General features: G+C 71.5%; 48 protein-coding genes (1 of these 48 running past the window's edge). 20 read left to right on the forward strand and 28 right to left on the reverse strand.

The genetic code is table 11. The annotated features are described in order from the left end of the window. From gnd to J5X86_RS39555, 5 genes are all read left to right on the forward strand, one after another. Positions 1–885 (forward strand): phosphogluconate dehydrogenase (NAD(+)-dependent, decarboxylating) (gnd, locus tag J5X86_RS39535; RefSeq protein ID WP_208521473.1); only part of this gene is annotated, 885 nt, incomplete at its 5' end. Continuing rightward, complete coding sequence (zwf, locus tag J5X86_RS39540) at positions 882–2,336, forward strand: glucose-6-phosphate dehydrogenase (protein ID WP_208521474.1); 1,455 nt, start codon at positions 882–884, stop codon at positions 2,334–2,336. The genes gnd and zwf, both read left to right, overlap by 4 nt. Further along, positions 2,333–2,893, forward strand: a complete 561-nt coding sequence (locus J5X86_RS39545; RefSeq protein ID WP_208521475.1) for a DNA-3-methyladenine glycosylase I — start codon at positions 2,333–2,335, stop codon at positions 2,891–2,893. Before zwf ends, J5X86_RS39545 begins: the two co-directional genes overlap by 4 nt. Before the next feature lie 185 nt (positions 2,894–3,078). After that, entirely contained in the window at positions 3,079–3,717 is a 639-nt protein-coding gene (locus J5X86_RS39550; protein ID WP_208521476.1) for an alcohol dehydrogenase catalytic domain-containing protein, read from the forward strand. A 120-nt stretch (positions 3,718–3,837) separates the two neighbouring features. Further along, positions 3,838–4,611, forward strand: a complete 774-nt coding sequence (locus J5X86_RS39555; RefSeq protein WP_308124855.1) for an SDR family oxidoreductase — start codon at positions 3,838–3,840, stop codon at positions 4,609–4,611. Positions 4,612–4,691: 80 nt separating this feature from the next. On the opposite strand, the gene J5X86_RS39560 is transcribed toward J5X86_RS39555, so the two are convergent. Further along, the gene (locus tag J5X86_RS39560) at positions 4,692–5,633 is read right to left on the reverse strand and encodes an alpha/beta fold hydrolase (protein WP_208521478.1); all 942 of its coding nucleotides are present in this window, start codon (positions 5,631–5,633) and stop codon (positions 4,692–4,694) included. Between the two features lie 62 nt (positions 5,634–5,695). Then, positions 5,696–6,913 (reverse strand): MFS transporter, encoded by a 1,218-nt coding sequence (locus tag J5X86_RS39565; protein WP_208521479.1) that lies wholly within the window; start codon positions 6,911–6,913, stop codon positions 5,696–5,698. Between the two features lie 138 nt (positions 6,914–7,051). On the opposite strand from J5X86_RS39565, the gene J5X86_RS39570 reads away from it, so the two are divergent. Then, the gene (locus J5X86_RS39570; protein WP_208521480.1) at positions 7,052–7,663 is read left to right on the forward strand and encodes a TetR/AcrR family transcriptional regulator; all 612 of its coding nucleotides are present in this window, start codon (positions 7,052–7,054) and stop codon (positions 7,661–7,663) included. A gap of 87 nt (positions 7,664–7,750) precedes the next feature. Here the strand turns inward: J5X86_RS39570 and J5X86_RS39575 are convergent, their stop codons facing one another. From J5X86_RS39575 to J5X86_RS39630, 12 genes are all read right to left on the reverse strand, one after another. Further along, positions 7,751–8,515 carry an SDR family NAD(P)-dependent oxidoreductase gene (locus J5X86_RS39575; RefSeq protein ID WP_208521481.1) on the reverse strand — a complete coding sequence of 255 codons (765 nt, stop codon included), beginning with the start codon at positions 8,513–8,515 and terminating at the stop codon, positions 7,751–7,753. 220 nt (positions 8,516–8,735) lie between these two features. After that, positions 8,736–9,335, reverse strand: coding sequence for a TetR/AcrR family transcriptional regulator (locus J5X86_RS39580; RefSeq protein WP_208521482.1), 600 nt, complete (start codon positions 9,333–9,335; stop codon positions 8,736–8,738). 163 nt (positions 9,336–9,498) lie between these two features. Continuing rightward, positions 9,499–10,128, reverse strand: a complete 630-nt coding sequence (gene kdpC, locus J5X86_RS39585) for a potassium-transporting ATPase subunit KdpC (protein WP_208521483.1) — start codon at positions 10,126–10,128, stop codon at positions 9,499–9,501. Positions 10,129–10,167: 39 nt separating this feature from the next. Continuing rightward, positions 10,168–12,237, reverse strand: coding sequence for a potassium-transporting ATPase subunit KdpB (gene kdpB / locus J5X86_RS39590; RefSeq protein ID WP_208521484.1), 2,070 nt, complete (start codon positions 12,235–12,237; stop codon positions 10,168–10,170). Beyond that, entirely contained in the window at positions 12,237–13,901 is a 1,665-nt protein-coding gene (kdpA, locus tag J5X86_RS39595) for a potassium-transporting ATPase subunit KdpA (protein ID WP_208521485.1), read from the reverse strand. The genes kdpB and kdpA overlap by 1 nt, the downstream gene beginning before the upstream one ends. Beyond that, the gene (kdpF, locus tag J5X86_RS39600; RefSeq protein WP_078640107.1) at positions 13,901–13,990 is read right to left on the reverse strand and encodes a K(+)-transporting ATPase subunit F; all 90 of its coding nucleotides are present in this window, start codon (positions 13,988–13,990) and stop codon (positions 13,901–13,903) included. The genes kdpA and kdpF overlap by 1 nt, the downstream gene beginning before the upstream one ends. Further along, the gene (locus tag J5X86_RS39605; protein WP_208521486.1) at positions 13,987–14,133 is read right to left on the reverse strand and encodes a hypothetical protein; all 147 of its coding nucleotides are present in this window, start codon (positions 14,131–14,133) and stop codon (positions 13,987–13,989) included. Before J5X86_RS39605 ends, kdpF begins: the two co-directional genes overlap by 4 nt. A 525-nt stretch (positions 14,134–14,658) precedes the next feature. Further along, positions 14,659–16,014: a diaminopimelate decarboxylase gene (gene lysA / locus J5X86_RS39610; protein ID WP_208521487.1), complete on the reverse strand. Its 1,356-nt coding sequence runs from the start codon at positions 16,012–16,014 to the stop codon at positions 14,659–14,661. An 11-nt stretch (positions 16,015–16,025) separates the two neighbouring features. Further along, positions 16,026–16,439, reverse strand: a complete 414-nt coding sequence (locus tag J5X86_RS39615; protein WP_208521488.1) for an SAV_915 family protein — start codon at positions 16,437–16,439, stop codon at positions 16,026–16,028. Beyond that, complete coding sequence (locus tag J5X86_RS39620; protein WP_208521489.1) at positions 16,436–17,680, reverse strand: polysaccharide deacetylase family protein; 1,245 nt, start codon at positions 17,678–17,680, stop codon at positions 16,436–16,438. The genes J5X86_RS39615 and J5X86_RS39620 overlap by 4 nt, the downstream gene beginning before the upstream one ends. Continuing rightward, positions 17,677–18,540 carry a polysaccharide deacetylase gene (locus tag J5X86_RS39625; RefSeq protein ID WP_208521490.1) on the reverse strand — a complete coding sequence of 288 codons (864 nt, stop codon included), beginning with the start codon at positions 18,538–18,540 and terminating at the stop codon, positions 17,677–17,679. The genes J5X86_RS39620 and J5X86_RS39625 overlap by 4 nt, the downstream gene beginning before the upstream one ends. Positions 18,541–18,584: 44 nt before the next feature. Further along, positions 18,585–19,490, reverse strand: a complete 906-nt coding sequence (locus J5X86_RS39630) for a MurR/RpiR family transcriptional regulator (RefSeq protein ID WP_208521491.1) — start codon at positions 19,488–19,490, stop codon at positions 18,585–18,587. A 121-nt stretch (positions 19,491–19,611) separates the two neighbouring features. Here J5X86_RS39630 and J5X86_RS39635 point away from each other — a divergent pair, with 121 nt between their 5' ends. From J5X86_RS39635 to J5X86_RS39675, 9 genes are all read left to right on the forward strand, one after another. Then, a complete protein-coding gene (locus tag J5X86_RS39635) occupies positions 19,612–20,784 on the forward strand; it encodes a C45 family peptidase (RefSeq protein ID WP_208521492.1) in 1,173 nt (390 codons plus the stop codon). Positions 20,785–20,819: 35 nt separating this feature from the next. Continuing rightward, positions 20,820–22,469, forward strand: a complete 1,650-nt coding sequence (locus tag J5X86_RS39640) for an ABC transporter substrate-binding protein (protein WP_208521493.1) — start codon at positions 20,820–20,822, stop codon at positions 22,467–22,469. Between the two features lie 4 nt (positions 22,470–22,473). Continuing rightward, positions 22,474–23,448, forward strand: coding sequence for an ABC transporter permease (locus J5X86_RS39645; protein ID WP_078640097.1), 975 nt, complete (start codon positions 22,474–22,476; stop codon positions 23,446–23,448). Beyond that, positions 23,445–24,296, forward strand: a complete 852-nt coding sequence (locus tag J5X86_RS39650) for an ABC transporter permease (protein WP_208521494.1) — start codon at positions 23,445–23,447, stop codon at positions 24,294–24,296. The genes J5X86_RS39645 and J5X86_RS39650 overlap by 4 nt, the downstream gene beginning before the upstream one ends. Before the next feature lie 6 nt (positions 24,297–24,302). Then, complete coding sequence (locus tag J5X86_RS39655) at positions 24,303–25,334, forward strand: ABC transporter ATP-binding protein (RefSeq protein ID WP_208521495.1); 1,032 nt, start codon at positions 24,303–24,305, stop codon at positions 25,332–25,334. Then, a complete protein-coding gene (locus J5X86_RS39660) occupies positions 25,331–26,188 on the forward strand; it encodes an ABC transporter ATP-binding protein (protein WP_208521496.1) in 858 nt (285 codons plus the stop codon). Before J5X86_RS39655 ends, J5X86_RS39660 begins: the two co-directional genes overlap by 4 nt. 222 nt (positions 26,189–26,410) lie before the next feature. Then, positions 26,411–28,696 (forward strand): hypothetical protein, encoded by a 2,286-nt coding sequence (locus J5X86_RS39665; RefSeq protein WP_308124856.1) that lies wholly within the window; start codon positions 26,411–26,413, stop codon positions 28,694–28,696. 111 nt (positions 28,697–28,807) lie between these two features. Next, on the forward strand, positions 28,808–30,001 hold the full coding sequence (locus J5X86_RS39670) for an ImmA/IrrE family metallo-endopeptidase (RefSeq protein WP_208521498.1): 1,194 nt from the start codon (positions 28,808–28,810) through the stop codon (positions 29,999–30,001). Then, complete coding sequence (locus J5X86_RS39675; RefSeq protein WP_208521499.1) at positions 29,998–30,552, forward strand: hypothetical protein; 555 nt, start codon at positions 29,998–30,000, stop codon at positions 30,550–30,552. Before J5X86_RS39670 ends, J5X86_RS39675 begins: the two co-directional genes overlap by 4 nt. Here J5X86_RS39675 and J5X86_RS39680 read toward each other — a convergent pair. Then, a complete protein-coding gene (locus tag J5X86_RS39680) occupies positions 30,541–30,996 on the reverse strand; it encodes an ATP-binding protein (RefSeq protein ID WP_208521500.1) in 456 nt (151 codons plus the stop codon). The two genes, J5X86_RS39675 and J5X86_RS39680, sit on opposite strands and share 12 nt — an antisense overlap. A 162-nt stretch (positions 30,997–31,158) precedes the next feature. On the opposite strand from J5X86_RS39680, the gene J5X86_RS39685 reads away from it, so the two are divergent. Further along, complete coding sequence (locus tag J5X86_RS39685; RefSeq protein WP_208521501.1) at positions 31,159–32,016, forward strand: helix-turn-helix transcriptional regulator; 858 nt, start codon at positions 31,159–31,161, stop codon at positions 32,014–32,016. Continuing rightward, a complete protein-coding gene (locus J5X86_RS39690) occupies positions 32,013–32,198 on the forward strand; it encodes a DUF397 domain-containing protein (protein ID WP_208521502.1) in 186 nt (61 codons plus the stop codon). Before J5X86_RS39685 ends, J5X86_RS39690 begins: the two co-directional genes overlap by 4 nt. A 57-nt stretch (positions 32,199–32,255) precedes the next feature. Here the strand turns inward: J5X86_RS39690 and J5X86_RS39695 are convergent, their stop codons facing one another. The 4 genes from J5X86_RS39695 to sfnG form a co-directional block, all read right to left on the reverse strand. Further along, positions 32,256–33,416 (reverse strand): LLM class flavin-dependent oxidoreductase, encoded by a 1,161-nt coding sequence (locus tag J5X86_RS39695; protein WP_208521503.1) that lies wholly within the window; start codon positions 33,414–33,416, stop codon positions 32,256–32,258. Positions 33,417–33,446: 30 nt separating this feature from the next. Then, positions 33,447–34,646, reverse strand: coding sequence for an SfnB family sulfur acquisition oxidoreductase (locus J5X86_RS39700; RefSeq protein WP_208521504.1), 1,200 nt, complete (start codon positions 34,644–34,646; stop codon positions 33,447–33,449). A gap of 2 nt (positions 34,647–34,648) precedes the next feature. Continuing rightward, entirely contained in the window at positions 34,649–35,203 is a 555-nt protein-coding gene (gene ssuE, locus J5X86_RS39705) for an NADPH-dependent FMN reductase (RefSeq protein ID WP_059144288.1), read from the reverse strand. Positions 35,204–35,290: 87 nt separating this feature from the next. Next, on the reverse strand, positions 35,291–36,400 hold the full coding sequence (sfnG, locus tag J5X86_RS39710; protein ID WP_208521505.1) for a dimethylsulfone monooxygenase SfnG: 1,110 nt from the start codon (positions 36,398–36,400) through the stop codon (positions 35,291–35,293). Positions 36,401–36,920: 520 nt separating this feature from the next. On the opposite strand from sfnG, the gene J5X86_RS39715 reads away from it, so the two are divergent. Beyond that, positions 36,921–37,835, forward strand: coding sequence for a LysR family transcriptional regulator (locus J5X86_RS39715; protein ID WP_208521506.1), 915 nt, complete (start codon positions 36,921–36,923; stop codon positions 37,833–37,835). Here the strand turns inward: J5X86_RS39715 and J5X86_RS39720 are convergent. From J5X86_RS39720 to J5X86_RS39730, 3 genes are all read right to left on the reverse strand, one after another. Further along, positions 37,822–38,787: an LLM class F420-dependent oxidoreductase gene (locus tag J5X86_RS39720; RefSeq protein WP_208521507.1), complete on the reverse strand. Its 966-nt coding sequence runs from the start codon at positions 38,785–38,787 to the stop codon at positions 37,822–37,824. The two genes, J5X86_RS39715 and J5X86_RS39720, sit on opposite strands and share 14 nt — an antisense overlap. Before the next feature lie 95 nt (positions 38,788–38,882). After that, complete coding sequence (locus J5X86_RS39725) at positions 38,883–39,353, reverse strand: cytidine deaminase (RefSeq protein WP_208521508.1); 471 nt, start codon at positions 39,351–39,353, stop codon at positions 38,883–38,885. Continuing rightward, positions 39,350–41,275, reverse strand: coding sequence for a GDSL-type esterase/lipase family protein (locus tag J5X86_RS39730; RefSeq protein ID WP_243982667.1), 1,926 nt, complete (start codon positions 41,273–41,275; stop codon positions 39,350–39,352). Before J5X86_RS39730 ends, J5X86_RS39725 begins: the two co-directional genes overlap by 4 nt. A 166-nt stretch (positions 41,276–41,441) precedes the next feature. Between J5X86_RS39730 and J5X86_RS39735 the strand changes: the two genes are divergently transcribed. Then, positions 41,442–42,236 carry an IclR family transcriptional regulator gene (locus J5X86_RS39735; RefSeq protein WP_208521510.1) on the forward strand — a complete coding sequence of 265 codons (795 nt, stop codon included), beginning with the start codon at positions 41,442–41,444 and terminating at the stop codon, positions 42,234–42,236. 82 nt (positions 42,237–42,318) lie between these two features. Here the strand turns inward: J5X86_RS39735 and J5X86_RS39740 are convergent, their stop codons facing one another. The 5 genes from J5X86_RS39740 to J5X86_RS39760 all read right to left on the reverse strand — a co-directional run bounded on the left by J5X86_RS39740 (position 42,319) and on the right by J5X86_RS39760 (position 51,895). Next, the gene (locus J5X86_RS39740; protein WP_208521511.1) at positions 42,319–43,338 is read right to left on the reverse strand and encodes a helix-turn-helix transcriptional regulator; all 1,020 of its coding nucleotides are present in this window, start codon (positions 43,336–43,338) and stop codon (positions 42,319–42,321) included. 86 nt (positions 43,339–43,424) lie between these two features. After that, positions 43,425–47,117, reverse strand: a complete 3,693-nt coding sequence (locus J5X86_RS39745; RefSeq protein ID WP_208521512.1) for a S8 family serine peptidase — start codon at positions 47,115–47,117, stop codon at positions 43,425–43,427. Between the two features lie 209 nt (positions 47,118–47,326). Then, positions 47,327–48,871, reverse strand: coding sequence for a GMC family oxidoreductase (locus J5X86_RS39750; protein WP_208521513.1), 1,545 nt, complete (start codon positions 48,869–48,871; stop codon positions 47,327–47,329). Between the two features lie 10 nt (positions 48,872–48,881). Continuing rightward, entirely contained in the window at positions 48,882–50,429 is a 1,548-nt protein-coding gene (locus J5X86_RS39755; RefSeq protein ID WP_208521514.1) for an APC family permease, read from the reverse strand. Further along, on the reverse strand, positions 50,426–51,895 hold the full coding sequence (locus J5X86_RS39760) for an aldehyde dehydrogenase family protein (protein ID WP_208521515.1): 1,470 nt from the start codon (positions 51,893–51,895) through the stop codon (positions 50,426–50,428). Before J5X86_RS39760 ends, J5X86_RS39755 begins: the two co-directional genes overlap by 4 nt. 447 nt (positions 51,896–52,342) lie before the next feature. On the opposite strand from J5X86_RS39760, the gene J5X86_RS39765 reads away from it, so the two are divergent. Then, positions 52,343–55,948 carry a hypothetical protein gene (locus J5X86_RS39765; RefSeq protein ID WP_243982669.1) on the forward strand — a complete coding sequence of 1,202 codons (3,606 nt, stop codon included), beginning with the start codon at positions 52,343–52,345 and terminating at the stop codon, positions 55,946–55,948. Between the two features lie 96 nt (positions 55,949–56,044). On the opposite strand, the gene J5X86_RS51300 is transcribed toward J5X86_RS39765, so the two are convergent. Beyond that, positions 56,045–57,671, reverse strand: partial view of a helix-turn-helix domain-containing protein gene (locus J5X86_RS51300; protein ID WP_308124857.1) — the 3' portion only. The gene runs 377 nt beyond the window's last position; only the last 1,627 of its 2,004 coding nucleotides appear in the window; its start codon lies off the right edge, out of view; the stop codon is at positions 56,045–56,047.

The following is a 57,671-nucleotide window of genomic DNA, read 5'->3' on the forward strand; positions in this document are numbered from 1 at the left end:
GTCGCCGCCCACTCGCTCGGCGACCTGGTGGCGAAGCTGGAGCGGCCACGTGCCGTCTGGCTGATGCTGCCCGCCGCCGTCGTACAGTCCACCCTCGATCAGCTCACCGACCTCCTCGACCCGGACGACGCGGTCATCGACGGTGGCAACTCCTACTACCGCGACGACATCACCCGCGCGGCACAGCTCGCTCCGCACCGCCTGCATTATCTGGACTGCGGAACATCGGGCGGTGTCTGGGGACTTGAGCGCGGCTACTGCCTCATGATCGGCGGCGAGCAGGAGCCCGTCTCCCGGCTCGACCCCATCTTCCGCACCATCGCGCCCGGCACCGGCTCCGCCGAGCCCACACCGAGCAGGCACGCCAACGGGTCGGCGCCGGAGGGCTATCTGCACTGCGGTCCGAGCGGGGCAGGCCACTTCGTGAAGATGGTCCACAACGGGGTCGAGTACGGAATGATGGCCGCGATCGCCGAGGGGCTCAGCATCATCGAGCACGCGGACGCCGGGCTTCGCAAGCGCTCCGCAGACGCGGAGACCACCCCGCTGCGCGAGCCGGAGGCGTACCAGTACGAGATCGACGTCGGCGAGGTCGCCGAGGTGTGGCGCCGCGGCTCGGTCGTGGGCTCCTGGCTCGTCGACCTCACCGCGGACGCACTGGCCCGCTCACCGAAGCTGGACGAGTTCACCGGGCGCGTCTCGGACTCCGGTGAAGGGCGGTGGACGGTACTGGCCGCGATCGACGAGGGCGTACCCGCCGCCGTGATCACCACGGCGCTCACCGACCGGTTCCAGTCCCGGGGTCTCGGCGAGTTCGCCGACCGGGTGCTGTCCGCCATGCGCAGTGAGTTCGGCGGACACGCCGAGAAGCGGAGTGGGCGATGAGCGGGCCGGACGACCATGTGATCGTGCTCTTCGGCGCGACGGGGGACCTCGCCAAGCGCAAACTCCTGCCCGGGCTGTTCCACCTCGCCACGGCGGGCCTGCTCCCCGACGGCTACCGCATCGTGGGCTCGACACCGGCTCGCTCGGCCATGAGCGACGACGCGTTCCGCACCCTCGCGCACGACGCGGTCGCCACCTTCGGACGGTCCAAGCCGACCGGGCCGGTGTGGAAGTCCTTCGAGGAGTCGCTGTCCTTCGGCGCCGCCGACCCTCAGGACCCGGGCCCGCTGCTCGCCGCGGTACGAGCCGCCGAGGACTCCCTCGGCGGGCCGTCACGCAGACTGTTCCACCTGGCCATTCCACCCTCGGCGTTCGCGTCCATCATCGGCATGCTCGGCGACACGGGCCTGGCGGAGAACGCGAAGGTGATCGTGGAGAAGCCCTTCGGCACCGATCTCGCGTCGGCACAAGCGCTCAACGAGACGATCCACACCGTGTTCGACGAAACCCGGGTCTTCCGCATCGATCACTTTCTCGGCAAGGAGTCGGTGGACAACATCCTCGCCCTCCGATTCGCCAACGGGATGTTCGAACCCATCTGGAACCGGGACCACATCAGCTATGTGCAGGTCGACGTGCCCGAGACGCTCGGCCTCGAAGGCCGTGCCCACTTCTACGAAGGCACCGGGGCCTTCCGCGACATGATCGTCACGCATCTGATCCAGGTGCTCGGCATCGTGGCGATGGACCCACCGGTCTCGCTCGCCGCCGAGCCGTTGCGCGACGAGAAGGACAAGGTCTTCGAGGCGTTGCGCCCCATCGAACCCGCGCATGCCGTGCGCGGCCAGTACGAGGGCTACCGCGCCGAACCGGGTGTGGCCCCCGATTCGTCGACCGAGACGTTCACCGCGCTGCGGATGGAGGTGGACAACGGGCGGTGGGCCGGAGTCCCGTTCCACCTGCGCTCCGGCAAGAGCCTCGCCCAGCGCCGCCAGGTGATCACCCTCGGACTGCGCGAGCCGCCCCTGCGGATGTTCGCCGCCGACCTCGCCGATCAGCGGCAGGACCGCGGCAACAAGATCGTGATCGACTTCGGGGACCCCGGGTGGATCGCCGCCGCCTTCCTCGCCAAGGAGCCCGGCCCCGCCATGCGGCTCGAACCGGCGACGATGACCTTCGGCTACGCCGGCTCCTTCTGCGAGGAGAACGGACTCGAAGGCTACGAACGCCTGATTCTGGACGCCATGCTGGGCGACCAGTCGCTGTTCACCCGGTCCGACGGCATAGAACACATCTGGAGGGCGTCCACGCCCCTCCTCGAGAACCCACCGCCGGTCCAGCCGTACGCCCCCGGCTCATGGGGCCCCGAACCGGCCATCAGCGACCTGATCGCACCACACCCGTGGCATCTGCCGGAAGCCGTCCAGATGTTCCCCGGAACCGGCACATGACCGACCGCCGCTGCGCGTGGGCGCTGAGCTCTGACGCGATGGCGGCCTACCACGACACGGAGTGGGGCCGTCCCGCGCACGACGATCAGCACTTGTTCGAAATGCTGCTCCTGGAAGGGGCCCAGGCGGGGCTGTCCTGGTCGACCGTGCTGAACAAGCGTGAGAACTACCGCCGCGCCCTCGACGGGTTCGCGCCCGAGATCATCGCCTCCTACGACCAGTCACGGCTGGACGACCTGCTCGCGAACGACGGAATCATCCGCAACCGACTGAAGATCGCCTCGACGGTGAAAAACGCCCGCGCCTTCCTCGACATCCGGGAAGCCTTCGGCTCTTTCGACACCTACCTGTGGGACTGGGTGAAGGGCACCCCCATCGTGAATAACCCGGCGCCCGGCGATCCGCTGCCGAGCAGTACCGATCTGTCCGACCGTATCGCCAAGGACCTCAAGCGCCGCGGTTTCACCTTCGTCGGCACCACGATCGTCTACGCCTATCTGCAGGCGGTGGGGGTGGTCGACGACCATGTCGACGGCTGCCCCGCGAAATCACGCTAGAGCCGTCCGCCCGCGCACCGCACACATCGCTCTCGCACCACGGCGGGAACGCTTGATCCACGACCGGCCACAGCCTGCCCTTATGGGCCCCATAAGGGGCGCCACCGCGCCGGGTTTCGCCCGATCGTGAGCGGCCATCCGCGGGGCCAGGCTGAAAAAGGGGTCTCGCCGACACCCGGAGCCACATGGTGCGTGCCATCGTGATCGAGAAGTTCGGTGGACCGGACAGCCTCGTCTACACGGAACTACCGGATCCTGAGCCCCAGGCCGGTCATGTCGTCATCGACATCAAGGCGTTCGGTCTCAACCACGCCGAGATGCATATGCGCAGGGGCGAGTGGGCCGAGGCCGCCAAGGTCAGCGGGATCGAGTGCGTCGGCCTGGTGGCCTCGTGCCCCGGCGGTGAGTTCCCCGTCGGGGCGAAGGTCGCCGCGTTGATGGGCGGCCTCGGACGCACCGTCAACGGCAGCTACGCGGAATACACCCGGGCGTCGGCGTCGAATGTGGCACTTATCGAATCCGATCTGCCGTGGGCCGAGCCGGCCGTCATCCCGGAGACCTACGCGACCGCCTGGACATGCCTGTTCCGCAATCTGGAGATCACCCCGGGGCAGAGCCTGGTCATCCGGGGAGCGACCTCGGCCTTCGGCCAGGCTGCCGTCAACCTCGCGGTGAACGCCGGTGCCCGCGTCATCGGCACCTCGCGCAACCGTGAGCGCTTCGCCCTGCTGGAGGAACTCGGCGTGGAGCGAGCCGAGTTGGAGGAACCGTACCTCTCCGAGCGGATCTCCGAAGCCAAGCGGCTCGACGCGGTACTCCCATAAGCAGAACCTCGCCCCGGCCACATCCCGGTGATGCCGTCCGGATCGTCCGGCCAGGACCGCCTGAGGACCAACTGCCGTAAGGTCCACAGAGTTGGATCACACCACTTAAGAGGAGAAGCCGTGAGCGAGGACCGTTTCGCGGGCAAGGTTGTGCTCATCACCGGCGCCGGATCCGGCATCGGCGCCGCCGCGGCGCACCGTTTCGCGCGCGATGGCGCCACCGTGATCGTGGTCGGACGCACCGAGGAGAAGTTGCGGAAGACGGTCGCCGCCGCGCCCGCCGGTTCGACGGTCGTCGCACGGGTCGCGGACGTCTCCGACGAATCGGCGGTCACCGCCCTCATCGATGGCGTGGCGGGGGAGTACGGCCGCCTGGACGTGCTGGTCAACAACGCGGCCGTGGCCGCGGTCGGCACCGTGGGGGACATCGGCACGGCCGACTGGCGGCAGGTCATGAGCGTCGTCGCCGACGGCACCTTCTACATGTCGAGGGCCGCACTGCCGCATCTGCGCGCCGTCGGCGGCAACGTCGTGAACGTCGGCTCGGTCTCCGGTCTCGGTGGGGACTGGGGTCTGGCCGCCTACAACGCGGCGAAGGGCGCGGTGGTCAACCTGACCCACGCCATGGCGCTCGACCACGGCGCCGAAGGGGTCAGGGTCAACGCGGTGCACCCGAGCCTCACCGCCACCGAGATGGCCACGCCCGTAGTCGAGAGCGAGACCGCCATGGCCGCGTTCCGTCAACGCATCCCCATGCAGCGCGCGGCCGAGCCCGAGGAAGTCGCCGACGTCATCGCCTTCCTGGCCAGTGCCGATGCCCGGTTCGTCAACGGCGTCCAGATCCCGGTCGACGGCGGACTCCGCGCCTCCTCGGGCCAGCCCCGCATGTTCTGAGCAGCGGTTCTCGGCGGCCGGCCCGACGAGAGCGATAGCGGAAGGAAATCCGCCCGTGCCGTGAGGGTGTCTGCCGTCGGTCACCTGTCCCGGTACGGGGCCAGGAACGCGGTCAGCGCGGCCAGCATCGCCTCCGGGACCTCCTCGGCGGGGTAGTGGCCACAGCCGGGCAGGACATGACTCTCCACGTCGTCCGCGGCGAGCCGCATCGTGTTGCCGACCGCTTCGCCCAGGTTCTCCGCGCCCGCGAGGGTCAGGACGGGGAGGGTCAGCCGCCGGGTCCTGCGCTGCTGGTTCTGGGCGATGGTCGTGTCCAGCGCACGGTAGAACGCGAAGCTGGAGCGCAGGGCTTCCGGGTCGGCGGCGAGGGTGTCGACGTAGTGCCGCACGGCGTGGTCAGGCAGCGCTTTCGCGGCCTTCGTGGCGAATTGGTGGCCGAAGTAGAGGTGTTCCCGTCCGCTGACCAACTGCTCGTTGAGGTCGGGGAGACGGTTGAAGGCGAAGTGCCAGAGGTGGTCGTTGGCCTCCGCGCTGCCGATGAGCGGCGGTGAGGGGGACAGCCCCGGGATGACGGCCTCGGCGACGGCCAGCCGGTCGAGCCGGTCCGGGTGATCGGCGGCCAGGGCATAGCCGGTCCACATCCCGATGTCGTGACCGACCATGGCGAACCGCCGATGCCCGAGCGCTTCCATCAGTGCCACCAGGTCGGTCGCGAGCGTGCCGGTGTCGTACCCGTCCAGGGGTTTGCCGGACAGCCCGACACCGCGCGGATCGACCGCGACGACATGGAAGTCCCGGGCCAGCGCCGGCATCAGGTGGCGCCAGGCGTACCACGTCTGGGGCCAGCCGCACAGCAGCAGCAGCGCGGGCCCTTCACCGCCGGTGACGGCGTGCAGACGCACGCGTCCGGTGTCGACGTAGTGGCTGGTGAAGGTGTCGGTGAACCCGTCCGGGAGACCCGGCGCCCGCGCGGCGGAACCGGGGCCCTCGGGCGTGGGCAGGGAGGTGGGGGACGAACTCATGGTGATGTCCTTTCACGGGGTGGAAACGGGGTGGGAGGGATGGTGTGCAGGATGGCCGTCGCTCACGTGGCGGGGCGGCTCAGCGCGCCGCCGAGGGTCGTCGCAACGACGGCGATGGCGAGGATCAGGGTCGCCACGTTCTGGTTGATGGCCTGGTCGAGGAGGCCTAGGGCCAGCGTGGGCACGATGGTGCCGGTGTAGGCGGACAGGAAGTACGTCGCGAGCAGATCCGCCCTGCGCCGCGGGTCGGCCAGCCGCTGGGTGACGGCGATGCCACGGCGGAATGCCAGGCCGATGCCGGTACCCGCCAGGAGCGTGCCGACGACGAACGTCACCAGTGACTGTGTCCACAGCCCGGTCTCGAACACCGCGACACCCGCTATGAGGAACACCGGCGCCGCCCAGCGCCCGGAGACCCACCGTGCCGGGGCGGCCACTTGCGCGATCAGGGCGATGAGGAACAGCAGCCCGACCTCCGCGCCGACGGCCGCGAGGTTGTGGACGTGCAACCGTTCACGGAGGAAGGACGGCACCAGCGACGAGAACAGCCCGCTGACCGCGAACGCGGCGAGGACGGCCGTGGCGGCTCGCAGGAATTCGGCACGCGCCGCCCGCTGGTCGGGGACGGTCGGGCGGCGCACGGACACCGTGGGGCGGCGCCGGGCGGCGACGGTCTCCGGGGTGACGACGAGGGCGAGAAACGCCGGTACCAGGCTCGCGAGGTAGACCCAGAACACCAGGTGCGTGGGGTCCGTGCCGTACTGGGCGAACAGGCCGGCGGCGACGGCGCCCAGCCCCAGCCCGCCCATGTTCGCCGCCGTGGAGACGACGGACGCCCGCGGGGCGTGCTCCTCCCCGGCGAGCTCGCCCAGCGCCGCGGTCCCCGTGGCGGTGAAGATGCCGGTGCCGAGGCCGCACAGGAACCGCGCGGCCAGCAGGGTCCCCACGTCATCGGCGACGAGGAACAGCGAGGTGCTCGCGGCCGCGGCGACCAGGGCGGCGATCAGGAGGGGACGGCGGCCCACGGCGTCGGACAGCGAGGCGAACACCATGAGGGCGAGCACGGTCCCCAACGCGTAGACGGCGAAGACCAGCGTCGTGGTGAACGGTCCGAAGCCCATCTGGGGCGCCCAGAACACATACAGCGGAATGGGCAGCGTCCCACCCAGCATCACCAGGGTGTACACCACGGCTACGAGCCAGAACCCGCCGCGCGCCCGGCCCCCGATGCCGGGCGGCGCGGCCGGTGTGCGGACGTCTGGTGCGATGTCGTCGATCATCGTGCGGCTCCTTTCGAGTGCGATAACCACCGGCCACCACGCTAACCATCTTGGATCGATCGATCAAACATAGATTGACCAATCGATCCAAGATGTAGGTAGGATCACAGTGGAGTCGCGAAGAAGGAGGTGGGCCGCATGTCGGGCCGGAAGCAGTTCGATGTCGGGATGGCCCTGGACCAGGCCATGCGCGTGTTCTGGCAGCGCGGGTACGCGGACGCCTCGCTCGATGCCCTCGCCTCCGCCACCGGCCTTGGGCGCGGCTCCCTCTACGGCACCTTCGGCAACAAGGACACGCTGTTCCGCCAGTGCCTGGACCGCTATGTGTCGATCTACGGCGCCCGGTACGAGCAGGCACTCGCCGCATATCCCGGTGATCCGGTGCGCGCGGTGGAGGCGTTCTTCGACGTCATCCTGGCCCGCATCGCCGACCCGGCCGTCCCCACCGGGTGCCTCATCGCGCAGTCCGCCACGCAGTCGCTGACGCTCAAGGAGGAGAACGGCGCCAAGGTGCGCGGTCTGCTGGACCTGCAGCACCGGCGGGTGCGCGAGGCGCTGGCGGACTCCTCGGCCGACCCTCGTGTGCTGGACGAACTCGCCACGTACGTCGTCGCCGTCAACCAGTCGCTGGCCGTGCTGAGCCGCGCCGGTACGTCGGACGCGCAACTGCGCTCCGTGGTCCGGCTCGCGTGCACAACGGTGGCGGACACCCTCGCCCGGACAACGAGCGAGGGCGCCGCGCGAGGTTAGCGCGGCGCCCCGTGGGCCTGGGTCCACCCGTCGGATCAGGGTCGGGCACTGCGCGTACGCGTACGCCGTGCCGCGACCGCTCGGCTGCTACGCCGCGATGACGGCCGCCGTGGTGCGACCACCGTCGACGTCCAGCACGATGCCGTGGACGAACGCGGCCTCGTCACCGGCGAGGTAGACCGCGGCGTGTGCGATGGCCTGCGGACTTCCGACGCCCCCGGCCGGAGTGCCGTTCATCATGACGTCGCCCGGGTGCACCTCGCCGGGTACGGGCGTGTGGACCACTCCGGGAGAGATCGCGTTCACCCGCACGCCGCGCGGGCCGAATTCGGCGGCCCAGGCGCGCGTCAGGGTCTCCACCGCGCCCTTGGTGGAGCTGTAGAGCGCGCCGAGGGGGATGCCCAGCCGGGCGATCCAGGACCCCAGATTGATGATCGCCCCGCCACCGGCCTCGGCCATGGCCGGAGCGACCGTGGCGGTCAGGAAGAACGGTGCCTTCACGTTCACGGCGTAGACCCGGTCGAAGGCCGTCTCATCGGTGTCCACGGTGCTGTCGCCGGGGTAGACGCCGGCGTTGTTGACCAGGATGTCGATGCCCCCGCCCAGAGCGGACGTCGCCGCCTCGGCCAGGGCGCGGGACGACTCGGCGCTTCCGTCCAGATCCGCCTGTACGAAGTCGGCCCGGCCGCCCCGCGCGCGAATGGCGCCGACGACCTCGGCGCCCCGCTCGGCGCTGCGCCCGGACACGATCACGTGCGCACCCTCGGCGGCGAACATCTCCGCGATCGCCCGTCCGATGTTGCTGGTCGCACCGGTTACCAGAGCCCTCTTGTCCTGCAGCCGTCCACTCATCACGCGCTCCTGCCACGCTCGTTATCCGCGCCATCGATGTCCCGCGGGACGCGACCTCGATTTCGATCAGGTCGGGCGCGCGGGCACCGCCCGGATCCGCCCGGGGGCCATGCCACTGTGCGAAGAAAAAAATGGACTGCAAGTCCATTCGCCGCCGCCGCGCCGCGCCGCGGATTGCCCGTCGCCGCCGGGTCGACCTGCCCGTCCGCCGCCACCCCGATCAGGCGGCGGCGCGTCGCAGATCCCCGATGCCCTGATCGAGCGCGGCGCGCAGATGCTCGGCTCGGCCGGTCGACTGGAGAATCGCCACGCCACCCTGGATGCCCGCCAGCAGGGCGGCCGCGCGGTGCTCGACGTCCAGATCGGCGGGCAGGTGTCCGGCCGTCTGCAGGGCCCGGATACCGGTGGCCAGGCTCCCCTGCCACTGGCGCATCAGCGCCACCACCACATCCCGGGCGCCCGGGGTGGAGCGGCCCAGATGGAGGACCAGCGAGCCCAGCGGACACTCCTCACCCTGCTCCTCGTAGCGCTCGACCACCACATCGCGCCACCGCTGCCACGCCTCCCAGGAGTCCAGACATCCGAGGTACGGCTGCTGGTCCTCCAGGACCTGGTCGGCCTCGTGGTGTGCGACGGCCAGGAGCAGCTCGTCCTTCCCGGCGGGGAAGTAGTGGAAAAGCTGGCTCTTGCTGGTGTGGGTGCGCGCCATGACGTCATCGAGCGTGGCGATCGACACGTCCTTCTCGCGCAGCACCGCGGCCGCGCCCTCGATGATCCGGTTCCGGGTGGCCTTCCCCTTTGCCGTCAGCTCCTTGCGCATGACGTCCCCTCTCGACTGGACTGGCTGGTCCAGTCTACTGAGCGAGGTTCCGGGTCAGGGCCGCGGCGATCCCTCGGCAGCCGCTTGCCAGCCCGGCGACGTCCCGACCGAGGGCCAGCGCGAACGGCTTTCGGCCCGGTGGTAGCCGTGCGCGCCGGGCGCCTTATCGGTGGTCGGCCAGTGCGGCATTGAGCTGGACGACGTTCACCCGCCGCTCGCCCAGGAAGCCGAGGACGCGGTCCTCGACATGGGCGGTGACCAGCGCGTGCACGGTCGCAGGCCGCAGGCCGCGGGTCTTGGCGACCCGGTTCACCTGCTCATAGGCGTACGCCGGGGAGATATGCGGATCGAGGCCGGAGCCGGAGGCGGTGACCGCGTCCGCCGGGACGTCCCTGGGGGCGACACCGTCGAACCTCGCGACCGCGGCACGCCGCGCCTCGACCGACCGGACCAGGACCGGGTTGTTGGGGCCGAGGTTGGAGGCGCCGGTGGCCAGGGGGTCGTAGCCGCCGGCGGACGGGCGGGGCTGGAACCACGCGGGATCGGGTCTGAGCGCCTCGCCGGGATTTCCCGGGTGGGCCTTGGGGAGGGCGAAGTTCTGGCCGATCAGGCTGGAGCCCATGACCGTGCCGTGCCGGGTGATCCGTGAGCCGTTGGCCTCGTGCGGGAAGGCGCCCTGGGCCACTCCGGTGACGGCGAGCGGGTAGAGGACGCCGGTGACGACGGTGAGCACGAGCAGGATCCGCAGGGCGGACAGGTGGGTACGGACCACGGTGGGAAGCGAGCGGGTCACGGCGATGCCTTCTTCCGGGGCGTCCTGGCGGGGCGTCGGTCAGCGGAGTCCGGGGATGAACTGGACGACCAGGTCGATGAGTTTGATGCCGAGGAAGGGCAGCACGAGCCCGCCGAGGCCGTAGACCCCGATGTTGCGGCTGAGCAGGTCCGCCGCCGAGGAGGGCCGGTAGCGGACACCGCGCAGGGCGAGCGGGATCAGCGCGACGATGATCAGCGCGTTGAAGATGATCGCGGAGGCGATGGCCGAGGTCGGGCTGTGCAGCCGCATGACGTTGAGCTTCTCCAGGCCCGGATAGACCACGGTGAACATCGCGGGGATGATGGCGAAGTACTTCGCCACGTCGTTGGCGATGGAGAAGGTGGTCAACGCACCGCGCGTGATGAGCAGTTGCTTGCCGATTTCCACGATCTCGATGAGTTTGGTGGGGTCGGAGTCGAGGTCGACCATGTTGCCGGCCTCCTTGGCGGCCGACGTACCGGTGTTCATCGCCACCCCGACGTCCGCCTGGGCCAGCGCCGGGGCGTCGTTGGTGCCGTCGCCGGTCATCGCCACCAGCTTGCCGCCCGCCTGCTCCCGCCGGATGAGCGCCATCTTGTCCTCGGGCGTGGCCTCCGCCAGGAAGTCGTCCACCCCGGCCTCCTCGGCGATGGCCCGCGCGGTCAGCGGATTGTCGCCGGTGATCATGATCGTGCGGATGCCCATCCGCCGCAGCTCATCGAACCGCTCCCGCATCCCGTGCTTGACCACGTCCTTGAGGTGGATGACGCCGAGCACCCGGGCGGCCGCGTCGTCGGCGCGTTCGGCGACCACCAGCGGGGTGCCGCCCTCCTGCGAGATCCGGTCCACGACCGCCTGGACATCGGCGCCGGACCGGCCACCGTGGCCGGCCACCCAGCCGGCGACGGCCGAGGCGGCGCCCTTGCGCACCTGACGGCCGCCGATGTCCACCCCGCTCATCCGGGTCTGCGCGGTGAAGGGCACGAACCGGGCCTCGCCCAGCTCACCCTCGTCCCGCGCCCGCAGCCCGGACGTCTCCTTCGCCAGGACCACGACCGAACGGCCCTCCGGCGTCTCATCGGCCAGCGACGACAACTGCGCGGCGTCCGCGAGCTCTTCGACCGCCGTCCCGCCCACCGGCAGGAACTCGGCGGCCTGGCGGTTGCCGAAGGTGACGGTGCCGGTCTTGTCCAGCAGCAGGGTGTTGACGTCCCCGGCGGCCTCCACGGCGCGGCCGGATAGGGCGAGGACATTGCGCTGGACGAGGCGGTCCATACCGGCGATGCCGATCGCGGACAGCAGTGCGCCGATGGTGGTGGGGATGAGCGCGACCACCAGCGCGACCAGGACCACGATGGACTGCTCGGCCCGGGCGTAGATCGCGAACGGCTGCAGGGTGACCACGGCGAGCAGGAAGATGATGGTGAGCGAGGCGAGCAGGATGTTCAGCGCGATCTCGTTCGGCGTCTTCTGCCGCGCCGCGCCCTCCACCAGCGCGATCATCCGGTCGATGAAGGTCTCCCCGGGCCTGGAGGTGATCTTCACGACGATCCGGTCCGACAGCACCTTCGTACCGCCGGTGACCGCCGAACGGTCGCCGCCGGACTCGCGGATGACCGGCGCCGACTCGCCGGTGATCGCCGACTCGTCGACCGAGGCGACGCCCTCGACCACATCCCCATCCCCGGGGATGAGCTGCCCCGCCTCGACCAGCACATGGTCGCCCAGCCGCAGTTCCGCGGCCGGTACCTCCTCCTCCGCCGCATCCGTCGCCCCCGGCCGCCAGTCCACGAGCCGGCGGGCGACCGTGGCGGTCTTCGTCCGCCGCAGCGTCTCCGCCTGGGCCTTGCCCCGCCCCTCGGCGACGGCTTCCGACAGCGTGGCGAAGAGGACGGTCAGCCAGAGCCAGACGGTGATGACCCAGGCGAAGACGCTGGGGCTCCGGCAGGCCAGCGCGGTGGTGAGAAGCGCGCCGACCTCCACCACGAACATCACCGGGTTTCTGACCATGCCCCGCGGGTCCAGCTTCCTGGCGGCGTCGGGCAGGGAGGCGATGAGCTGTTTCGGGTCGAGCAGACCGCCGGAGACGGGGCGGGACGGTGAGGACACTACTGGAGCCCTTCCGCGAGCGGTCCCAGCGAGAGAGCGGGGAAGTAGGTGAGGCCGACGACGATGAGGACCACGGCGGTCAGCAGACCGACGAACTGCGGCCGGTGGGTGGGCAGTGTCCCGGCCGTGACCGGCACCGGGGCCTGCCCGGCGAGCGACCCGGCCAGCGCCAGGACGAACACCATCGGCAGGAAACGGCCGAAGAGCATGACGAGGCCGAGAACGGTGTTGTACCAGGCGGTGTCGACGCCGAGCCCGGCGAAGGCGGAGCCGTTGTTGTTGGCGGCCGAGGTGAGGGCGTACAGCACCTCGGAGAAGCCGTGCGGCCCGGGGTTGAGCATCCCCGCGCGCTCACCGGGCAGCGCCATCGCCAGGCCCGCGCCGACCAGCACGACCGCGGGAGTGGTCAGGATGTACAGGGAGGCGAACTTCATCTCCCGCCCGCGCAGCTTCTTGCCCAGATACTCGGGCGTACGTCCCACCATGAGCCCGGCCACGAAGACCGCGATGACCGCCAGGATGAGGATGCCGTAGAGGCCGGATCCGGTGCCGCCGGGCGCGATTTCGCCCAGCATCATGTTGAAGATCGTCATCCCGCCGCCGAACGGCGCGTACGAGTCGTGCGCGGAGTCGACCGCACCGGTGGAGGTGAGGGTGGTGGAGGCGGCGAAGAGGGCCGAGGCCCAGATGCCGAATCGCTGCTCCTTGCCCTCCGTCATGCCGCCCGCGGCGTGGCCCGCCTGGCTGCTGACGCTGTGCAGCTCGGTGACGGTGACGATGGCGACCGAGGCGGCCCAGATCAGCGCCATGACCGCCACGATCGCGTAGCCCTGGCGGTTGTCCCCGGCCATCCGGCCGAAGGTGCGCGGCAGCGCGGAGGAGATCACCAGCAGGAGATAGATCTCCAGCCAGTTGGTGAAGGCGTTGGGGTTCTCGAAAGGGTGGGCGGAGTTGGCGTTGTAGAAGCCGCCGCCGTTGGTGCCCAGCTCCTTGATGACCTCCTGGGAGGCCACCGGGCCTCCGGTGACGCTCTGGTGGCCCCCGGCGATGGCCGGGATCGAGTCGACGCCGTGGAAGTTCTGGATCACACCGCCCGCCGCCAGCACGATCGCGAAGACGAACGCGAGGGGGAGGAGGACCCGCAGCACGATCCGGGTCAGGTCCACCCAGAAGTTGCCCACCCGGTCGGTCTCCCTGCGGGTGAAGCCGCGGATCAGGGCGGCGACGACGGCGATGCCCACCGCCGCCGAGACGAAGTTCTGCACCGCGAGCCCGGCCATCTGCACCAGATGCCCCAGGGCCGCCTCGCCGGAGTACGACTGCCAGTTGGTGTTGGTGACGAAGGACGCTGCCGTGTTGAAGGACCGCGCCGGAGGCATCGGCTGCCTGCCGAGCGACAGCAGCAGATGGTTCTGCAGCCGCAGGAATCCGTACAGGAAGAGCACCGACACCGCGGAGAACGCGAGTACCCCGCGCAGATAGGTGCTCCAGCGCTGATCGGCGTCCCCGTCCACCCCCGCCAGCCGGTGGACCAGCCGCTCGGCGCGCGGGTGCCGGGGCGTGGTGAGGACGCGGGCGATGTAGTCGCCCAGCGGCCGGTAGGAGAGGGCCAGCGCCACCACCAGCGCCAGCACCTGGAGCCAGCCCGCGAGGGTGCCGCTCACTAGAACCTCTCCGGGAAGATCAGGGCCAGCACCAGATAGCCGAGCAGGGCGGCGGCCACGATCAGTCCCACGAGGTTGTCGGCGCTCACAGCCGGCCGACCCCCTTCGCGACCGCGCCGATGACGGCGAACACGGCGATGGTCAGGACGATGAACACCACATCTGACATGCGGACAACTCCCCGGCGGGTCGGGTCGTAAGGGCCGCCGTGACCGCGTACCACCTCGGCCACCGACGACCCTTGTTAGCGCGACCCCGATGTCCCGCCCGACGACGTCGGCGGTGTTTTGTCGCAAATCGGGCCGATGGAGTGAACTGGCGGTATCGGATCCCGGTCATCGGGCGCCGCGGTCCTGACGTTCTCCTGACGTCGGCCACACGGGTCCATCAGGGCCGCGTCAATCCCCGAGGGCATGGCGTCAGGGTGGCGACAAGGCCCATGGATCGCCCATCCGCGCCGTGCGAGGTTGAGTCTCGCGGCGGAGAGAGCCGCGGAACGGCCGCTCAGCGGTGTGTGGGTATCAGCGCGATGACCAGCACCGTCGCCGCTGACACCGCGGGCCGGCGCGTACACGGTGCACGGCACCGTTACCTGAGTGCGCGTCGGTTCCCGTGGGGGCACCGCCTTTCGCCCTCCCCGCTCTCTCCGCCGCATGCCAAGGCCCCGCGGGGGCGGCGTGCACGCCGCCCCCGCGGGGCCCTTGGTGCGGTGGCCGCTCCACGCGGTCACCGCCCCCGTCGTTACCGACCGACGCCGCTACAGCCCGACGTCGCGGCTGCGGATGTCGTCCAGCGACTCGCGCCGTACCAGCAGCCGCGCCCTGCCGTCGGCCACGGCGACCACCGGCGGGCGGCCGACCAGGTTGTAGCCGGAGGCCATGGACAGGTGGTACGCGCCCGCCACCGGCACCGCGAGCAGGTCGCCGGGGCGGATGTCGCCGGGCAGCTCCGCCTCGCCCGCCAGCACGTCCCCGGCCTCGCAGTGACGTCCGGCCACGGTGGCGGTGGCGAGCGGCGCCGTGGTGGCGCGGCCCACGAGCCGGGGCGCGTAGCGCACTCCGTACAGCGCCGGGCGGGGGTTGTCGCTCATCCCGCCGTCCACCGCGACGAAGGTACGGTGCCCGGTGCGCTTGACGGCCAGGACCCGGTACAGCGCGATCCCGGCCGGCCCCACGACGGCGCGGCCCGGTTCGATGATCAGCCGGGGCACGGGCAGCCCGGCCGCCGCGCAACTGTCGGCCAGTTCGGCGCGCACCCGGGGCCCGAGCGCGGCGATGTCCAGGGCGGGCTCGCCGGGGCGGTAGGCGATGCCGTATCCGCCGCCCAGATCCAGCTCGGGGAGGGTGATCCCGTGCTGGTCCCGGACCCGGGCCAGCAGGCCGACCATGCGCCGTACGGCCGCCAGATAGGGCTTGGCGGAGGTGATCTGGGAGCCCAGATGGCAGTGGAGGCCGACCAGTTCCAGATGTGGCTGGTCGAGGATGCGGGCGATGGCGTGGTGTGCCGAGCCATCGGCCAGCGACAGGCCGAACTTCTGGTCGTCGGTGCCGGTACGGATCTTGGCGTGGCCGCCCGCGGCGATGCCCGGGGCGACCCGGACCATCACCTTCTGGCGGCTGCCCTCGGGCACCGCGACGGCCAGCCGGGCGATCTCCGAGGGGCTGTCGATGACGATGCGCCCGACGCCGAGGCGCAGCGCGGCCTGGAGGTCCTGCGGGCTCTTGGCGTTTCCGTGCAGCACGATGTGCTCGGGCGGGAAACCGGTGGTGACCGCGAGCTCCAGCTCGCCGGCCGAGCACACGTCCAGGCCCATGCCCTCCTCCTCCACCCAGTGCGCCATGGCGCGGCACAGGAACGCCTTGGCGGCGTAGAGGACGGCGGCCTCCGGGAAGGCGTCGTGGTAGGCGCGGCAGCGGGCCCGGACCTCGCCCTCGTCGAGGAGGTACACGGGGGTGCCGAAGCGGTCCGCGACCTCGGCGAGCGACACTCCGCCGACGGCCAGGTCCCCGTGGGCGAGCGGGGTGGTCGAGGCGGGCCAGACGGACAGCGCGCCGTCGAGGGGCGGGGTGTGGGGCGGGCGGGGCCCGGTGCTGGTGATCAGTGGCGTGACCATGGCGTCCTCCCTCAACCGAGCCACACGCCGAGGAACCCGACGAGGGCCGCGGCCCCCGCCACCCGCAGGGCGCCGACGGTCTGCGGGCGCCGTGCGAGCCTGGTGTCGTCGCGGCGCTCCGGCGCCGGCGGTGCGACATCGCGGACCGCGAGCCGCGGGTCCACGGTGAGCGAGGTGGCGCCGAGCGGTTCGGTGAGGGCGCGCAGCGCCGGTTCGCCGAGCCGGATCCACGGCTGCCGGGCGCCGAGGACGGCGGTCAGCTTGCGCCGGGTGGAGAAGCCGACAGCGGTACGGCCGCCATGGGGGGTACGGAAGATGCGTACGGCGCAGCCGGCGGGTCCCGGCCGGACGGGGACGTACAGGACGCGTCCGGCCGGGACGGGTTCGTCGGGCTCGGGGTCGTCTCCGTACAGACGGTTGGTCATGATGTGCCTCCAGGGGGAGCGGGGAAGGCCCTGGAACCGGACAGCGGACCGGGGCCCGGACAGGACGGTAAGTCCCGCGCCTTGCGGAGGGAGGCCGTCCCTGACGCGACGCTGACGCGAGGACGGGAAGTCTTGACGCGATGCTGGCGGCGGCCACCCGCGCACGCGGCCATGACCGCACCCCTCCTCATCGTCATGGCCCCGTTGGCGGCGGCGAGGAGGAGCGCCACGCGGCCCTCACCCGCTGCGGGTGGCCTTCCGGCTCCGGCCCCGGTTCCGTTCCCTGACCTGCGGTCCGCCGCCAGTGCTCGGCCACCTGTGTTCCCGTGGCGAACCACACGTCGTCGTGTCCGCGGATGTGCTCCAGCAGTTCCTCGAGCATCAGCGCCCGCCGGCTTGCCGATGGACTGCGGGTCGAGGGCCGGTATCCAGCACAGGCCGTGGTCCCGGAAGGCGTCGAACGAGTCCTTCCAGTCCGCCAGGACGTCCCCGTAGGCCGCGATGCGGGACTCGCCGGGCGGAAACGCCACCGGCCCGCCGTTGTAGAGGAAGTACGGGTGGTCGGCGTACTCCCACAGCCACGGCAGCTCCACCACCGGTGTGGGCCGCCCCGCGGACCACAGCCGATGGGGGCGGTCGTCGCCGTGTGTGGAGGAGGACCACCCGAACCCCAGCTCGTCGAGGAGCGCGGCGTGCCCGTCGCCCAGCACGCCGGGCGCGGCGCGCAGCCCGGTCGGCCGGACACCGGCCACCGACTCCAGCAGATCGGCGGTGCGCGACCACGTCTCCCGGACGCTTGCGGTCGGTGTTTCCCCGGGGACGGGAGGCGCCGCGGCGGCGATCTCATGGCCGGCGGCGGCGATCCGCCGGACCGCGTCGGGATGGTGCAGGGCGGTGCGCTCGGGGACGAACCAGGTGGCGGGGAGGGCGTATTCGTCCAGCAGCTCCAGCAGCCGCGGCACGCCCCGGCGGATCCCGTACGTCCCCAGCGAGAGGGTCTTGGGCCGGTGCCTGGCGGACGGGTGCAGCCGGAGCCAGAACAGCTCGGCGTCCAGGGTGAAGGTCAGCGCCACCGCGCAACGGGCGCCCTCCGGCCACCGCGGGCGCGGCTGCCGCCGCCGGGCACCAGTGCCGACGGTGGTGCCGCTGCCGGGGGTGGGCGGATGCGTCCCGGGGGTGGCCGGGTGCGCCCCGGGGGTGGGCGGGTGCGCCCCGGGGGTGGGCGGGTCCGTCCTCGTCATGCCACGCTCCTCGGGGGCTCCGCGCGCGACCGCCACCAGTCGGCGATCTGGGCGCCCGTGGCGAACCACACGTCGCCCGTGCGCCCGATGTGGTCCAGCAGGCGCTCCAGGGCGCGTACTCGCTGGGGTTTGCCGATGACCTGGGGGTGCAGCATCAGGACGTAGCACAGGCCCCAGCGGTGGTAGCCGTCGAACTCGCGGCGCCAGTTGTCGAAGGTGGCGAGGGTGCCGGCGATCCGGTCCAGGCCGGGGGGCTCGGGCGGGGATTCGTTGTAGACGAACTGCTGGTAGTCGTCCAGCTCCCAGTGGGCGGGGATCTCGATCAGGTCCGTGCTGCGGCCGTCGATCTCCCAGCGGTAGGGCCGGTCGTCGCCGCGCATGGAGCTGGAGTAGGAGAAGCCCAGCTCCTCCAGGAGCGACGGGGTGTCGGCGGCGATGTCGCCGCTGGGGCTGCGGAACCCCACCGCGCGTACCCCGGCCGTGCGTTCCAGTTGGTCCTGGCTGCGCTCGATGATGTCGCGCTGGGCCGCGCGGGGGTGGTCGAAGAAGGTCTCGTGCAGCCAGCCGTGATGGCCGATCTCATGACCGGAGGCGGCGATGTCCTTCACCAGGGCGGGCCACTGTTCGACGATCTTGCCCGGGACGAAGAAGGTGGCGGGCAGCCCGCGGTCCTCCAGCAGATCCAGCAGGCGCGGGGTGCCCCTCCAGGGGCCGTAGGCACCGATGGAGAAGGCCCGCGCGTCGTCGCATCGCCCGGTGGCGCGGTCGTCGAGCCACAGGGTGGGGCCGTCCACGTCGAAGCTGAGCATGACGGCGCAGCGGGCCCCGTCCGGCCAGACGGGCGGCGGTTCGCGGTGCATGGCGTCTTCCGATCCTCGAGGGTCGCGGGGTCCGGCCCGGGCGGTCAGCTCTTGCGTGGCCGGGGCTCGGCCCGGTCGATCAACTGGCCGCGCAGTACGGTGAGTTGATGGGAGGCTTCGACGGCCCGGGGCTCGTCCAGCGAGGCGAGGGCCAGTACGAGGGTGTCCATGACGACGATGCCCGCCAGGGATTCGGCGGTGATGCCGGTGGGCGTGTGCGGGGCGCTGATCACCACATCGGCGTGGGTGGCCAGGGGGCCCGTGGGGACGTCGGTGACCAGTACGACGCCCGCGCCGACGGCCCGGGCCCGGTCGGTGAGCACGGTGAACTCCCGCAGCCGGCGGCCGGGATGGAGGATCACCACGGCGTCGCCGCGGCCGAGGCTCAGCAGTTCGTCGGCCATGGTGAAGCCGGTGGCGCCGATGAAGCGCGCCCGGCGGCCGGCCCGGCGCAGCTTCAGCACCAGATGCCGGGCGGCGAGTTCCGAGGCGCCGACGCCGTAGGCGACCACCTCGCGCGCGTCCGCCAGCAGTTGCACCGCTTGCTTGAGCACATCCGTCTCCAGCAGGCGGCGGCACTGGTCGAGACGCTCCGCGGCCTCGTCGAAGACCCGGTCCTTGACCTGGTCCAGGTCGTGGCGGCCGACGCGGGCGATGCGCTGCTTGAGCCGCTCCTCGGGGGCGGTCGCGGAGGTGAAGCCGGCGGCCAGTTCCCGCTTGAGCGCGGGCAGGCCGGCGTAGCCGAGGCGCTGCAGGGCGCGGACGACGGTGGCGTTGCTGGTGCCGCTGGCCGCGCCCAGCTCCTGTGCGCTCGCGAAGAGCAGATTCTCCGGTGGGGCGCTCACCAGGTACTGGGCCACCACCCGCTCGGAAGCGGACAGCTCACCCCACATGTCCCGGACCGCGGAGGCCAGCCGTGTCGCCCCGGTAACGTTTTTCGGTTCGCTCATTACAGCTATTGACTTCCCTGTGACGGACATTACTATCTGGGCTCATCGTTCCAAGAACGCTGATTTCTGAAACAAACATTACAGCCCCTCGTGGGTCCGGGCCTCAGAACACAGGAGTGCCATGACAGCCGCCACCCTCCCCATCGTCGAGATCTCCGGCCCGCCGGCCGAGCGCGGCCGCCAGTACGGCGAGGCGGCGCGCGGAAGAATCGGCGCGGCGCTCGCCTACTACGAGCAGGCGTTCGGCGAATCGTCCGGGCTGACCTGGGACCAGGTCACCGCGCGCGCCGAGCGCTGGCTGGAGCCGGTGCGCGCGTACGCCCCCGAACTCGTCGAGGAGATGAGCGGGATCGCCGACGGGGCGGGGGTCGGGCTCCTGGACGTGCTCGCGCTGAACGCCCGCGGCGAGATCATCTACGACCAGACCTTCGCCCGGATGCGCGCCCGGGCGGACGCCCCGGCGGACGTCACCGAGGACCGGGAGGTGACCGACGGCTGCACGTCCTTCGCCGTGCTGGGGGAGGCGAGCGGTGACGGCCATGTCTACTGCGGCCAGAACTGGGACTGGCGGGCGGGCGTCGCGGACACCGTCATGATGCTCCGGATCGTCCAGCCCCCGCACCCCACCGTGATCATGCAGGTGGAGGCCGGGCAGATCGGCCGCCAGGGCGCCAACTCCGCGGGCGTCGCCCTCAACGCCAACGGTCTCGGCGGCCGTTTCGACGACGCCATCGGGTTGCCCCAGACCGTGATCCGCCGCCGTGTCCTGGACAGCGAGTCGATCAGCGAGGCGGTCGACGTGCTGTGCCGCACCCGCGGCCACATCGCCAGCAACGCCCTGCTGACCTGCCGCGAAGGCTTCGCCCTCGACCTGGAGACCACTCCGGGCGCACACGGCTGGATGTATCCCACCGAGGGTCTGCTCGTCCACGGCAACCACTACCAGACCACCGTCCCCGTCCAGCTCGCGGCCCGCTACCGCCCCGAGTCCTCCGATTCGCTGATCCGGGTGCCCCGGGCCGAGGCCGGTCTGCGCCGGCTCCGTGAGGCCACCGCGCCGGACGAGTCCCGCAAGCTGATCCACCAGGCCATGTCCGACCACCTCGGCCACCCCGAGGGGCTGTGCACCCACCCCGACACCCGGCAGCCCGAGGTCAAGTGGTGGGCGACGCTGCTGTCCTCCTGCGTGGACCTGACCACCGGCGATTACCACGTGACCCCGGGCACTCCCTGCGACCACGAATACCAGCACCTGCCCTGGAACCTCTACGACGGTCCGCACGCCCCCAACTGACGCGACTTCACGTCCGAACGACCAGAGAGCCTGCCATGAGAACCAAGCTCTGTACCACCGCAGTCGGCCTCCTGGGCGCCCTGCTGTTCACCGCCGGGTGCTCCGGGGCGACCTCCGGGTCCGGCGGCGCGACCGTGGATCCCGCCAAGCTCAAGCTCACCGACACCACTCCCAAGGCCACCGGCGCGGCCACCACGGTGAACTGGCTCGTGGAACAGGAACCCGCCTCCCTGGACATGGACGCCCAGGGCGGCAGCAGCACCCGCACCGTGATGGCCAACATCTGCGAACGGCTGCTCCTGCTCCGGCCCGACATGACCACCACACCGCGGCTGGCGAAGAAGGCCGAGTACACCGGCGACAAGAAGCTCGTCCTCACCCTCCGCGACGACGTCACCTTCCACGACGGCGCCAAGATGACCGCCGACGACGTGGTGTGGAGCCTCAAGCGGCACGCCCGGCCGGAGATGAACGAGTCGGACGAGTACGAGGACGTCGACACGATCGCCAAGACCGGCCCGTCCGAGGTCACCGTCACCTTCAAGAAGCCGAGCGCCCTGTTCACCAAGGCCCTGGCCGGTGACGCCGGGATCATCATGGAACGCAAGGCGGTCGAGAAGCAGGGCGACGACTTCGGCACCCCCGGCCACCCCGACGCCTGCACCGGACCGTACCGGCTGAAGAGCTGGAACTCCGGCTCCGCCCTCACCATCGAGCGTTACGCGGACTACTGGGACAAGAGCGTCCGCCCGCTGACCAAGGAGGTCGTCTTCCGCTGGGCCTCCGGCAGCGCACTGGTCAACTCCGTCTCCACGGGCGCCGCCGACGGCGCCTATCTGACGGCCACCGGCCCGGCCGCCGTCCTGTCCAAGAAGAAGGGCATCCGCGCCTACTACGGACAGAGCACCACCGCCTGGTCGCTCAGCCCCACCAAGGGCGGTGCGCTGAAGGACGCCCGGCTGCGCAAGGCGCTGTCGCTGGCCATGGACCGTAAGGGCATCGCCAAGTCCGGCTTCAACGGCCTCGCCGAGCCCTGGGCGACCCCCGTGGGCCCCGGGGCGTGGGGCTATGAGAAGGCCGCCTTCCAAAAGGCGCAGAAGGACCTGGAGCACAACGGCGCCTACACCGCCTCACCCTCGTCGGACGACATCGCGCGGGCGAAGAAGCTGGTCGAGCAGGCCGGGGCGCCCGGCGAGCCGATCATCGTCTCCAGCGACGGCAGCGAGAGCCAGACCGTCATCACCAACGCGGTGCGCGGCGCGGCCCAGAAGATCGGGCTGAAGGTGACCGTCAAGACGATCGCGTCGAGCCGTTACGACGAGTTCTTCTCCGACCCGAAGTCCCGGGACGGCTTCGACCTGATCCCGGTCGACTGGTACATCTCCAAGGCCGACCCGGCGGGCTTCTACGACAACGGCATAACCGGCAACGCCAACAACTGGCTCGGCTATTCGGACAAGGGCTATGACGCCCTCGTCGGCAAGGCCCAGCAGACCATCGACGACCGTGAGCGCGCGGAGCTCGTCATCGACGCGCAGAAGAAGTTCGCCGACGACGCGGTGTGGATCCCGCTGGTGCAGGTGCCCTCGGTGATGGTGCTCGGCGACAAGTACACCGGCCCGCCGGCGTCCATGGTGTCGATGTACTACCCGTGGGCCGCCGACCTCGGCACGAAGAAGGGCTGACACCATGATCCGCGGACTGCCGCGGCGGATCGCCGGCCTGCTCGCCACGCTGCTCGCCGCCTCGTTCGTCATCTTCGCCGCCGTCTACGCGGCCCCCGGGGACCCCGCCGTCCTCCTCTCCGGCAGCCGACAGGAACTCACCCCGGAGAAGCTCGCGGCGGTCCGCGCGGAGCACCACCTCGACGATCCGCTCGTCGTCCAGTACGGCCGCTGGCTGTGGGACGGTCTCCAGGGTGACCTGGGCCGGTCGTTCCAGTACCGCGACCATGTGGCCGACCTGATCGGCGCCCGGCTGCCGACCACCCTGGAACTCGTCGCCTACGCCACGGTGTTCTTCGTGGTGCTGGGCGTCGGCTCCGGGGTGCTGGCGGCGCTGCGCCGCGGCTGGGTGGACTCGGCCGTCGTCGGCGGCACCACGCTCGCCGCCTCGGTCCCGGCCTTCGTCGCGGCCATCGCGCTGGTCTCCCTGTTCGGGGTGCGGCTGGGCTGGTTCCCGGTGACCGGCCAGGGCGAGGGACTCACCGGCCGGCTGCACCATCTGACGCTGCCCGCCTTCGCGCTGGCCCTGAGCGCGCTCGCCGTGATCAGCCGGGTCACCCGGCAGGCGATGGCCGAGGCGTACGCCTCCGACCATGTGGAGGCCGCCCGCGCCTCCGGACAGACGGAGCGCCAGATCGTCGTCCGCCATGTGCTGCGCAACGCGCTCGGCCCGATCGTCACCATGTGCGGGCTCGTCATGGCGGGCATGCTCGCCGGAACGGTGGTGGTCGAGACCGCCTTCGGCCTCAGCGGCGTCGGCTCACTGCTGGTGAGCGCCATCACCACCCACGACTTCCCGGTCACCCAGGCGGTGCTGCTGCTGATGGTCATCGGCTATGTCGTGGTGACCACCCTGGTCGACCTGGTCCATCCGCTGATCGACCCCCGGGTCGCGCCGGGCGGGACGCCGGGACGCAAGCCGGAAGGAAAGACCGCATGACGACGGTGACTGCCGGGGCCCTGATCCCGGTGCGGGTACGGACCCGACGGCCGATACAAGTGATGATCGCGGGCGGCTTCCTCGCCCTGGTCGTGCTGGCGGCGGTATGCGCTCCCCTGATCGCCCCGCACGCGCCCGACGCGGTCGACCTGTCCGCCTCGCTCGCGGGGACCACCTCCGAGCATCCGCTGGGCACCGACGCCTCGGGACAGGACCTGCTCTCCCGGGTCCTGTACGGCGCCCGGTCCAGCCTGCTGGCACCCCTGGCCCTGCTCGCGCTGGCCGCGCTGCTCGGCGTCACCATAGGAACGGTCGCGGCGTGGCGCGGCGGCTGGGTGGACACCCTGCTGTCGCGGGTGACCGATGTGATGTACGCCTTCCCGGGCCTGCTCTTCGTCGTCCTGGTGATCGCGGTCTTCGGCGACGGCCTCACCACGTCGATCGTCGCCCTGGGACTCGCCTACGCGCCCACCATCGCGCGCTACACCCGCAGTCTCGCCCTCGCCGAGCGGTCCCAGCCGTATATCGACGCCTACCGGGTCCAGGGCATGAGCGGGACCCGGATCTGCGTACGCCACCTCGTGCCCAATCTGGCCGGTGCCCTCGTCGGCTATCTCGTGGTGCTCTTCGGCGAGGGGCTGATGAGCCTGGCCACCCTCAGCTATCTGGGCTTCGGCGCCGGATCGCCCTCGATCGACTGGGGGCTGATGGTGCAGGAGGGGCAGGACGCCGTGGTGCAGGAGGCGCTGCTGCCGGCCCTCGTACCGGGCGCGGCCATCGCCGCCGTCGTGGTGGCCTTCAACATCGTCGGGGTCTGGGTCTCGGACCGGCTGGGCAAGGGGAGGTAGGCGGCCATGCTGCTGGACATCGAGGATCTCACCATCCGGCTGCCGGAAGGCGCCGCCGCCCGGCCCATGCTCGCCGAGGTGTCGCTGAGGGTCGGCAGGGGTGAAGTGGTCGGCCTGGTCGGCGAGTCCGGCTCCGGCAAGTCCACGACGGCCCGGGCGGTGCTGCGCATGCTCCCCGACGGGGCGCGGACCTCCGGCTCGGTGCGGGTGGACGGCGAGGACGTGCTCGCCATGGACCCGGCCCGGCTGCGCCGGCACCGCTCCCGCACCGTCTCCATGATCTTCCAGGACCCGCGCTCGGCGATGAACCCGGTCCGCCGGATCGGCGACTTCCTCACCGACCCGCTCACCCGGGTCCTGGGCCTCTCCCGCCGCGCCGCGGTGGCGAAGGCGACCGAGCTGCTGGCCTCGGTGGGCCTGCCCGACCCGGAGCGCCGGATGCGCCAGCGCCCGCATGAGCTGTCCGGCGGCATGCTGCAACGGGTCGTGATCGCCGCCGCCCTGTCCACCGGCCCCGACCTCCTCCTCGCCGACGAGGCGACGAGCGCGCTGGACGCGACCACCCAGGCGGAGGTCCTGGCCCTGCTGCGGGGCATCCAGGAGGAGCGGCGGCAGGACGGCAGCGGTCTCGGCACGCTCTTCATCACCCACGATCTGCCGCTCGCGGCGGCCTACTGCGACCGCGTGTACGTGATGTACGCGGGCCGCGTGGTGGAACACCAGCCCGCCCACGGGCTGTTCGCCGACCCCAGGCATCCCTACACCCGCGGCCTGCTGGAATGCTCGCCCACCCTGGAGGACGACCGCGAACCGCGCCCCATCCCCGGCCGCCCGCCGTCCCTGTCCGACGCCTTCACCGGCTGCCCCTTCCTCCCGCGCTGCGCACGGGCCGAGGCGGAGTGCGAGACCTGGGCGCCGGTGGCGGTCCCGTTCGGCGGCGGTGGCGGCGACGGCGACGGACCGGAGGAGGGCGGCTCCGCGGACGGCGGCTCCGCGGCCTGCCGCCGACTGGAACTCGTATCGAGGAGCAGCACATGACCGAGCCCGCACTCGTCGTACAGGGGCTGCGCAAGAGCTATGCGCTCCCGGGCGGTGGCCGGACGACGGCCGTGGACGATGTGTCGTTCTCCGTGCCGGCCGGCGGCTCGCTGGGCATCGTCGGGGAGTCCGGCTCCGGCAAGACCACGGTGGCCCGGATCCTGGTCGACCTGGTGCGCCCCGACGCGGGGACGATCACGGTGAACGGGCGGGAGCGCACGCCCGGGCGGCGAAGCGGCGCAATGCCGCTCGGACCGGGCGCGCGCAGGGCGGCCCGGCTGGGCCGCGCCCGCGAGATCCAGATCGTCTTCCAGGACCCGTATGTATCGCTCGACCCGCGCCTGACCGCGCGTCAGTGTCTGCGCACCGCCCTGCGGCTGCACGGCCGGTACGAGGGGCAGGCCGCCACGGACCGGATCGCCGAGCTGCTCGACCAGGTGGGCCTGGGCAAGCGGGAGGGCGACGCCCGCCCGCGGGGCCTGTCGGGCGGGCAGCGCCAGCGGCTGGCCATCGCCCGCGCGCTCGCCGTGGAGCCGGAGGTGCTGGTCCTGGACGAGGCGGTGGCGGCGCTGGACGTGTCCATCCAGGCGCAGATCCTCCGGCTGCTCGCCGACATCCGCCGGGAGACCGGCGTGGCCCTGGTGTTCGTCAGCCATGACCTGGCCGTCGTACGCCACATCACGGACGACACGCTGGTGATGCGGCGCGGCCGTGCGGTCGAGACGGGCCCGACGGCCCGGGTGCTGGACACCCCGGCGGATCCGTACACCCGGCTCCTGCTGTCGTCGGTGCCGCACGACGGCTGGGATCCGGCGGAGACGGTACGGCTGCGGGCGGAACTCGCCGAGCTGTGACCGCGACCGTCGATGGCGAGACATCGGCTCACTCTGGCCCTCGATGGCTCAATGTGAGGAGCTGAGCCCGCCTCACCTGGGAATACGTAGCCCGCCCAATTTCCATACGTCGGAGGTATTCCCAGGTGCCCATGTGCCCTGCACCATTCCGGTAGTTCACCACCGGATATGGGAGGCACATACGTGACCGCGCCAACAGGGAACGGGATCTCTCGCAGAGGTGTGATCGGCACAGCCGCCGTGGTCGGCGCCGGGGGCTGGCTGGCCGGATCGGGCACCGCCTGGGCCGCTCCCCAGGTGTCCGGCGGGGCGGCGGCCCTGCCCGAACGCATGGTCAGGGCCGCCGCCCCGCGGTGGCGGCGGATGCCGGGCGACTGGAAGGACGGCCCCTTCCTGGCCAACGGCCTGCTCGGCGCGGTGGTGTACAAGGGCGAGACGCCGGGCTCCGTGAAGGTCATGCTCAGCCACACCCAGGTACAGGACCAGCGCCCCCAGTGGCGCGCCCCGTACGGCTTCTCCCGCCTGCCCATCGGCCACTTCGACCTCACCCTCGCCGGAGAGGTGACCGGTGTCGACTGGACGCTCGACCTCTGGGACGCCGAGCTGCGCGGCACCGTCACCACCACCCGGGGCAGCGTCCGCTTCACGATGCTGGTGCACAACGCCCGTAGCGCGCTGCTGATCTCCACCCGGCCGAGCGCCGGTGAGGAGGCCGCGGCCTGGTCGTTCACCTGGATGCCCGCGGCCTCACCCCGGACCAAGGACAAGCCCGCCGACTACACGGGCAACCCCGACCCCCGCACCGGCTCCGCGGGCGACACCCACTATGTGGAGCAGCCGCTGATCGCGGGCGGCGGCTGGACCACCGCCTGGCGGGAGCGGCGCGTGGGCACCGGCAGGCTGCTGGCCGCCCATATCGTCTACCGCCACCCCGAGGACCTGTCGCACACCACCCAACTGGCCGTCGCCGAGGTGGCCCGGACCCTGGCCACCGACCCCGACGACCTGGTGCGCTCCCACCGCGCCTGGTGGCACCGCTTCTACCAGCACAGCCTGGTCTCCGTACCCGACAAGCGCCTGCAGAGCTTCTACTGGATCCAGCTCTACAAGGTCGCCTGCGCCACCCGCGCCGACGGGCCCTCGATGTCCGAATGGGGGCCGTGGTACCCGGAGACCGGCGGCAGTTGGACCGCGGTCTGGTGGAACCTCAACGTCCAGATCGCCACCTGGCTGGTCCAGGGCTCCAACCACCTCGAACTCGACTCCGTCACCTCCACCTTCAAGGAGTTCGAGAAGAATCTGCCGCTGTCCGTCCCACCGGAGTACCGGGACGGCGACACCTACGCCCTCGCTCACCCCTCCGACTGGCTGCTGCGCCCCGGCGACAAGACCGTCGGCATCCCCGGCACCGCCACCAAGACCGACAACAACGGCAATCTCATCTGGGCCATGCACAACGTCTGGCTCAGCTACCGCCACACCATGGACATCCGCATCGTGCGCGACGTCCTCTACCCGATCCTGGCCAAGGCGGTGAACTTCTACGACCACTTCCTCTACGAGGGCGGCGACGGGAAACTGCATCTGCCGCTGACCCGCTCACCGGAGTGGGCGGACGCCGAGGACTGCACCTACGACCTCGCCCTGCTCCGCTGGGGCTGCGCCACCCTCCTGGACTGCCTGCGCATCCTCCGCACCGACCACCCCCGCGCCCGGCGCTGGCGCGAGATCCTCGACCGCCTCGTGGCCTACCCCCGCGATGCCACCGGCATCATGATCGGCGCCGAGAAGCCGCTCACCGAGTCCCACCGCCACTTCTCCCATATGCTCTGGCTCTACCCGCTGCACGAGCTGGACTGGGACCGTCCGGCCGAGCGGGACATCATGCGGACCACCTTCGACCACTGGGTCAAGGACCGCAGCCTGTGGGCCGGTTACAGCTACGCCGTCGCCTCCTCCATGGCCTCGCGCATGGAACGGCCCGAGGAGGCCCTGGACTTCCTCACCTTCCTCACCGACGGCAACCTGATCAAGAACGCCTGGATCACCCCGAACACCATGTACGTCGAGGGCGGCAACCTCGCCACCGAAAGCCCCCTGACCGCCGCCCAGTCGATCCTCGAGATGGCCGTCCAGAGCCACAACGGCGTCCTGCGGGTCTTCCCCTCCGTCTCCCGCCGCTGGCCCGACCTCTCGGTCCAGGCACTGCGCACCCAGGGCGCCTTCCTCGTGGACGCCGACCGCTCGGCCGGGCGCACCCGCTGGATACGCGTCCACAGCGAGGCCGGTGCCCCGCTCGTCCTGCACCACGGCATCCCCGGCCCGATCGACGTCCGCGACCCCCGGGGCCGCCCCCTCCGCTACCGCACGACCGGCCCCGGCCGCATCGAGATCCTCCTGGCCCGCGACGCGACGGCCCTCATCACCCCCCGGGGCCACCGCCCGGACCCGGCCCCGCGCGACGTCCCGGCCGTCGGCGACGCCAAGCCGTGGGGGCTGCCGGACTGAACCGTGGCCGCCGCCCGAACGAAAGGATGAGCGCACCCCTGCCCGGCGGGGGTGCGCCGTGCGCTCATCTCATCGATTGCGATTTTCGCAAGACCTGGTTAGCCTGTCCTTATGAACGAGACGGTGACCGACCGTGTGCGCAAGGTCATGAGTGCAGCCTCCCTCCAGCAGGCCGCGTTCGCGGAGCGCGTCGGGCTCACCCCCGACAAGCTGTCCAAGTCACTGAGCGGCAGGCGCCGTTTCACCTCGCTCGACCTGGCCCGCATCGCGGAGCTGGGCCAGACCACGGTGGACTGGCTGCTGACCGGTCGCGAGCCGCAGCGTCCTGCCTTCGCGGCACGCGCCAGTAGTCCCTTCTCCGACTCCGATTCCGACTCCGGTCTCGCCCTGAAGGAGCTCGTCCACCGGTTCACCACCGCGTACGACGTGCTCGACCTGATGGGCCGATCCCGCTCGCTTCCTGCCCTGCCCCGTCCCAAGGCGGACCTGGAGCAGTATGTCGACCAGGGGGAAGCGCTGGCCCTGGATGCCTTGACGGCGCTTTCCGCTCGCGGAGTGACATCAGTGGCCGCATGCGAGACCTCCGACCTCGCCCATGCTCTCGAAGAGCACTTCGGGATCGATGTGGCACAGACGGATCTCCCACGGGGCCTCGACGGGGCGGCCTGGCAGACGGATCACTTCCGGCTGGTGCTGCTGGCGCGCACGGGGGTGTGGACCCGGCAGCGCTTCACCCTGGCCCATGAACTCGGCCACATCCTGGCCCGCGACGCACAGGAGATGCGCACCGAGCCCCACCTGGCTCCCGGCAGGCAGAAGGACCACACGGAGATCCGTGCCAATGTCTTCGCCGCGAACTTCCTGATGCCGCAGGCAGAGATCCATGCCGAAGTGGGCACCGAGTCGGCTGACTCCGGGGTGTCCGATGACGCCTTCCGGTCTCTGGTCGTCCGATTCAAGGTCTCTCCGAGCGCGCTCGCCGCCCGCCTGCACCAGCTCGGCCTGGTCACCCCCCACGACAGGAACCGCCTGCGCGGTGTGACCACCGAGATGTGCCACCTGTTGGCCCAGCGCGCGGACCTCCATGAGAAGCGCGTTGCCGCCGCCCAAGCCAGACGCCTCCCGCTGGCCCCCGCCCGTGGTCTCTACGAGGGCTATCTGGCAGGTGACACCACATTGCGCCCGCTCGCGGCCTACTTCGGCATGGACCCGAACGCCTTGCACGACGCCCTGGACCCCGAGCAGCCCGCGGCCACCGTTCCCGCCGCGGACGCGGAGAAGGGCGACCTGATCTTCCAGCCATGACGGCCACGAAACGCACCTGGTGGTTCCCCGACAATACGGTCCTGTGCAACTTCGCGGCCGTCGACCGGCTGAGCCTCCTGGAAAAGGTCCTCGACAGCCGGGGCCGCTGGACCCAGGCCGTCGCCTACGAGGCCACACGCTCGGCGCGCCACCTGCCCCGGCTCCGCATGGTCCTCGCCGGGGGCTGGCTCGGCGAGCCGATCGAGATCGACGACCCGCACGAGACCGAACTCGTTGACCGCTTACGGCGGTTGGTCTTCGCCGGTGACCCGGCGCGCCCCCTCCAGCACCTCGGCGAGGCGGAGACCCTGACGCTGATCCAGAACCGGCCGGAATTCGCCGGCTCGGTCTGGATCACCGACGACGGGGAGGCCGGCCGCTTCGCCCGACGCAAGGGGATCACGGTTCTGGACACCGTGGACATCGTCCGGGTGGCCGTGGCCGAGGAGTTGGTCGTGGCGTACGAAGGGCACCGCCTCTTACAGGCCATGACGGAGCAGGGTCGTCACCTGCGGGGCATACCCGCGCGGCCGGAGGACCTACGGCACTGACCGGCAGCCGGGGCGCGAGTCCAGCTCCGCCCACACCGTCTTGGCCACCGGATGGTGCGGCTCGGTGCCCCATCGGTCGGCGAGCGCGTCCACCAGCAACAGGCCACGCCCGGTTTCACGGTCCGGGGGAGGAGCGGTCGGCTGGAGGGTGGGCTGCCGCTCGCCCCGTGTGTCGGTGACCTCGATGCGGAGGGTTTCCGCCGCGTCGTCGAGGACGAGGCCGAGCCGGAAGTCGCGGCCCGGTACGCGCCCGTGCAGCGCCGCGTTGGCGCTCAGCTCGGCGATGATCGCCACGGCGCGGTCGGCGACGTCGGGTGACACGGGCCAGACGCGGAGCTGCTCCACGACGAGCAGCCGGGCCAGCCGGGCCCCGCGCCGCGTGGAGGACAGGCGTTGGGTAAAGGTCCAGTTCGTGGCGGGGAGTTGGGGCGTGCTTGCGTTCATGGGGCCACGGTGGCGGCTGATCGTCGACCTTGGCCAGCACCGCGCCGCGTACGCAGCGTCAGCGTACATGCGCGTTCGGTGGACGGTACACCCGTTGATCCGTCACCCTGGGTGAGTCGAGCGCGGGGGCCCTCGCACGTACGCACCTGGAGGTGTCCGCGTATGACGACCGACAACACCTGTGTGGCCGGGGACGGTGACTGGGAACGGGAGCCCGACCCCTCCGACAGTCTGCGGACCTTCGGGGCCGTGGTCCAGGCCCTGCGCGAGCACGCGGGCCTGAGCCGGGCTCAGTTCGGGGAGCTGGTCCGGTTCTCGAAGCACACCGTGGCGTCGGTGGAGCTGGGGCGGCGCATGCCGGACGAGTCGTTCGTGGAGCGGGCGGAGGAGGTCCTGGGCAATACGGGCGCACTGCGGAAGGCGGCCCGGCATCTGTCGCGCGGCGAGCCGGGGCTCGCGGCGTGGTTCCGGCGGTGGGCGCGGCTGGAGCGGGTGGCGGTGAGCCTGTGCACGTATGAGTGTCGGCTGGTGCCGGGGTTGTTGCAGTCGGAGGGGTATGTGCGGGCCCTCTACGAGAATGACATCCCCCCACTGACCGACCGTGAGCTGGAGGAACTGGTCACCGCACGTGTGGAGCGGCAGCGCTTGCTCTACGAAAGGCCCAACGCCACGTTTGACTTCATCGTTGAGGAAGCCGTCTTCATGCGCCGACTTGGCGGAGTCGAGGTGACCCGTGAACTGCTCGACCTCATTTTTGAGCTCGCCTCCTTGCGCAACGTGACACTTCAGATCATGCCGGCGAACTGTGAACAGCACGCGTGCCTTGCCGGGCCTGTTCGGCTGGTGGAGACGCCGGAAAGGCGGCGCTTCGCGTACTCCGAAGGGCAGCAGAACGGCCGCCTGATCGCTGACCCGAAAGAGGTGTGCAGGATCGAGATGCGCTATGCCAGACTGCGCTCGCAGGCCCTCTCTCCAAAGGATTCCAGGGGCCTGCTTGAGCGGATGCGAGGAGCGCTATGAGCACGCCTGAACGCGATTGGTTCAAGTCCAGCTACAGCAGCGCCCAGAATGACGACTGCGTGGAGGTCGCCGTCACCGAAGGGGCCGTCCACGTACGGGACTCCAAGGACACGGCGCGTCCCGGTCTTGCCGTCAGCCGTGACGGCTGGGCGCAGTTCATCCGGTTCGCCGCACACGGCTGAGCCGGAGGCGCGCCCGCGGACTCGACCGCGGGCACGCCACCCGACGTCACCGGGACATCAGGAACTCCCCGCCGCCGCGAAGGGGACCTGGGCGGTGGGCTGTTCGGAAGCGGCGGGCTGGAACGGGTGGGACCACAGGCCCTGCCGCCGCAGCAGGGGCAGGACGCCCTCGCCGAACCAGTACGCCTCCTCCAGGTGCGGATAGCCGGACAGGATGAACTCGTCGATGCCGAGGCGGTGGTATTCGGCGATCCGCTCGGCGACCTCGGCGTGGCTGCCCACCAGGGCCGTGCCCGCGCCGCCGCGGACCAGACCGACACCGGCCCAGAGGTTGGGGTAGATCTCGAGGTTGTCCAGGCTGCCGCCGTGCAGGGCGAGCATGCGCTGCTGGCCCTCGGACTCGCTGCGGCCGAGGCCGGTCTGGATGGAGCGCACGGTTTCCGGGTCGAAGCCGTCGAGCAGTCGGCGTGCCTCGGCCCATGCCTGTTCGGCGGTGTCGCGGGTGATGACATGCAGCCGGATGCCGAAGCGGATCGTCCGGCCCTGTTCGGCGGCGAGGGAGCGGATCCAGGCGATCTTCTTGGCGACCTCGGCGGGGGGTTCGCCCCAGGTGAGGTAGACGTCGGAGTGGCGGGCGGCGACCTGGCCCGCGGCGGGGGAGGAGCCGCCGAAGTAGACCTGCGGGAGCGGGTCGGGGAGCCGGGCCAGCTTGGCGCCCTCGACGTGGAGGTGTTCGCCGGTGGCATCGACGGTCTTGCCGTCCCACAGGTCGCGGACGATGCCCAGGAACTCGCCGGTGCGGGCGTAGCGGGCGTCCTTGTCGAGGAAGTCGCCGTAGGCGCGCTGCTCATGGCTCTCGCCGCCGGTGACCACGTTGAGCATCAGCCGCCCGCCGGTCTGCCGCTGGTAGGTGGAGGCCATCTGGGCGGCGAAGGTGGGCGAGAGGAAGCCGGGCCGGAAGGCCACCAGGAACTTCAGCCGCTCGGTGTGCTGACTGACCATCGCGGTGGTCAGCCAGGCGTCCTCGCACCAGGCGCCGGTCGGGGTGAGAGCGCCTTCGAAGCCGAGGTGTTCGGCAGCGCGGGCGATCTGGGAGAGGTAGCCGACGGACGGCGGGCGGTCCCCACCGGCCGAGGTGACGGGGGTGCCATGGCCACCGCCGACGACATGGCGGCTGTCGCCGTTGGTGGGCAGGAACCAGTGGAAGGTGAGGGACATGGTGCGACTCCGTTCAGGGGTGAGCGGGGGCTAGAGGAGGCCGTGGCGGGGTGGTTTCGTGCCGTTCAGCACATAGCGGCCGATGTGCTGGACCTTCCAGCGGGCCGGGTCGTGCAGGGTGTGCGTACGGGCGTCCCGCCAGTGGCGGTGCAGGCCCAGGGCGTCCAGGGCCGAGCGGGTGCCGGAGACCTCGAACAGCGAACTGCCCGTCTCCACCGCCGCGGTGGCCGCCGCCACCTTCGCCGCGGCCACCGCGATCGACGCCTCGGCGGCGGTGTCCTCGTCGAGGTGGCCACGGGCGGTGTCCACGGCCCGGGCGGCGGCGGACAGCAGGGCCTCGGCGCCCCGGACCTGGAGGGCCAGCTCGCCGAAGCGCTGGATGAGCAGCGGATCCTCGGTGGCGGTCTCGAAGCCGCTCTCGAACCAGGGGCGGCTCTTGGTGCGGACGAAGGTCACCGCCTCCGCCAGCGCCCCCGAGGCGATCCCCGCGTCGATGGCCGCGTGCAGCAACTGCGCGATGGCGCCGTGCAGTTGGGGCCCGCGAAAGGTGAGGTGGTGCGGTACGACCCGGTCCGCCGGGACGGGCACGGCCGCCAGCCGGACGGTGCCGCTCGCGGTCGTGCGCTGGCCCATGCCGTCCCAGTCGTCCACGACGGTCAGACCGGGCGCGTCCCGCGGGACATAGGCCACGTGCAGGTCGTCGTCCTCCGCCCGGGCCAGCACCGGGATCCAGTCGGCGAACAGCGCGCCGGTGGAGTAGTGCTTGACACCGGTCAGGGTGTACGAGCCGTCGGCGGCCGGGGCGAGGCGGGTGCGGATGTCCTGGATATGCCGGGTGCCCGCCTCCGACTGGGCGTTGCCGAACCGCTTCCCCGCCAGCACTTCGCCGAAGAAGAACGCCTGCTGCGCCTTGGTGCCCTGACGGCGCAGCACATTGACGTACACGAAGTGGCTCTGCGGGATCTGGGCGAGGCTGGCGTCGGCGGCGGCGAGCAGCCGGAACACCTCGGCGAGGGTCACGGCGGACACGTCCGCGCCGCCGTTCTCCGCCGGTACGGTGATCGCCGGCAGCCCGGACGCGGACAGCCGGTCCAGTTCGGCACGCGGCAGCCGGCGCCGCGCATCGCGCTCGGCGGCGCCGGTACGGAACTCCTCGGCCAGTGCCGCGGCCACCTTCAGCGCCTCGGTGTCATCGGCGATGACATGGGCGGGCTCGGGCAGGGACGACATGGTCAGCTCGCCGCGGCCAGTACGGTGGTGTGGCCGAGCGCCGCCGAGAACTGGTCGACGACCTGCTCCAGCGCTTCGGCGGCCCCGGCCGCCACGCTCACCCCGCCGTCCGGCTCCACCGTGATGTCCTTGTCCAGGGTGAACCAGCCCTGGACGATATGGGCCGCGCCCATGGAGGAGAGCACCGGCCGCAGCGCGTAGTCGATGGCCAGCACATGGGCGGTGGTGCCACCGGTGGCCAGCGGCAGCACGGTCTTGCCCGCGAGCGCGTACTGCGGCAGCAGATCCAGCAGGGACTTCAGCAGCCCGGAGTAGGCGGCCTTGTAGACCGGTGTTCCCACGACGAGCCCGTCCGCCTGCTCGACCAGCGCCTTGGCCCGGACGATGGCCGGGTGCGAGAAGTCCGCGCCGAGCAGCGCCGCGGCGGGAAGGGTACGGACATCGAGCGGGACCACCTGATGGCCCTGGGCGGTCAGCCGGGCGTCCAGATGGCGCAGCAGCCGGGCGGTGCGGGAGGTGGCGGAGGGGGAGCCGGAGAGGGACAGGACGGTGGCCATGAGCAACCCTTCGTGATGCGGTCGAGGCGGTGGGATCGGGCGCCGGTGGGAACGGCGACGGGAGCGGCGGCGCGAACGGCGGCGGCGTTAGGAAAGCGCGGGCACGGGCTCCGGCAGCTCCGCCTCCAGCTCGCGGACCAGCGGCAGCACCCGCTTGCCGAAGTACTCGACCTCCTCCAGGTAGTGCAGGAAGCCCAGGAGGAAGAGATCGACGCCGAGCCGCTTGTAGGCGACGATGCGCTCGGCGATCTGCTCGGGGGTGCCGATCAGCCCCGTACGGAAGCCGTCGTTGTACTGGACCAGGTCCTCGAAGGACGAGTCCTGCCACATGCCCTTGCCGTCGGCGGTGGACCGGCCCGCCTGCTGGACGGCGCCGCGGAAACCGTCCACGGCCTCGGTGTCGGCCTTGGCGACGATCTCGCGGAGGGTCTCGCGGGCCTCGGCCTCGGTGTCGCGGGCGATGAGGAAGGCGTTGAGGGCGAAGCCGGGCGCGGGGCGGCCGACGGTGGCGGCGGCGGCGCGGACGTCCCCGATCTGCTCGGTGACGCCGTCGAAGTCCTTGCCGTTGCTGAAGTACCAGTCCGAGACCCGGCCCGCCATGGCCCGGGCGGCGGTGGAGTTGCCGCCCTGGAAGATCTCCGGATGCGGGCGCCCGGGGCTGCTCAGCGGCTTGGGCTTGAGGGAGAAGTCCCGGATCCGGTAGAAGTCCCCGGCCAGTTCGGCGTGGTCCTCGGTCCAGATCGCGCGCAGCGCCCGGATGAACTCCTCGGAGCGGCGGTAGCGCTCGTCGTGCTCCAGCCAGGGCTCGCCCAGCGCGGTGAACTCGCCTTTGAACCAGCCGCTGACGACGTTCACCGCGAACCGCCCGTCCGAGAGCTGATCGGCGGTGGCGCCCAGCTTGGCCAGGACGCCGGGGTGCCACAGCCCGGGGTGGACGGCGGCGATGACCTTCAGCCGCTGGGTGGCCAGCAGCAGCGCGAGGCTGAAACTGGTGGACTCGTGCTGGTACTCGGCGCCGTAGCTGGCCATGTAGCGGACCTGGCTGAGGGCGTAGTCGAAGCCGTTGTTCTCGGCGAGCACGGCCAGGTCGCGGTTGTAGTCGTAGCCCCAGTCGGTGCGCTGCTCGATGGTGCTGGTGACCAGTCCGCCGCTGACATTGGGCACCCAATAGGCGAAACGGAGGGGTTCTGCGGGCATGGGGAACTCCCGGTGGAACGAATACGGGCATGGCGAATCGGCGCCCCGGCGTCGAGCGGAATTCATCCGGGGCGGGGCGCGGAAAGACCGGGCAGCGCGAATGAGCGCAAAGGCGGGACAGCGCGGCCGCATTTTCTCGGTGGCGGCGGCTAGAAGCCTTTCCCGATCATGGGAGGCGACGGGGAGCGAAGCGGAGGCGATCCCTCAGGGCACGCTCGGACCCGGCGTCAGGTCAAGCCCGACAGCAACAGGACGCGCTGGAGACACGCGCGAGGTCGACGTGGCGTCGCCGCGTGAGGTCCTGTCGCTTCATGTCACCGATCCAACCAGGGGGAAGTCCTGCCGGTCAAGAAGGCCCGGGCTCCATTCCATATCCCGGACGCATGGGGCCGGGCCGCGGAATTCCGCGGCGCCCGCTTCGAGATTACCCGGGAGGCGGGCCGGGGAGTGAGTCGGTATTCATGAGACCGTGATAGGGATCCCCTTGAAGCGGGCGCATCGGGCGGGCATGGTGCGCCGTGTGCGAATTGAACAGCTCGAATACATCGCCGCGGTCACCCGCCTCGGCTCACTCCGCCGCGCCGCCGAGGAACTGCATCTGTCCCAGCCGGCGCTCAGCGAGACCGTACGCAATCTCGAACGCGAACTCGGCGTGGATCTGTTGGAGCGCAAGCGCTCCGGCGCCACGATCAGCGCGGAGGGACGGGAGTTGCTGCCGCATATCGTCACCGTCATCGAGGCCGTCGACCGGCTGCGCGGCGCCGCCGGTGACCAGCACCGCGTCAGCCGGATGATCCGGCTGGGCACGGTCAACAGCGCGACGGTCCCGCTGCTGATCCCGGCCGTCCGGGAGTTCCGCGCGACCCACCCGGTGACCCAGGTCGAGGTGGTGGGCGCGCAGCAGACCGAGATCCACCGGGCGCTGCTGGAGGGCAGCGTCGACCTGGGCCTGGTCAACTACCTACGGGGGGACGACGTCCCGCCCGACCTCGAGACCACCGAGCTGCTGCGCGGCCGCCCGGTGGTCTGTCTGCGCCCCGACAGCCCGCTGGCCGCCCGGCCGGTGGTGAGCGCGGCGGATCTGCTGGACGGGCGCGAGCCGCTGATCGTGATGCGTTCCGGCTATCTCATGCACCGCTTCATCCACCGGCTGCTGGCCGGGCGCACCCCGTCCTTCTCGTACTCCACCGACGGCGCCGAAATGGGCAAGCTCATGGTGGCCGAGGGGCTCGGCGTCACCGTGCTCCCCGACTTCAGCGTCATCGGCGACCCCCTGGAGCGCGGTGGCGCGATCACCCACCGGCCGCTCGCGGACGGCGAGGCCACCGAGGTGCTGCTGGTGATCCAGCGCCGCCGCTCGGGCTCCGTCCCGCGCGCCGTACGCGATCTGCATCAGCTCTTCGTACGGCGCGCGGGGACCCCTACAGCTCCCTGAGCGCGGGCAGCAGCCGCTTCTCGGCCCAGTCCAGGAACGGCCGCTGGTGGTCACCGCCGATCTGGACGAGGGCGACGTCCGTGAAGCCCGCGTCGGCGAATGGCCGGATCAGCTCCGTGAACTCCTCGACGTCATCGCCGCACGGAATGGACGCGGCCACGTCGTCGGGCCGGACGAACTGGGTGGCGCCCGCGAAGGAGGCGGGCCCGGGCAGCTCCGAGTTGACCTTCCAGCCGCTCCCGAACCAGCGGAACTGGTCATGGGCGCGGGCGATCGCCGCGTCCCGGTTGGGGTCGTAACAGACCGGGATCTGGCCGATCCGGGGCTTCCCGCCGCCGCCGTTGCGCTCGAAGTCCCCCACCAGCTCGGGCTTGGGCTCCGTGGCGATCAGGATGTCGGCCAGCCGCCCGGCCAGCCGGCAGGACCGCGGCCCGGAGACGGCCACGCCGATGGGCGGCGGCTGGTCCGGCAGATCCCACAGCTTCGCCGAGTCGACGTCGTAGTGGGTGCCGTGGTGCGTGACATAGCCGCCGCCGAACAGCGCCCGGATGATCTCGATCGCCTCTTCCAGCATCTCGTGCCGCACAGCGGCCGACGGCCAGCCCTGCCCGACCACATGTTCGTTCAGATTCTCGCCGGACCCGAGCCCCAGCCGGAACCGCCCCTCGGACAGCAGCTGGAGCGTCGCCGCCTTCTGCGCGACCACCGCCGGGTGATAGCGCACGGTAGGGCAGGTGACATACGTCGTCAGCGGGATCGAGGAGGTGGCCTGCGCGGCGGCGCCCAGCACGCTCCAGGCGTACGGGGCGTGCCCCTGGGAGTCCAGCCACGGGAAGTAGTGGTCGGAGGTCACCGAGAAGTCGAACCCGACCTGCTCGGCCCGGACCACGTCGTCGACGAGCTGACGTGGTCCGGCCTGCTCGGTCATCATCGTGTATCCCCATCGAGCCATGACCCCCGAGTACCGCTCCTTCCGGCGTCCAAACGAGACGAACGGCTGGTCACCGTGGGTCGTGGCGGCTCACGTGCGGTAGGCGCGGGACGCGGTCACGGCGTGGGCCGGTCGTCGTGCTCCTGCTGGTCGTCGTGCTCGTGCTGGTCGTCCTCCTGGCCGTCGTCCTCCTGGTGGTCGGCCCAGCGGTAGCTCTCGGGGAGCAGCTCGGCGACGGGCACGGCGCGCAGGCGCTCGCCCGCGCCCACGATGACGTGGAGGTCCGGGAAATAGTCGAGCATCATCTGGCGGCAGCGGCCGCAGGGAGGGATCACCCCGCGGCCATGGTCGCCCACGGCGACCATGGTCACCAGGTCATACGCGCCCTGGGCGGCCGCCGCGCCGATGACGACGAGTTCGGCGCAGGGGCCGCCGGTGAAGTGGTAGGCGTTCATCGCGGTGATGATCCGCCCGTCCCGGTCGCGGGCCGCCGCCGCCACGGTGTGGTTGTCGCCCCGGCTGCGGGTGGCCGCCACCTGGATCGCGGCCTGGATGAGGTCATGGTCGACGGAATGAGGCGTGGTCATGTCTGGAGCTTGGCAGAGATGACCGGGGCCAGGCGGTCGGTGATGGTGCGGTGGCCCTTGTCGTTGGGGTGGACCGAGTCCGAGAGGTCGTCGGAGGCGAGCCAGCCGGTGGTGTCGACGTAGGACGACTTCGCGTCGCTGAAGGCGGTGACGGCGGCCTTGGTCTCGGTGCCGAACCGGCCGCTGAAGGTGCGCAGGGCGAAGATCCAGGCGTTCGGGTAGGCGGTGCGGACCTTACGGAGGAGGCTGGTGTACGACGCCTGGAACTGCGCCGAGCTCACCCCGCGCCCCACGTCGTTGGTGCCGAGGTTGATGACGACGGCATTCGCCTGGTAGCGGGAGAAGTCCCAGTCGGGCGTGGCGGCGTTCGGGTTGAGCTTGGTGAACTGCTGCTCCAGGCTCATGCGGTCGTCCGCCGTGTCGACGAGGGCGGCGCCGCCCTGGGCGATCTGGGTGTGGTCGGCGCCGAGGCGTTCGCCGATGAGCCAGCCGTAGGCGGTGCGGGCGTTCTGCGAGGTGGTGGTGCCGACGGTGATGGAGTCGCCGACGAATTCGATCAGCTTCTTCGGGGTCGGTGGGGTGAAGGTGGTGGCGCCGCCGTCGAGGGTCAGGCCCTGGAAGACCGCGTCACCGTGATAACTGCCCGCGATCACCTGGTAGTTGACCTGAAGGGTGTGGTTTCCGGCGGCGAGCGGGGTGGGGGTGAGGTTCACCGTGCCCTTGGCCTCGTCGTAGAAGGTGGCGGGGCCGCCGTCGATGCTGGCCCACAGGTCGATCGCATTACGCTGCTTGAGCTTGACCGTGCGGCCGGTGAAGCCGGTGCGGAAGTAGGCGCCCGCCCAGTAGGGGGTGTAGGCGGTGGTGGAGGTCTTGGTGTCCCAGCGGCCGCTGAACTTGATGTTGGGGTCGCCGGGCTGGCCGGGGGCGGCGGCCCGCACACCGGCCGCGCCCAGTTTGGCGCTGATGACCGGGGCCAGGCGGTTCGCGAACTTGGTGTGGCCCGCCTCGTTGGGGTGGCCGTTGCCGTCCTCGTAGTCCGTGCCGTCGGTGAGCCAGCCGCTGGTGTCGACGTAGTACACCTTCGCGTCCCCCGCGCCGTTGCGCGCGCTCACGGCTGCCCTGGTCTCCGTCAGGTAGCGCTTCTTGAGGGTCTGGACGGCGAAGAGCGCCGCGTTCGGGTACTTCGCGCGGATGTCGCGCAGGAGGGCGGTGTACGCCGTCTGGAACTCGGCGCCGGTGACGCCGTGCCCGATGTCGTTGGTGCCGAGGTTGATGACCACCGCGTTCGCCTGGTAGCGGGAGAAGTCCCAGTTCTGGTCGCCGGTGGAGGCCGTCTTGAAGAACTGGGAGGCGAGGCCCACACAGCCGTCCTTGCCGACCAGGCAGTAGCCCGAGCGGGCGATCTGGGTGTGCCGCATGCCGAGCTGTTCACCGGTCTTCCAGCCGTACGAGTCCAGCGCGAGTCGGTCGGTGAGGGCACCGGCGGTGATGGAGTCGCCCACGAACTCGATGAGCCCGGACGGGACGCGGGGGGCCACCGTGCCCGCGCCCGAGTCGAGGACCAAGCCCTGGAAGACGGTGTCACCGGAGCGGTAGGAGACGCGGAGGGTGTGGTTGCCCTGGGGGAGTGGCGTCGGGGTGAGGTTGACGGTGCCCCTGACGCCCGCGTAGAAGACATCGGCGCCGCCGTCGACGCTGGCGTAGAAGTTCACCGCCTCCCGGGCCTTGATCTTCACCGTGGTCCCGGTGAACGCCGTCTGGAGGTAGCCGCCGGTCCAGTTGGGGACGGCGGCGGTGGCGGAGCCGAGGTCCCAGCGGCCGGTGTAGACGATGTTGGGGTCGGTCACCGAGCCGTTCCCCAGGGTCGCCGCCCGTGCGGTGGTGCCGAGGCTCAGCCCCAGCGCGCAAAGCGTCGCGGTCATGACAACGAGTAAGAGTCTGCGTAAGGCGTGCGGGATCGATGGCATCGGGGTCCTCTCGGGGAGAGAGTGTGGGGTCTGGGAGCGCTCCCAGGCTTCGGCCGCCCCACGATGGAAGCGATGAATCGGTTCAACGTCAAGGTGTGCGGCCACGGTTACGATGTGCGCCATGGCGGAAACCGGTGGGGTGCGCGAGGTGAAGTCCGCGGGCCGCACCGTGGAACTGCTGGAGCTGCTCGCCGCACGCGGCGACCAGCCGGCCCGGCTGCGCGAGCTCGCCGAGGAGCTCGGCGTCCCGCGCAGCAGTATGTACGCCCTCCTCAAGACCCTGATCGATCGCGGCTGGGTGCGCACCGACGTCACCGGTTCGCTGTACGGCATCGGCATCCGCGCACTGCTCACCGGCACCAGCTATCTGGACAGCGATCCACGGGTGCGGGCGGCGCGGCCGTATCTGGACGAGGCGTCCGACGCGCTGGGCGAGACCATTCACCTCGCCCGGCTGGACGGCGGCGATGTCGTCTATCTCGCCACGCGTGAGTCGCATGAGTACCTCCGCCCCTTCAGCCGCGTCGGGCGGCGGCTCCCGGCCCATGTGGGGGCGCTGGGGAAGGCGCTGCTCGCCGAGCGGATCGACGGCGAACTCCCGCTGAAGGGAGAGGAGTTGGTGCCGATGACGCCCAACACCCACCGCACCCGCGCCGCGCTCGTCGCCGATCTGGCACGGGTGCGGGAGCGGGGCCACGCGGTCGACCGGGAGGAGGGGGTGGTGGGCATCGTGGGCTTCGGTTTCGCCCTGCGGTACGACGTCCCGGCGGTGGACGCGATCAGCTGCTCCGTGCCGACGGCCCGGCTGACGGAGGGGCGGGAGGGGCGGATCGTCGGGGTGATGCGGGAGATCCGGGCGAAGATCGAGGCGGTCGTGCCGAGGGGTACCGGCACGGGCCCGCAGTGGCGCCCGTAGACGGCTCGTTCAGGCCCGGCCCCGGTGGGCTCGGGTCCCAGCCGCCCCGATGGGCTTCAGATCCGGCCGCCCCGATGGGCTTTCAGGCCCAGCCCCGGTGTGCGGCGCGCACACCGGCCTGGAAGCGGCCGGTGGCGGCCAGCCGGAGTTGGAGGTCGCTGACCCGGCGGCGCAGGGTGCGCAGACTCACCCCGAGGTGGCGGGCGATGGCCTCGTCCTTCATGCCCGCCGCCAGCAGGCCGATCAGTCGGCGGTCCGCCGCGCTGAGCTCCTCGTCACCGTCGTCCGGCGTACCGCCCAGCGGAGTCCCCTGCTGCCAGAAGATCTCGAAGAGCGTCTGGAGGGCGTCGGTGAGGGCGGAGTGCCGCACGATCACCGCGGAGTAGACCGGACCGGCGTCCGCGCTGGTCAGCGGCAGCATCGCGGTGCGGCCGTCGATCACCAGCAGCTTCATGGGGACGGTCGGCAGCACGCGGGCCTGTTCGCCGAGCGCGACCATGCCCTCCGCGTACGCCAGCAGGTCGGGGGACTCCAGCGAGGTGACGGAGTACAGGGTCCGGTAGGCGACGCCACGGCGCAGCACCTCGCTCTGGAGGTCCAGTTGCGGGGTGAGCGGGGCGAGGTAGGGCGGGGAGTCGAAGAGGCAGACCTCGTGTTCGACGCGGGCGTACAGCTCCTCCAGCCGGGCGGCGTTGGCGCTCTCGCCGCGTACGACCTCGACGAGCGAGGCCGGCTCGGCGCGCAGCAGCCCGGCGGCGTAGATCTTGGCCATGTCGTCGGCGGTGGCGGCGAGCAGGTCGGATTCGCTCTCGCGCTTGCGGATGAGGGCCCGTACGGCGATACGGGGGTCGACGGGCCGTAGTCCCCCGGTGGAGTCGGGGGCCTGGATCAGGCCGAGGTGGAGCAGCCGGGCGCAGGCGCGGCGGACGCGCGGCGGGGAGGCGCCGAGCAGTCGCGACCAGCCGGTGATGCCCGCCTCGGGCTGGTGGAGGATCGCGTGGTATAGCGCTTCGTCGAAGTCGGAGACCCCTGCCGCGGCCCAGGGACTCGGGCTCGTGGCAGGGGTCTCGCCGGACGCGGATACGGATGCTCTGCTGTCCACTGGCGGCGGCTCCAGCGCGTCGATGAATCGATTCGATCAACGGCACGCTAGACGTTGTTTGTTACCGCCGAAGGAAGGATTTCGGCCTACTTCAGGCCATATGCACGAATGACCGTTTGATCGATTCGATTGCCGTCGGCGTCGGCGGCCTGGACGCGCAGGCTGACGAAGCCGTTGGTGGCGCCGAGCGGGGGATGGCCGACCGTGGCCCGGTAGCCCGTGCCGGAGCGGGTGAGCTCGACCTTCTTCCAGGTCGTGCCGTCGTCGTAGGACGCCCATGCCTTCGCGCCGGTGAGCTTCGCGGCGTCAGCGCCCTCTTGGTGGCGAGGGGTCACGCCGAAGCCGAACTTTCGCCCCGCCCTGGCCTGGCCGAGCAGGTCCACACCGAGGTCGTAGTCGATGGAGAGAAGGGGGAGGGCCGTCGCCTGGGCGGTGTGCGCGGAGGCGAAGTCCCATCGCGTACTGGTCCTGGTCGAGTACGCCGACCAGTCGGCCTTTCGCCGGGCGTCGATCGTCAGCCGGTACGCGGCCTTTCCGGCGGGCACCTGGAAGGTGCCGGAGCCGTACGGGGCCTCGCCGACCGGCTTGCCGTCCGCGTACAGGTTCGTCTTCACCGTGTCGAACCCCTGGGCGACCCCGCCCGAGGAGCCGTAGTGGCCGGGGCCGGAATCGGCGAACTCCGGGATGGCGAGGGTGAGTTCATCGCCCTCGCGCTGCGAGACACCGAACTCGGCGGCGGTCGTCGGACGGATCACGGGCGCCAGCCAGTCCACCGTCTGCTTCGTCCCGGGCCGATACGTCACCAGTGGCGACCACTGCCGTCCGGCGCCGCTGTCGTAGTCCTGCTTGACGGTGCGCCAGACGCGGGTGCCGGGGTCGGCGGTGTAGTACTCGGTGCGCTGGGTTCCCAGCGGCACGTCGTACGCCGACTCCAGCGAGAAGAGCTGGTAGGGGCGGAAGGTGTGGGTGGCCTCGGTGCCGATCCGCCCCTTCACCCCGCCGTGGTAGCGGGCCGTGACCTTGGTGGTGTTGCGGCTGTCGACGGGGTACGTGAGGTCCTCGCCGATGGCGTCGGTTTCCGGCAGCAACACGTCGTACATGAACGGGCTGACCGCGGTGCCGCCGAGTTCGACGGTCACCTTGCCCTTGCCGCCGTCCGCGGTGAGCAGGGAGAGCAGCCGGTCGCCCTCCTCGCCGGGCACGGACATGACGGGGATCGTCGCGCTGTCGACCGCGGTGATCCACAGGCCGGCCGTCGTCTTGCGGTACACGATGGCGTACGCGGCGCCCGCCTTGGTGGCGTTGGCGACGGCGTCCTGCGGCCATTCGTCGGGCGCCAGGCCCATCAGCACGGCCTTGCCCTTCACATCCAGGTCCTCGAAGTCCTCGGGCGTACCGGCACCGGCCGACACCAGCCGCACCTTGTGCTTACCGTCGATCTTGACGGGCCAGCCGGTGTACGTATTCGCGTAGTCCGGGTTCAGCGCCATCCGTTCGGGGCTGGTGACGCTCGCGGACAGCTCGGTCTTCTCCAGCCGCCACCTGGTGTAGAACTCGAAGAGGCCGTCGGTGACCTTCTCGGTCGGCGCCGCGTAGATGTGCTTCTTCCACTTGCCCATGATGTAGGTCAGGCCGAAGGAACTGCCGCCCTCGCGCTCCCGGTGCCAGGAGGTCGTGACGCCCTGGGATTCGACGTCCTTCTCCTTGGTCTGTGGCTTGATCTCGACGGCCTTGCGGGCGTCGAGGGTGAGGGAGGTGTCGCCCGTCAGCTCGATCTGCGGATCGCCCACGATGCTCGTCGCGACCTCGTGCCTGCCGCTGTCGAGCACCGGGATCCAGGTGGCGAGGGAGTATGTGCCGGCCGGGAGCTGGAAGGAGTCGGAGCCGCGCATGTAGCCGAACTGGTTCTGGCTCGCGTCGCCGAGCTCCTGGAGGGTGAAGAGCGCGCTCGGTGCCTGGTTGCCCTGCCGGTCCAGCAGCGTGACCTTGAGGTCGTAGAGCTTCTCGCCCTTCTCGTAGGCGACGGCCGTGGTCACCTTGACCGCGCCGCCCGCGCCGTCGTCGCCGGTCGCCGTGATGAACCCGGCGTGGCGGCCCTTGTCCGCCTTGACCGGGTCGACGGTGACCGGGACCTTGACGGCGCCGTTCGCGGGCACGGTCACGGTGTCGGAGCCGAGCGAGAGGGAGTCGCCGCCGACCGAGGACGCCAGCTTCAGCGTCACCGGCTTCGCGGTGGCGTTGGTGTACCTGATGGTCCTGGCGTCGGGCTTGTCGGCGTCGTACGCGTACTGGCCGTAGCTGAGGGTCGGGGTCCCGAAGACGCCCTGGGTGGCCGCGCGCGGTACGTCGACCCGGCCGTCGCCCTGGGTGAAGGGGCCGTCCGCCGCACTGGTCTTGGCGGTGCTGGCCAGGGCCTCCTTGAGCTGCGCGCCGGTCCAGTCGGGGTGGACCTCCGCGACGATCGCCGCCGCGCCCGCGACATGCGGCGTCGCCATGGAGGTGCCGCTCGCCGTGGTGTAGAGGTCGTCGACCGGCGTGCCCATGGACGTACCGGCCGCGCGGGCCGCCGTGATGTCCACACCCGGCGCGGTGATCTCGGGCTTGACCGCGTAGTCGCCGGAGCGCGGCCCACGGCTGGAGAAGGTGGCCCACTTGTCGGACGTGTCGACGGCGCCGACGGTGAGGGCCGAGTCGGCGATGCCGGGAGTCTCCACGGTCCCTTCGAACGGTCCGGAGTTGCCCGCCGCGATCACGAACAGCGCCCCGGAGGACGCCGACAACTGGTCGACCGCCTCGCTCAGCGGGTCCGAGGGGCCGGACGCCGGTCCGCCGAGCGACATGGAGATGATCTTCGCGCCGGACGACGCGGCCCACTCCATGCCCTCGATGATCCACGACGAGTAGCCCTCGCCCGCGTCGTTCATCACCTTGCCGACCAGCAGCTTCGCGCCCGGCGCCACGCCCTTGTACTTCCCGCCGGATCCGGCGCCGCCGCCCGCGATGGTGTCCGCCACATGGGTGCCGTGGCCGTGGCCGTCCGTTACGGTCTGGTCCGGGACGAAGCTCTTGGAGTCCTCGACGGCATCCTTGACGTCCGGATGCGTGGTGTCGATGCCGGTGTCCAGCACGGCGACCTTCACGCCCTGGCCGTCGTATCCGGCCTTCCACATCTCCGGGGCGCCGATCTGCGGGACGCTGACGTCGAGCGACGCCTTGACCTTCCGGTCCAGCCAGATCTTCCGTAACCCCTTGTCATGGCTGATGTCGGCCCAGAAGCCCGCCGCGTCGGCCTTCCTGGCGCTGAACGCCGCGCCGTCCACGCTGGGCAGGCTGAGGGTCTTGCGCGCGCCCTCGGGGGCCGGGTGCGCGGCCTTGGTGCGATAGGTGGCGATGACCGGGATCGAGCCGGTCTTCTTGTCGTCGTAGCCCTGTTTGACGAGCTGTGTGATGTTGAACAGGCCCGCGTCGAGCTTGTTCGCGGAGAGCAGCCGGAGAGCGTCGACCGGGACGACGCTGATCTCCTTGCCCTTCTGGTTGGCCACGAATTCCACCGACTCGCGGCCCGCGCCTCGTTTCACCTCCACGGCGTACTTTCCGTCGGCGCCGGTGGTGACGCTGACCGTGTCGCCGGTGATCAGGGTGACCGTGTGCTGCTGCGTACGGACCGGTGGGGCCTCCGCGGCGGCCTGGGACGGCCGCCCGCTGGCCACCGGGGCGGCCATGGCGCCCATCACACCGGCGGCGCCCACCACAGCCAAGAAGCGACGCAATCTTCGCATCGGCTGGCTTCCTCCCTCATCGCATCCGACTCTCCTGTCGGAAGGTGCGATCAGAGTGGTGGCCGTAAGCGGATGTGCTCAAGGGAATCCTGTGGCCGGGGCGTGCCAATGCCCTGATCGGCCACAGGAGTCAGGGAACAGCAGAGGAGCGCGGGGGCGTGTTACGGATGGCGCCGCTCGATCACGTCTGCTCGATCACGTCTGCTCGATCACGTTTGCTTGATCATGTCCGCGCACTTCTCGCCGATCATCATCGTCGTGATGCACGGATTGACGGCGATGAGATACGGCATCGCCGAGCCGTCCGCGACCCGCAGCCCCGTCACGCCCTTGACCCTCAGCCGCGGATCGAGCGGGGCGTCCGGGTCCTCGGGCGCGCCCATCCGCACGGTGCACGCCGGGTGGTAGACGGTGTTGTGGGTCTCGCGGATGTAGGCCGCCAGCTCGTCCTCGCTGTGCACATCGGGTCCGGGGGTCAGTTCGGCGCCCGCCCACAGGGCCAGCGCGGGCCGGGCGGCGATCTTGCGGGCGAGCAGCAGACCGCGGGTCATGATGTCGATGTCGTAGGGGTCGGTGAAGTAGCGGGGGTCGACGCGCGCCTTGTCGCGGAAGTCGCGGGTGGCCAGCCGCACGGTGCCCCGGGAGCGGGCGCGGGTGACGTTCGGCGTGAGGCAGAAGGCGTTCTCCGAAGTGGGGTAGCCACGGCGGTAGGTGTTCATGTCGAAGGGCGTCGCGCCGTAGTGGAACATCAGGTCCGGGCGGTCCAGGTCGGGCTCGGTGGCGGCGAAGATGCCGATCTCCCACCACTGGGTGGACGTGTTGATCATGGGCTGCTCGGCGTTCCACATGATGACGCCCTCGGGGTGGTCCTGGAGGTTGCCACCGACCCCGGGGGAGTCTACGAGCACCTCCACCCCCGTCTCCCGCAGATGTCCGGCGGGGCCGATACCGGAGAGCATCAGCAGCTTCGGGGTGTCGATGGCACCGCAGGAGACGATGACCTCGCGGCGGGCGTGCACCCGCAGGGTGTGGATCAGATCGGGGGAGAGGTACTCGACGCCGGTGCAGCGCAGGTTCTCGTCCAGAACCAGCCGTTTGGCCTGCAGTCCGGTGCGCACCTCCAGATTGGGCCGGGAGTCCATGACGGGGTGGAGATAGGCGACCGAGGCGGAGCAGCGGGTGCCGTCCTCGCGGGCGTTGATCTGGAACCAGTTGGCGCCGCGCACCACCGTCGTCCCGGTGTTGAACGGGGCGATCGGGATGCCCGCCTCCTCGCAGGCCGCCAGCACCGCCCGGCCGCACGGGTCCTCGGGCGGCACGGTGCGGATCCGGACCGGGCCGCCGCGGCCGTGGTGGTCGCCGGGCGCGTCGTTGTCCTCCAGGCGCTGGTAGAGCGGGAAGCAGTCGGCGGCCGACCAGCCGTCCAGGCCCATGGCGGCCCATTCGTCGAGGTCCTCGGCGGGGGCCCAGAAGGCGATGCAGGAGTTGTGCGAGGAGCAGCCGCCGAGCACCTTGGCGCGGGCGTGGCGCAGAAAGCTGTTGCCCTTCTCCTGCGGTTCGACCGGGTAGTCCCAGTCGTAGCCGGACCCCAGCAGCCACATCCAGCGGTTCAGCCGCAGGATGTTGTCGTCCCCGACGTCGGACGGGCCCGCCTCCAGCAGGCAGACGCTCACCGAGGGGTCCTCGGACAGCCGCGACGCGACGACCGATCCGGCCGTACCGCCGCCGACCACCACGAAGTCGAACTGGTCCACGGGCCTCTCCTCACGGGGTGGTGGCGGCCGCGTGTTCGGCGAGCACACCCGTACGGGTCCGCTGGACGAACCAGTAGTAGGTGAAGCCGCCCAGTGCGACCACGCCGACGAACAGGACCGCCCCCCAGCGCAGATACCAGTGCTGCGGTCCGGTGGCGTTGTAGACCTGGGCCCGGGGCCAGGCGAGGTTGACGGTCATCGCGGTGCCCCACAGCACGGCCAGCACATTGACCGGCAGCCCCAGCCGCCCCAGCGAGAAGCGGCCCTCGGCCGGTTGCCATTCGCCCTTCAGCCGCCGTACCAGCATGGGCAGGGTGACCATCAGATACGCGAAGTAGATCATGATGATCGCGATGCTGGTGACCACGGAGAAGATCTGCGGCTGGTTGATGTTGAGGACCAGGATCGCGATGGCCACCAGCCCGATCAGGATCGCCGGCAGCAGCGGTGTCTGGAACCGCGGATGGACCCGGGCCAGCCGGGAGCCGCCGGGCAGGTTGTTGTCCCGGGCCATGGCGAACATCAGCCGGATGGCGGCGGTGTGCACGGCCAGCGCGCATACGCTGATCGCGATGACCACGCACCACAGCACCATCAGGCCCACGCCGTGGCCGAGCGCGGAGAGCACCACGAACTGCAGACCGTCCGCCGCCAGCCGTTTGTCCCGCGGATTCGGCACCGCCATGAGCGCGAAGAGCAGGATGAGCCCGCCGAGGGCGAACGACGCCACCAGCGCCCGCAGGATGGCGTGTGGCGCGTTACGGCCCGGGTCCACGGACTCCTCACCCAGCGAGGACGCCGTGTCGAAGCCGTACATCACATACGCCGAGGCGAGCGAGGCGGTGAGGAACGCGCCGAGATAGCCCAGCGATTGGCCCTGGCCATGGCCGAAGGTGTCCAGCGTCACGGACGGGCCGCGGGCGATGTTCGCGGCCAGCAGCAGGATCAGCACGACCGTGGCGATCAGCTCGATGGCCACGCCCGCGGAGTTGATACGGGCCATCAGCTTCACCCCGAAGCCGTTGATCACCATGGTGAACAGGATCAGCACACTGCCGAGCAGCACCGCGTTGGCCGCGCGCTCGGTCCCGGTGGAACCGTCGCCGATGAACTGGAACAACGAGGAGATCTGCGGCAGCGTCACCTGGTACGCGAGCGCCACGGCCGCCAGCGACACCATCGAGGCCGTCATCATCATCCAGCCGCCCAGCCAGCCCACATGTGGACCACCCAGCAGCTTGGACCAGTTGTAGACCGAACCGGCCACCGGATAGCGGCCGGCCAGCTCGGCGAAGCTCAGCGCCACCATAAGCTGCCCGCTGAACACCATCGGCCATGACCACCAGTACGCCGGGCCGCCGTGCGCGACACCGAAGTAGAAGAGCTGGAAGGTGCCGGTCAGGATGGAGATGTAGCTGATCCCGGCGGCGAAGGTGTGGAAGTTGCCCAGGGTGCGCTTGAGTTCCGGGCGGTAGCCGAGTTCGGCGAGCGAGTCGTCGTCATGCGAACCGTCCGGCTTGGGCTTCGGCGGCGGTTCTGCCGACTCGCTCGCCGTCATTCGAACCACCGCTGCGGACGGGGCGCGGTGTTGCGCCAGATGTGCTTGAGCTCCTGGTACTCGTGCAGCCCCGACGGGCCCAGCTCACGGCCGATACCGGACTGCTTCATCCCGCCCCACTCGGCCTGCGGGACATACGGATGGAAGTCGTTGATCCATACGGTCCCGGCCCGCAGCCGGGACGCCACCCGCTGCGCCTTCTCCGCGTCCTGCGTCCACACCCCGCCCGCCAGGCCGTACACCGTGTCATTGCCGAGCGCGACCGCCTCGTCCTCGTCCCGGAACCGCTCCACGGTGAGCACCGGGCCGAAGGATTCCTCCTGCACCACGGACATGTCCGGGGTGCAGTCGTCCAGGACGGTCGGCAGGTAGTAGTAGCCCTTCTCCAGGTCAGGATCATCGGGCGGGGTCCCGCCGCAGCGCAGCACCGCGCCCTCGTCGATCCCCGCCGCCACATAGTCGGCGATCTTCTGGCGGTGCTCGGCGGAGATCAGCGGCCCGGTGCGGGCGTGCTCGTCGAACGGCCCGCCCAGCCGGATGTTCCGGGCGCGATGGACGATCTCGTCGACGAACGCGTCATGGAGCTGCTCCTGGACCAGCAGCCGGGCACCGGCCGAGCAGACCTGCCCGGAGTGCAGGAACACCGCCGTGAGCGCGTAGTCGACCGCGGTGTCGAAATCGCAGTCGGTGAAGACGATATTGGGGTTCTTGCCGCCCAGCTCCAGGGCCAGCTTCTTCACCGTGGGCGCGACGGCCGACATGATCCAGCGCCCGGTGACCACCCCGCCGGTGAACGACACCATGTCCACCCGTTCGTCCGTGACCAGCGGCGCGCCCGCGGTGGCCCCCGAACCCAGGATCAGATTGGCGGCGCCACCGGGCAGCCCGGCCTCCGTCAGCAGCCGCATCAGATGGATCGCGGTGTGCGGGGTCAGCTCGCTGGGCTTGAGGACGAAGGTGTTCCCGGCGGCCAGCGCGGGCGCCACCTTCCAGGCCGTCTGCAGCAGCGGGTAGTTCCACGGCGTGATCAGCACACACACCCCGACCGGTTCGTGCACCACCCTGCTGTCGATCTCCGCGCTGCCCACCTCCATCACACGGCCGGCCCCGGCGGAGGAGGCGAGGTTGCCGAAGTAGCGGAAGCAGTTCGCGATGTCGTCGAGGTCGTACTCGCTCTCGACCATCCGCTTCCCGGTGTCCAGGGACTCGGCGCGGGCGAGCGTCGGCTTCTCGCGCTCCAGCAGATCGGCCACCCGCAGCAGCAGCGCGCCCCGGTCGGCGGCCGGGGCGCCGGGCCACGATCCGCGGTCGAAGGCGTCCCGGGCGGCCGCCACCGCGGCGGCGGCGTCGCCTGGCCCCGCCTCGTCGACCACGGCGACCAGCGAGCCGTCCGCCGGACAGCGGATCTCGCGGCTGTGTCCGTCGAGGGCGGTCGTCCAGTGGCCGCCGATGAACAGCTCCGGCATGGGCTCCTCCGGGCTCGGACGACAGGGCCGGTCCCGAGGTGGATCCGTCGACGCACCCGGCTGGCCCACACACTGAGCGTAAGTGGCACCGGTCACCCTCGCACGGCGTAGGGAAGCCGCGGGCGCGGCGGGGATGCGAGCGGATGCCCCGGCGGCCCCGGGGGCCCCGGCGGGATCGGCGAGCCTGGCGGGATCGGCGAGCCCGGCCGGGGTGCGCCGGGGGCCCGGCGGGGTCGGCGGGATCGGCGAGATCGGCCGGGGCGCGCCGGGGGTCGTCGCCGGGCTACGGGTCGCCGAGGCCGTGTGCATCGCGGCCCGGTCTGCGGCACGCGCGGGCAGGACGCAAGCGACCGCGGCCGGGCGCGAGGGGTCGGGGCGACGGGTGCTCCGGGAAACCATCTTCCGGCGGGACGTGTGATCGGACGTGTGAGCGGCACAATCCCTGGCATGGTCAACGCGTCCGAAGCCCACCGCGGCCCCGAAGCCCACCGCGGCCCCGAAGCCCACCTTGGCGCCGAGCTCCACCGCGGTCCCGAAGTCCACCGTGGCTCCGAAGCCGACCATGGGCCCGAAGCCCATCGCGGCCCCGAAGCCCACCTTGGCTCCGAGCCCAACCGCGGGCTCGAAGCCCACCGCGGTCCCGAATCCCACGGCGCCCTCGCCGACGAGCTGCTCGCCGTCCTCGATCCGCTGCCCTTCCCACGCCGGATGCGGGAGTTGGCCGGGCGGGCGAGGGCGGCCAGTGCCGAGGGGCGGCTGGGTGTGCTGATCGAGGGGCTGGAGCGGCGCGGGACGTACGAGCGGCGGCTGGCGGCCGTGGCCGCGGCCGCCGGTGGGCGGACCGCCCATCTCGCGGCGCGGCTCGCGGACCCGGACCCCGTGGTGCGGCACCGCGCCCTCGACACCGCCCGCCGCGGCGGCCCCGGCGCGATCGCGGACGACGCGCTGGAGGCGGCCTTCGAGGACGCGCCCGCCACCGTACGGCGCGAACTGGTGCGCACCGTCGTGGCCGGGCGGCGCACCGCGCTCGCGGACCGGCTGATCGAGCCGTTCCGGGAGCGCTGGGGCGACAGCGAGGCCGCCCGCCTCCTCCCCGGATGCGGAGCGGAGACCGTGGCGCGACTGCTGCCCGGGCTGTTCCATGCCGTCCGCGCCTGGCGGCCCCTCGTCGCCCGCCACCCCGTGGCCGTCCTGGACGAGGCGGCGCGCCAACTCACCGCGCTGCCCGCACCGCTGCGCGCCGACTGGTGGACCCGTTACGCGCCCTGTGTGGCGCTCGCCGCGCCCGCCCGGCCCCAGCGGGTGCTGGAGCTGCTGGAGGACCACTGCCAGGGCCCGCTGCCCGCCTCCGTACGGGCCCGGCTGTCCGCGCTGGTGGCCGCCGAGCCCGGCTCCACGCTGCGGCTGCTGCTCGCCCCCGAGCACAGCGGCACCCGGCACCGGCTGGACCGGGCCGTGCTGCGCCGGATCGTCCGCGCCGACCCGCCCGAGCTCGCCGAGCTGGGCCGGGCCCTGCGGCACGACGCCGACGCCCTCGCCCGGCTGCTGGCCGCGCTGCCGCCCGCCCGCCGCGCCGCGTTCTACGACGCGGCCACCGACGGACGCGACCCCGCCCACGCCGTCATCGAACCCGCCGTGCTCGAGGTCCTGCCGCGCCCCCGCCGCCAGGCCGAGGCCCGCCGGATGGCCGCCCAGGCGCGCGAGCGCGGCGCGCCCTGGACCACCGTCCTGGAGTCGGTGGCCCATCTGCCGGTCGAGGAGGCGCGCGAGGAGCTGCTGGCCGCCGTGCGCCGCTCCTCGGCCGAGGACCGCGCCCTGGCCTATCCGCTGCTGATCCAGTGCGTCGCCCGCTCCGGCGACCCGGACGCCGTCACCGACCTGCTGCACCTGCTGGAGCGGCTGCGGGGCGAGCAGGACCCGGTGCGCTCCGCGGCGCTCGGCGCGCTCGCCCGCACCCACCCCGCGCTGTTCACCGACGACGCCGCCGAGCAGCTCGACCGCATCGCCGCCGAGGCGATCTCCGCCCGCGACTCCTCCTCCGCCACCCGCCAGGCGCTGCGCCACCTCGCCGTGGCGCTGCTGCGCGAACACGCCGTCACCGGGCGGCGGCAGTTGCTGGGGTGGGCGCTGCGCACCCTCACCCGGCTCGCGGGCAGCGTCGGCGCCGCCGACCTGGGCCGCCTCGACCACCAGCTGCGGCGCGGCCAGGAGCAGGCGGTGTTCGAGGCGCTGCGGCCCTGGCTGGAAGCGGGCGCTGAACGGGTCGACCACGAGCTGACCTTCGCCCTCGCCCGCTCCCTCGGACGGCGCGCCCACGCCCTGCCCGAGCTGCAGGAACTCCTATGGCAGGCCATCTCGTTCGGCAGCGACGCGACGGTCCGCACCGCCATCGGGCTGTGGCTGGAACCACCGGCGGAGCGGGACGCCCGCGTGGCCGAGCTGCTGACCCACGAGCCCTCGGCGGCCGTGCTGCCGCCCGTCCTGGCCGTGCTGACCCGCCGTCGCACCGATCTGCTCGACCTCGTCCTCGACGAAACCCCGCCGTATGGGCGCTTTCTCACCCACGGCACCCACTGGACCCCGCCCACCGGCCGGAACACCGGCCGCTGGCTGCCCCGCCAACAGGCCGCCGCCGCCCGCCTCCTGGACCGCGCCGCCGCCGACACCTCCCAACGGCCGCAGCAGCGGGCGGCAGCCATCGCCGACGCCGCGCTGATCCCCGGCACCGGCGCGGCCACCGTCCGGACCTGGGCCGACGCCCCGGATGTGGTCCTGGCCGAGGCCGCGCTCGCCGCCCTCGCCCGGACCGACCGCCCCGGGGACGCCCTGCCCGCCCTGCTGGCCCACGCGGGCGGCGACCGGGCCCGGGTGGCGGTGTACGCGGCCACCAGGGCGGCCCGGTACGCCGAGCCGTCACGGCTGGTGCGGCTGGTCCGTGGGGTGCTCGCGCCGGACGGGGTCGCCACGGCCGTACCGCCCGTCCCCGCGAAGGTCACCAGCCGTAAGGAGGCCGTCCGGCTCGCCGCCACCCTGCTCCCGGTGACCGACGCCGCCGCGCTGCTCGCCGATGCCTTCGAACTGCCCGGCCAGCACCCCGATGTGCAGGCCGCCTGCGTCGCCTTCGCCACCCGGCCGCTCGACGCCGAACGCGCCTGGGAGTTGCTGACCGCCGCCGCGAGCGGACGGCGCGAACTGCGCCACGCAGTGCTGCACACCCGCCCGCTGGACCTCCCCGAGGCGCACCGCGGCCGCTACGCCCAACTCATACGCGTCGTCTGCGACACCGACGACCCCGAGGTGGCGGCGGCCGGATACGGGGCGCTGGCCGGGTGGTCACCGTGGGCGCCGGACGCCGCGGCCGTGCTGGTCGCGGCCGTCACCGACCTGGGCAACCGGGCGAGCTGGCGGCCCGCCGCCGACGCCCTGCTGGACCTGATGGCCGCGGCACCTGACGGGTCGCCCGGCGACAACCCGCTGGCCTGGGCGCTCGCCGCGCTGGTCACCGCCGACGCCCGGCCCGGCGGCCCCGACGCCGAACCGGACCGGGACCGCCCTGCCCGCCGCCGTATCCAGCACCTCGCCGACCGGCTCGCCACCCGGGCCCGGATGCGGCCCCGCGTGACCCGGCGCACCGCGCGGGCCGCGGGTGAACTCCTCGCCGGATACGAGACGTTCGTCCAGGAGGCCGCCCATGTGCTGGTGAACGCCCTCGACCTGGACGCCCGCCCTGGCCCGCTGTCCGCCGGGCTCGCCCGCCTCGCCCGGCTGCACACCACCCGCCCCGCGCTCGCCGTCCGCACCGCCGACGCCCTGCGCCGACGGCTGAACACCGCGCTGCGGCCGGGCTCCGACGCCGGTCTGCTGCGTGCCGCGGGACAGCTCGACGAGGACGGGGGCCATGCCTCCGGGCTGTTCGCCGCGACCCTTACCGAGGTGGGCGGGGCGCGTACGGAATGGGCGGAGCCCTGGCGGGAACGGGTGCGCTCACTGCGCGACCATCCGCACGCGGATGTCCGGGACGCGGCGCTGTGGCTGACGACGACGGTGGAGTGAAGACGGTATCGCCGGTGGGGCGGGACGGCGTCGCCGGTGGAGTGAGATGGCGTCGCCGGTGGGGCGGGACGGCGCCGCCGCCGGGTGCTCAGTCGCTCAGTCGCTCGGGTGCCAGGAGCCGTCGGTGTAGTCGTAGGCGTACTGCGGGCGTTCCTTGATGCTGCTGGTGCGGAACGGCGAGCCGTGGTCGTCGATCCGCAGCGTCCCCGAGCGGCCGCCGCTCGTCCAGTCCAGCTCCAGGTACCAACTGCAGTCGCAGCCGGCCGTCCGGGCGTTGACGAGCAGCACCTCCGGGTCGGAGGCCGAGACGCGGTAGGGGAAGCGGACGGCGGGAATCGGCTTGCCCGCGTCGTTGCCCTCGGTGGGGCGGGCCAGCGGACGGGCGGCGTCCAGATTCACCGAGAAGGCGCGCGGGGTGAGGGAGCCCCCGCAGCCGTTGTCCATGGCGAACGACGACCACGCGAGCGGGGTGCGGCGGCCCACGACCCGTACGTGCAGGGCCTGCAGGACGACGGCCGACGAGGCCCGGCCCTGCACCGTGACCTCGACGTTGGTGGTCCCGCCGTGCACCGCGCCATGGGCGGCGGCCCAGGTCGGGGCGTCCTGCTCGGTGGGCGGCGGGGCGACCTCGGACGGGCGCCGGTCGATGAGATAGCGATGGCCGCAGCCGTTCTCCCAGACGTGGGAACGGGTGGAGAGGGTGAGCGGGACCTGGGTGGAGCCGCCGCCGTCCGGGCCCTTGGAGGTGCCGGGCGCGGGGGAGCCGGAGGCGCCCCCATTGGCTCTCTGCTCCTTGCCGCGCTCGCCCTTACCGTCCTTCTCGTCGCCGCGCGGTTGGCCGGACGCGTCGTCGCCGTCCGTCTTCTGACGGTCCAGATGCCCGCGGGCGGTCGGCCCGGCGTGCGGCCTGGACGAGGGGGCGGCGGAGCGGGGTGAGGCCGCGGCGTCCTTACGGCCGTCCTCGCCGGGCGGCCGTACCTCGACCGCGGTGACGGCGAGCACGACGACGGCGGCGGCCCCGGCCAATAACGCCCACGGCCGCCGCGCCCGTGACACGACGGCAGTGCCGCCGTCGCTCCCCGACACCGCCTGCAACCGCCTCCGCGTGGTGGCGGCGGATCCGGCGTTGTCCGTGGGCGCGGTCTTGTCCGTGGGCGCGGCGTGGGGCTGGGCCTGCCCGGCGGCTGCGGACGGCGCCCGGGCGCCGTCGGCGCGCTCGGTGGTGTCCCCGGTGTCCCCAGTGTCCCCGGTGTCGCCGCGTTGGTGCGGATTCCTCGGATCTCCGCCCTGGTGTGCCGCCCCGCCACGGCGTGCGGAGCCATGGCCGCCCGATGAGGGGTCGGTCGCGGCGGCGGTGCGGTGTGCGGCCGGGACTCCGGACGTCGGCGTGGCCCTCGAAGCGTCGGCCGGGGTGGCGGTGCCCTGTCGTTCATCGGCGGTGTCTTGGCGCGTATCGGCTGCCGCGTACGGCTGAGCGTCGCGGGAGCGCCCACCCGCTTCCGGCCCGGTGCCGTCTCCGGCCGGGCCGGTCGGAGCGGCCGCGCCCCGGGGAGTGTCTGTCACCGGGCCCGGGCCGGAGGCGGCGACGTGCCCCCGGTGGCGGCCGGCGTCCGGGCGGGCGCGGGGAGTGGCGGCGGCGGTCCCAGAGTTGTCCGACGGGTCGTCGTCGCCTTCTCGTGCGTCGGCTGACGGGCGCGGCTCACCGTCACCGCACCGCGCGTCC

Source organism: Streptomyces sp. NEAU-YJ-81 (genome assembly GCF_017592595.1).
Lineage (GTDB): Bacteria > Actinomycetota > Actinomycetes > Streptomycetales > Streptomycetaceae > Streptomyces > Streptomyces hygroscopicus_B.

Coding starts and splice junctions, on each gene's coding strand:
- J5X86_RS39695 (WP_208521503.1), bottom strand. CDS start 33,416: ATGTCCCTCACCTTCCACTGGTTCCTGCCCACCAACGGCGACAGCCGC.
- ssuE (WP_059144288.1), bottom strand. CDS start 35,203: ATGGCCACCGTCCTGTCCCTCTCCGGCTCCCCCTCCGCCACCTCCCGC.
- zwf (WP_208521474.1), top strand. CDS start 882: ATGAGCGGGCCGGACGACCATGTGATCGTGCTCTTCGGCGCGACGGGG.
- J5X86_RS39630 (WP_208521491.1), bottom strand. CDS start 19,490: ATGAGCGAACCGAAAAACGTTACCGGGGCGACACGGCTGGCCTCCGCG.
- J5X86_RS39545 (WP_208521475.1), top strand. CDS start 2,333: ATGACCGACCGCCGCTGCGCGTGGGCGCTGAGCTCTGACGCGATGGCG.
- J5X86_RS39650 (WP_208521494.1), top strand. CDS start 23,445: ATGACGACGGTGACTGCCGGGGCCCTGATCCCGGTGCGGGTACGGACC.
- J5X86_RS39560 (WP_208521478.1), bottom strand. CDS start 5,633: ATGAGTTCGTCCCCCACCTCCCTGCCCACGCCCGAGGGCCCCGGTTCC.
- J5X86_RS39615 (WP_208521488.1), bottom strand. CDS start 16,439: ATGACCAACCGTCTGTACGGAGACGACCCCGAGCCCGACGAACCCGTC.
- J5X86_RS39725 (WP_208521508.1), bottom strand. CDS start 39,353: ATGACCACGCCTCATTCCGTCGACCATGACCTCATCCAGGCCGCGATC.
- J5X86_RS39620 (WP_208521489.1), bottom strand. CDS start 17,680: ATGACGAGGACGGACCCGCCCACCCCCGGGGCGCACCCGCCCACCCCC.
- J5X86_RS39575 (WP_208521481.1), bottom strand. CDS start 8,515: ATGAGTGGACGGCTGCAGGACAAGAGGGCTCTGGTAACCGGTGCGACC.
- J5X86_RS39765 (WP_243982669.1), top strand. CDS start 52,343: ATGGTCAACGCGTCCGAAGCCCACCGCGGCCCCGAAGCCCACCGCGGC.
- J5X86_RS39720 (WP_208521507.1), bottom strand. CDS start 38,787: ATGGCTCGATGGGGATACACGATGATGACCGAGCAGGCCGGACCACGT.
- J5X86_RS39685 (WP_208521501.1), top strand. CDS start 31,159: ATGACGACCGACAACACCTGTGTGGCCGGGGACGGTGACTGGGAACGG.
- J5X86_RS39755 (WP_208521514.1), bottom strand. CDS start 50,429: ATGACGGCGAGCGAGTCGGCAGAACCGCCGCCGAAGCCCAAGCCGGAC.
- sfnG (WP_208521505.1), bottom strand. CDS start 36,400: ATGCCCGCAGAACCCCTCCGTTTCGCCTATTGGGTGCCCAATGTCAGC.
- J5X86_RS39625 (WP_208521490.1), bottom strand. CDS start 18,540: ATGCACCGCGAACCGCCGCCCGTCTGGCCGGACGGGGCCCGCTGCGCC.
- J5X86_RS39680 (WP_208521500.1), bottom strand. CDS start 30,996: ATGAACGCAAGCACGCCCCAACTCCCCGCCACGAACTGGACCTTTACC.
- lysA (WP_208521487.1), bottom strand. CDS start 16,014: ATGGTCACGCCACTGATCACCAGCACCGGGCCCCGCCCGCCCCACACC.
- J5X86_RS39570 (WP_208521480.1), top strand. CDS start 7,052: ATGTCGGGCCGGAAGCAGTTCGATGTCGGGATGGCCCTGGACCAGGCC.
- J5X86_RS39670 (WP_208521498.1), top strand. CDS start 28,808: ATGAACGAGACGGTGACCGACCGTGTGCGCAAGGTCATGAGTGCAGCC.
- J5X86_RS39640 (WP_208521493.1), top strand. CDS start 20,820: ATGAGAACCAAGCTCTGTACCACCGCAGTCGGCCTCCTGGGCGCCCTG.
- J5X86_RS39655 (WP_208521495.1), top strand. CDS start 24,303: ATGCTGCTGGACATCGAGGATCTCACCATCCGGCTGCCGGAAGGCGCC.
- J5X86_RS39660 (WP_208521496.1), top strand. CDS start 25,331: ATGACCGAGCCCGCACTCGTCGTACAGGGGCTGCGCAAGAGCTATGCG.
- J5X86_RS39550 (WP_208521476.1), top strand. CDS start 3,079: ATGGTGCGTGCCATCGTGATCGAGAAGTTCGGTGGACCGGACAGCCTC.
- J5X86_RS39735 (WP_208521510.1), top strand. CDS start 41,442: ATGGCGGAAACCGGTGGGGTGCGCGAGGTGAAGTCCGCGGGCCGCACC.
- J5X86_RS39730 (WP_243982667.1), bottom strand. CDS start 41,275: ATGACCGCGACGCTTTGCGCGCTGGGGCTGAGCCTCGGCACCACCGCA.
- J5X86_RS39635 (WP_208521492.1), top strand. CDS start 19,612: ATGACAGCCGCCACCCTCCCCATCGTCGAGATCTCCGGCCCGCCGGCC.
- J5X86_RS39580 (WP_208521482.1), bottom strand. CDS start 9,335: ATGCGCAAGGAGCTGACGGCAAAGGGGAAGGCCACCCGGAACCGGATC.
- J5X86_RS39745 (WP_208521512.1), bottom strand. CDS start 47,117: ATGCGAAGATTGCGTCGCTTCTTGGCTGTGGTGGGCGCCGCCGGTGTG.
- J5X86_RS39760 (WP_208521515.1), bottom strand. CDS start 51,895: ATGCCGGAGCTGTTCATCGGCGGCCACTGGACGACCGCCCTCGACGGA.
- J5X86_RS39675 (WP_208521499.1), top strand. CDS start 29,998: ATGACGGCCACGAAACGCACCTGGTGGTTCCCCGACAATACGGTCCTG.
- J5X86_RS39690 (WP_208521502.1), top strand. CDS start 32,013: ATGAGCACGCCTGAACGCGATTGGTTCAAGTCCAGCTACAGCAGCGCC.
- J5X86_RS39645 (WP_078640097.1), top strand. CDS start 22,474: ATGATCCGCGGACTGCCGCGGCGGATCGCCGGCCTGCTCGCCACGCTG.
- J5X86_RS39700 (WP_208521504.1), bottom strand. CDS start 34,646: ATGTCGTCCCTGCCCGAGCCCGCCCATGTCATCGCCGATGACACCGAG.
- J5X86_RS39565 (WP_208521479.1), bottom strand. CDS start 6,913: ATGATCGACGACATCGCACCAGACGTCCGCACACCGGCCGCGCCGCCC.